This window comes from Caldifermentibacillus hisashii, from assembly GCF_039654145.1.
Classification (GTDB): domain Bacteria; phylum Bacillota; class Bacilli; order Bacillales; family Caldibacillaceae; genus Caldifermentibacillus; species Caldifermentibacillus hisashii.
On record NZ_CP155467.1, the window covers coordinates 565,001 to 622,671 of the forward strand.

The following is a 57,671-nucleotide window of genomic DNA, read 5'->3' on the forward strand; positions in this document are numbered from 1 at the left end:
AATGCTTTTAACTTTGCCGATTCTGTTCACGTGCGGAATATTGGTTTTAATAACAGCATCGCCGATTCAAACCTAATTAACCAGTTTTTTGAAAACCACAGAAAATTCGTTCGAAGACAATATTATCGGTAAAAACTGATTAATAAGTTTTGTTAAAAAGCCACAGAAAATTCGTTTTGAAAACGATAGCATCGATTCAAACTTGATTAACAAAACACCATCATCGATTAAAACTTTCTAAATCCAGTCCCGGGTTTGCATTTAAACTAAGATCTGCACGAATGCCTTTTTCAAAAAAGACACTTCCACAGGCTGCAATCATGGCGGCATTGTCAGTACATAAGTTCATTGGGGGTATAACTAAATCTACATTTCCCAACTCAGCAATCCGCTCGGTTAAGTGATTTCTTAACCCCTTATTTGCAGCTACTCCGCCGGCGAGAATGACTTGGTTAACCTGATATTCCTGCACTGCACGGACGGTTTTTTCTACAAGGACTTCAACGACACTAGCCTGAAAGCTGGCTGCTAAATCAGCAGGCTGAATTGTTTCCCCGCGTTGTTCAGCATTGTGTACGGTATTGATGACAGCAGATTTTAATCCGCTAAAACTAAAGTCATACGATCCCTCTTCTAGCCACGCACGAGGAAAGTCGATATTTGCTTCTCCTTCATGTGCTAATCGGTCAATATGAGGCCCCCCGGGATATGGCATACTTAGTACTCTGGCTACTTTGTCATAAGCTTCCCCGGCAGCATCATCCCTTGTCTCACCAATTACTTTAAAATGACCATGTTCTTTCATATAGACCAGTTCTGTATGACCACCGGAAACGACAAGAGCAAGCAAAGGGAATTTCATTTCTTTAACTAACCGATTTGCATAAATGTGCCCCGCAATATGATGGACGGGAATTAATGGTAAAGAATGAGCAAAAGCAAGGGTTTTTGCCGCTTCTACTCCAATTAAAAGAGCGCCGACAAGACCAGGTCCTTGGGTTACCGCAACCCCCGTTAGATCGCTAAAATTCAGTTCTGCTTGTCTCATTGCTTCCTCAATAACAATGGTTATTTGCTCTACATGTTGGCGGGAAGCTATTTCAGGAACAACGCCGCCATAACGTTTATGAACTTCGATTTGTGAAGCAACAACATTAGAAAGGATTTGGGTCCCGTTTTTGACCACGGCGGCCGCTGTTTCATCACAACTTGTTTCAATTCCTAATATATATAAATCATTCATTTTAAATTCACCCACATTACTAAAGCATCTTCATAATTATCAGTGTAGTATGATTTTCGAATACCACCATTTTTAAAACCGAATTTTCGATACATGTTTTGGGCAACAATATTGGACACTCTTACTTCCAATGTTGCCTTTTTTACACCCTTAACAATCATTGTTTCCATCATTTTCATCATTAATTGTTCACCAATTTTCAGTCCCCGGTACCCGGGTAATACTGCAATATTGGTAATATGTGCTTCGTCAATAACGATCCACATGCCACCGTAAGCAACGATTTTTTTATCAAGCTCACCACCGATATAGATTGCATAAGGATTCATTGTTAACTCTCGAACAAATGCATCCCGATTCCAAGGAGAAGTGAAAGAAGCATATTCTACATGCAGAATTTCATCAACATCGTTAATAGTCAGTCTGCGAAAAACAGGTGTCCGATTCATAAAGTTGTCCCCTCAAATTTAATTCGTTTTCTCTCTCCATTTGGCTTCAGCTTCTGCCAAGCGTAAATAATTCGGTGCAAATGAATGCACATTTTCTTCTTTTAAATCTTTTGCAAGTAAAGCCAACTCACCGGGTTTAGGGATATTGACAGTAATCGGTGCAAATTGAACTTGTTTAGCCAGTTGATTTACGATTACCTGTTCATGAATAACCACATCATTTCCTAAAAACAGAACCGGTTTATCAAATGTTTTAAGTAATTTGCACCATTCTTCTGTAGGAATATGTTGATCGTCAACTGCTTGCATTAATTTGCCTTCCTTATATTCATATAATCCTGTAAAAATATTTCCCCGTCTTGCATCCATGACCGGAGAAATGTAGCCATCAAAATATCGAGCGCTGGCCGCCATTAATTTAAGGCTGGAAACACCAACAATGGGTATGTTTAATGTCCAAGCTAACGTTTTTCCGATCGTTAGGCCAATCCGCAAGCCGGTGTATGAGCCCGGACCGTTAGCAACAATGATTTTATTTATCTCTTTTATGTCCATGCCGCAATCTTTTAGTAGAAAGTCAATGGCCGGTAATACCCTTGTTGAATGATTTCTTTTTATATTTGTTATATATTCACCGATAATTTTTTCATTACTTGCGATTCCAACACCGAGTACATTTGTCGAGGTATCAATTGCTAAAATATTCATGGAAAAACTCCTCACATAGTTGTTCATATCGAATACCAACCGGTTTAAAAAGAAATTGTCTGGTTGTCAGGTCAACAAATTTAATTTCAATAGTTAAAAATTGTTCGGGCAACTGGTCTTGGATGATATGAGCCCATTCAATGACGGTGATACCATCACCATGAAAATATTCATCAAAACCGAGATCTTCCATTGAATCCTTTAGTCGATAAACATCCATATGATAGAGGGGGAAAATCCCTTTGTATTCTTTTATAATTGTAAATGTGGGACTACTAATATTTTTATTGATACCAAGTCCTTTTGCCAACCCTTTTGTAAAAGTTGTTTTTCCGGCACCAAGATCGCCTTCCAGCGCAATCGCATCTCCTTCCCGTAAAAATTTACTGAACGTTTGTGCCATTGAAAAAGTTTCTTCCTGATTATGTACAGTAATTTGGTAATCCTTCATTGTTTTCTCACCAACTTTATATATATCTTCCATAAGATTAACGAAATATCGGTGAAATATCAATATTTGCCGGTAATAAGTGTATGTTTCGATAAATGTCACTTATTTCAAAAATTCCTGCCTATCTTGCTTGATTCGATTGTGGATAATATTGTGGATAAAAATTACTGAAGATAAGTCTGAGTAAACCCGATTTGTTTGGATCGATACGGATTGGTCACACAAGCGTTGCTACAAGGACGTGGCACAATTAGTTTATCAGTGGGGATATCGAGTCCCCACTGATAGAAATCTCAATTATTCACAACACAATTGTGGATAACTTGGAAATTTTTTGTGGGTATTGTGGAAAAGCATTTGAGATGTTAATAAATATATAATTGTCTTGTGAATAACTTTGTGGAAAAAGTGAATAATTCATGTAATCGAATGATTGGTCACATAATGGAGTTTTCACTTACTTCCGGTGCTTTTTTGGCAGGTCTCCGGAAAATCCATCAATTATTCCAGTTCACTCCATTCCTCCAATAAAGTTTCAATTTTTGCTTTGGCTTTTTCAATTTCCTTATTTAGTTCAGCCACTTTTGTATGGTCGCTATAGATTTCCGGATGAAGGAATTGCTGCTCCTTCTCGGCAATTTCCATCTCCAGTGATTCAATTAATGTTTCAATTTCTTCAACCCGACGTTTCTTTTGTCGTTCCAGTTTCTTTAGTTCTTTTTCTTGTTCATAACGGGTTTTTGCATCCAAATCGGAAGCCGGTTCTTGCGTTTGGTTGTGCTCGCTCTCTTCTGATAATTTTTGAATCTCCATCATTTCTTCCTTTTTCTCTATATAATAATCATAGTCACCCAAATACTCGGTCACACCGTTAGTAGAGAGTTCAAAAACTTTTGTTGCAATTCGGTTAATAAAATAACGGTCATGAGAAACAAACAAGATCGTACCGGGAAAATCAACAAGAGCATTTTCCAAAATTTCTTTACTGTCTAAATCGAGATGATTTGTTGGTTCATCTAAAATTAAAAAATTTGCATTTAACATCATTAGTTTAGCCAATGACAACCTTGCTTTTTCACCACCGCTCAAAGTTGAGACGTTTTTTAAAACATCATCACCGGAGAACAAAAAATTGCCAAGAATGGTTCGGATTTCTTTTTCCGTTTTTGTCGGATATTCATCCCAAAGTTCATTTAATACTCGCTTATTTGATGTTAAGTTTGCTTGTTCTTGATCATAGTAAGCAATGGTTACATTCGCTCCAAAATGGATGTTTCCGGAAAGAGCCTGGAGTTGGCCGACAATTGTCTTTAGTAGAGTAGATTTGCCGACACCATTTGGGCCAAGCAAAGCAATGCTATCTCCTCTTTGAATTCGAAAGTGGATATTTTTTGATATTTGATTGGCTCCATAACCAATGGCCAAATCAACCACATTAAGAACTTCATTGCCACTTTGCCGCTCAATTTGAAAGGAAAAATTAGCAGATTTATCGTCTCTGTGCGGTTTATCAATCATTTGCATTCGTTCCAGTGCTTTACGCCTGCTTTGTGCCCGTTTTGTTGTTGATGCACGGGTCAGATTCTTGGCAATAAATTCTTTCATTCTTGCTATCTCATCTTGTTGTTTTTCATACATTTTCAAGTCACGTTCATAATTCTCTGCTTTTTGGACTAAGTATTGACTGTAGTTACCGACATATTTTGTTAAAGTAGTCTGAGCGCATTCATAAACTTGGTTTACAAGCTTATCAAGAAAATAGCGATCATGGGAAACAATAAGAATGGCTCCATCATAAGATTGCAAATATTGTTCTAACCATGTCAATGTATCGATATCTAGGTGGTTCGTCGGCTCGTCCAAAATTAAAATGTCCGGCTTTGATAAGAGCAATTTTCCTAAAGCCAGGCGAGTTTTTTGTCCGCCGCTTAAATTGGATATTTTTGTCTCTTGATAATTGAAAGTGGAAAAATTAAGCCCGTGTAATACGGAACGAATATCTGCTTCATATTGATATCCGCCCAGTTCTTTAAATTCATGCTGTAAATAATCATATTCGGACAAAATTTGCTTGTATTTGCCTTCATCTGTATAAGTTTCTTCCTTTGCCATTTCCTGCTCAAGATTACGTAACCTTTTTTCCATGCTACGTAAATCTTCAAAGACAGTCAGCATTTCATCCCAGATAGTTCTGTCTGAAACGAGACCGGTATGTTGATCTAAAAAGCCAATTGTTACTTCTTTTGGCTTAATAATTTCTCCGGAGTCATAAGCAAGTTCACCGGCAATTATTTTCAGCAAGGTTGATTTGCCTGATCCGTTTCTACCAACAAGGGCAATTCGGTCTCTTGTATGAATTTCTAATTTAATATTCGAAAGGACAAGATCTGCCCCGTAATATTTATTTAGTTGATTTACTTGTAGTAAAATCATGATTTGCACCTCAACATTTCACAATAAAAATGGTCCTTTACCTAGAAATATAACAGCTTTGACTCTGTTTTGCCTTTTAAAAGAATGAATGACTGACTAATTATTTTCAGAGTGAAGTGAATGGGAACATGCTGTTTTTGATTACTAAATAATCGATTCCTTCCTCTACCATAACATATCCAGTCGCTTTTCGCTCCATCATTTCCGACATTTAAAGGAGAGCCTGTAAATGTCATGTCAACAAGTCTATATAAAAATAGTACATGAAGGGGAGGAAAAATGGCAAATGGAGATTAAATGAAACTATCTACAAGACAGATGAAAAAAAATAGTGTATCATAGTAGGTGAATATGTTAACAATGCAATGTAAGCGTTCACAGTGTGCTTTGAATGCCTTATAAAAGAATTACTTCTATAGGGCAATAAAAGATATTATAATAGAAAAATAATAATTTTTCAGCATTGGAGGATTTTGACATGGAAACAGATCAGCTAATAATTCCTAAAGCCACCGCTAAGAGATTGCCATTATATTATCGTTTTATTCAAAATTTGTACCAGTCAGGAAAACAAAGAGTTTCTTCTGCTGAGTTAAGTGAAGCGGTTAAGGTCGATTCGGCAACGATTAGAAGGGATTTTTCTTATTTTGGTGCATTAGGTAAAAAAGGGTATGGATATAATGTTCAGTATTTGTTATCCTTTTTCAGAAAAATATTGAATCAGGATGAAATAACAAAGGTAGCCTTAATCGGTGTAGGTAATTTAGGTACAGCTCTACTAAAATATAATTTCACTAAAAACAATAATACTAAAATTGTCTGTGCCTTTGATGCAAACCAAGAAAAGGTCGATCAAAAATTTGGTGATATTACTGTTTACCCAATGGATTCACTGGAACAAATATTGTCAACTGAAGAGATTCAGGTTGTTATTCTGACCGTCCCGGCTCCTGTTGCCCAATTGGTTACTGATCGTTTAGCAAAAACAGGAATAAAAGGAATTTTAAATTTCACGCCAGCTCGATTAACTGTTCCGTCAAATATTCGTGTTCACCATATTGATTTAGCTGTTGAATTACAATCTTTTGTTTATTTAATTAAACATTACTCAAATGAGGAAGTAGTGGTTGGAGATTAATTTTTTTAGTAGGGAAATGGCAGGTAACACAAAAATTTATCTTCAAAACAACACAATATTTTGCATTGCAATAATTATGATTCATACGATATGATAGGAAAAAAGTTTTTGTAAAATCTTTTTTGGGTGACAATGAATGAATTTGAATGAGGTTGATGGGGGAGAGGGAGAAACATGACAATCGGTCCGGGTAGTTTAATTCTCATATTAATCATGGCATTATTAATTTTTGGTCCGAAAAAGTTACCGCAACTCGGTCGTGCGGCAGGAGATACACTAAGGGAATTTAAAAATGCCACAAAGGGTCTTGCTGATGAAAATAATGGGAAGAGAAAAGATCAAGAAGGCAAGTAGGGAGAGAAGAGATGGAGAAAAACGAATTGACTGTAATTGAGCATTTCGTTGAATTAAGGAGACGGTTGGTTTTTATCGTTGTCTTCTTTCTTTTGGCAATGATCGGTTCGTTTTTTTTGGCAGAGCCGTTGATCGTATATTTGCAACAAACTGATGAAGCGGCCAGTTTGGAACTGAACGCCTTCCGCTTAACTGACCCGCTAAAGATTTATATGCAAATCGCTTTTATCATTGCTTGTGTAATAACTTCACCTTTTGTTTTGTATCAGTTATGGGCTTTTATTTCACCGGGTTTATATGAAAAGGAAAAAAAAATAACCTTAGCCTATATACCTGTTTCGGTATTTTTGTTTTTATCAGGTATTTCGTTTTCATATTTTGTATTATTTCCGTTTATTGTTCGCTTTATGAAACAGTTAGGGGACCGAATGGAAATCAATCAAGTCATTGGGATCAATGAATATTTCCATTTTTTGTTACAAATTACGTTGCCTTTTGGTTTGTTATTCCAATTGCCGGTGATTATATTATTTTTAACAAGGCTTGGAATAATTACACCTGACTTTTTGTCTAGGGTGCGAAAATATGCGTACTTTATCTTGCTAGTCATCGCGGCACTGATTACACCGCCGGATGTTCTCTCGCATATGATGGTCACTTTACCATTATTATTGCTTTATGAAGTTAGTATTTGGATTTCGAAGCTGGCGTATCGGAAAAAAATGAAGGAAGAAGAAGGGCTTGCCGTTTAAACTAAGGAAAATTTTCCATTGTATATTTTATCCATTAAAAAGCATATTGAATTCCGGTAACGAAGCAACTTGGAAGTGGCGGATAGGTTATGGCATAAGGAGCTTGCTTAAAAGGTATAATGGAAACCGGAGTAATTCCCTTGTTATCGGTGAGTACCGCGTTTCGGGTCGAATAAAGCTCGGGACGCCCGAGTTTTATTTAGATAAGGACTATGTTAGAAAGGGCATATGCATAATGAAAATGATCATTTTTATTTACGATTGTTAATTTTCATATCGTATTGCCTTTTTGAGATAGTCCTTTCCTTTTTATGGAAAAATTTGTATAAGGTATTTTGGTTGTGACATACTAATTTTGATTGAATGGTTCATATTTGCTGCATTTGCAAGAAAAATTGACTCATTACTACATAAGTATTCATTAATGTATGTGCCAAAATTGGAATGATAATTCGGTCGGTTTTTACATATAAATAACTGAATGTGAATCCAATTGCACAATAGAGTAATAAATGTTCAAATTCCATGTGAGCGGCAGAAAAAAGAATGGAACTGATTAAGGCTGCAAGAAAGAAATTTGTTTTTTTGTATAAAGATCCAAAAATAATTTTACGAAAGATGATTTCTTCCAAAATCGGACCAATTATCGAAGTAACGAAAATCATAATCGGTGCAACATTGATTAAATTCAGGGTATTTTCTGTGTTTTCCGAACCAACATCCACACCTAATAGCGTCTCAATCATGATAGCAATTCTTTGTGCGATCAGGGCAAGTAGTACACCATAAACAGACCAGCCAAGTACAAACGGTATTGAGCGGAGGTTCCGGTTTCGCACTGTAATTTCATCTTTTAAATAATAAAGGGTGATCAATAAGGTTACAAAAAAACTAAATACCGTCCAAATAGAAACGGAAAGTAGCCAATATTTATTTCCGGCAAAACCAAAACTTTGGAAAATGCCGTATAGAATCGATGCCCCGATGTTTAAAAATAACTGCATCGCTACATAAGTAAGGATAATCAGTTTATATTCTCGTTTCAAAAAATTCACCTCACTGGCTATTTTATCAAAAAGTTGCAAAGGAAGCTATTTCCCTATTGAGTAGGACAAGATAATTTTGGTAAAAAAATGTTAAAATTTTATAGTTGACACTTGCAAAAAACAAATCAATTCATTATTATAATAATTGGAATTAGCACTCAAGGACAATGAGTGCTAACAACATTGAAAATATATGAGGAGGTTGTTTAATGTGTTAAAGCCACTTGGAGATCGCGTAGTTATTGAACTTGTAGAAACTGAAGAAAAAACAGCTAGCGGCATCGTTCTGCCGGATACTGCAAAAGAAAAACCACAAGAAGGTAAAGTTGTAGCTGTAGGAACCGGCCGTGTTCTTGATAGCGGTGAACGGGTTGCACTTGAAGTAAATGTCGGCGATCGGATCATCTTCTCAAAATATGCTGGTACTGAAGTCAAATATGACGGAAAAGAATACTTAGTTTTACGTGAAAGTGACATATTAGCTGTTGTAGAATAATAACATTTTACAATTGATAATAAAAATATGATAGGAGGATTTGACGAGAATGGCAAAACAAATCGTATTCAGTGAAGAAGCTCGACGTAGTATGTTGCGCGGTGTAGATAAATTGGCAGATGCTGTCAAAGTTACATTAGGACCAAAAGGACGTAATGTGGTATTAGAGAAAAAATTTGGTTCACCACTAATTACAAATGATGGTGTCACAATCGCAAAAGAAATCGAATTGGAAGATCCATTTGAAAATATGGGTGCGAAACTTGTTGCAGAAGTTGCCAGCAAAACAAATGATGTTGCCGGAGATGGTACGACAACTGCAACGGTTCTTGCCCAAGCAATCATTCGTGAAGGATTGAAAAACGTTACTGCCGGTGCAAATCCAATGGGCATCCGTAAAGGGATTGAAAAAGCAGTAGCAGTGGCCGTTGAAGAATTAAAAGGAATTTCTAAACCTGTAGAAAGCAAAGAAGCAATCGCGCAAGTTGGAACCATTTCTGCAAGTGATGAAGAAGTAGGTCAATTAATCGCAGAAGCAATGGAACGCGTTGGTAAAGACGGTGTTATTACCATTGAAGAATCAAAAGGTTTCAATACTGAACTAGATGTTGTCGAAGGTATGCAATTTGACCGTGGTTATGTTTCTGCATATATGGTAACAGACCAAGATAAAATGGAAGCTGTTTTGGAAAATCCATATATTTTAATCACAGATAAGAAAATCTCTAATATTCAAGAAATCCTTCCATTATTGGAACAAGTATTGCAACAATCGAAGCCATTATTGATTATTGCTGAAGATGTTGAAGGGGAAGCTCTTGCAACTCTTGTTGTAAACAAACTTCGCGGTACATTCAATGTTGCAGCAGTAAAAGCACCTGGATTTGGTGACCGTCGTAAAGCTATGCTTGAAGACATTGCAATTTTAACCGGTGGTGAAGTTATCACAGAAGACCTAGGTCTTGAATTAAAATCTGCTTCCGTTGCTCAATTAGGTCGTGCCGGTAAAGTTGTTATAACAAAAGATAACACAACAATCGTTGAAGGTGCCGGCGAATCCAGCAAAATTAGTGCTCGTGTAAATCAAATTAAAGCACAATTAGAAGAAACGACTTCTGAATTCGATAAAGAAAAATTACAAGAACGTTTGGCTAAACTTGCCGGCGGGGTTGCAGTCATCAAAGTTGGTGCTGCTACAGAAACAGAATTAAAAGAACGGAAACTTCGCATTGAAGACGCCCTAAACGCTACTCGTGCTGCCGTTGAGGAAGGTATTGTATCCGGTGGTGGTACAGCACTTGTGAACGTATATAACAAAGTGGCAGCCATTGAAGCAGAAGGCGATGTGGCAACCGGTGTGAAAATTGTTCTTCGTGCCTTAGAAGAACCGGTACGTCAAATTGCTGAAAACGCCGGTTTAGAAGGTTCGGTTATTGTGGAACGCTTGAAAAATGAAAAATCCGGCGTAGGTTTCAACGCTGCTACAAACGAATGGGTAAACATGACCGAGGCCGGTATTGTTGACCCGACAAAAGTTACTCGTTCAGCCCTTCAAAACGCAGCTTCTGTTGCAGCAATGTTCTTAACAACTGAAGCCGTCGTTGCTGACATTCCGGAAGAAAACAAAGGCGGCGGCGCTCCAATGCCAGACATGGGCGGAATGATGTAATCTAATTGCCCCTTCCTTTTTGAAAAGAGATTGTTATAACAGCAAAACCACTCCTATTAATTGTTGGGAGTGGTTTTTTTGCTAATTAGGAAAGTATAAATTTTTCAATTTCTACTTTCCTAACTCATAAGTTCAACTACGGCTCTGCTCTCGCCTAAAAGCTCGGACGCCCGAGTTTACTTTATATGATCATTTCTGTTATTCTCCAAAATCCGTCCACTATTTTTTCCCCATTCACATTTCTTTATAGTTAATCCCCGCTACCATTTATGTTGATTTCTTAAAAATATTTACCCAGTTTTAAGTAATTGAATTGAACGTTAAATAGTATGAAGATTTTATAAATGTCATCTTTTTTAGTGAAAATTATGCTTTAATGAAGATGTAAATTTGAAAGGAGGTTATTTATGAGCCAAGTAGAGTTAATCAATATCTCTAAATCCTATCATAAACAGAAAGATGTATTAAAAGGAATTAATCTATCGATGGAAGAAGGTGAATTTTTTGTTCTTGTTGGTCCTTCCGGGTCAGGGAAGAGTACGTTACTCCGGATGATCGCGGGACTTGAAGAAATTTCGGGCGGTATATTAAAAATAAATGGAAACACAGTGAACCATCTTCCGCCAAAGGATCGAAATTTATCAATGGTCTTCCAAAATTATGCACTGTATCCTCATTTAACGGTTGAACAAAATATTCTTTTTGGATTAAAAGCCAGGAAGATTGATAAACAGGAACAACAAAAAAGACTCAAGGAAGCAGCAGAAATGTTAGGATTGACGGAACTGCTAAACCGTAAACCTTGGGAACTATCAGGCGGTCAAAGGCAAAGGGTAGCATTGGGACGTTCTGTTGTCAGTCATGCACCGCTTTGTTTAATGGATGAGCCTTTATCAAATTTAGATGCAAAACTACGAGCGAATATGCGGGTACAAATACGAAGACTGCAAAAGCGTTTAGGGTTAACAATGATCTATGTAACCCATGATCAAGTCGAAGCCATGACAATGGGGGATCGAATCATGGTTCTCAATGGTGGGGAAATTCAGCAAGTAGGAAAACCGATTACCCTTTACAATGAACCGGAAAACCTATTCGTAGCCTCCTTCATTGGTTCGCCAAAGATGAATGTGGGAGATGCTGTCTTTTCAGAAGACCGAAAACAGTTAATCATTGAAAATCAATTGCATATCACTGTAAATCCATCATCCATAATGGATTTTTCAAAAAATCGTAATATAAAAGTGGGTATTCGTCCGGAACATCTTCTGCCTGGTAAGTCAACAGGTGAAAAGAATATCTATTTTGAAGTAGTAAATGTTGAGCAATTAGGAAATGAAACTTCTATTGCATTTGTTGTAGGGAAAGAGCTGTGGACGGCAAAATGGCCGGGTCAATGGCCGGTCAAATTTGGTCAGAAAGTACCTGTGCAAATATTACCTGAACATCTATTCTTCTTTGATGCTGAAACAGGCGAGCGCATAAAATCTGCAGAACTTAGAAAAAGACAAGAGGTAATAACGATATGAGTATGAATCCGACACTTGAAACGAATGAAACGTATATGTATCAATTTGAACGTGTAAAAAAGAGTGCCCGGATGAAAAGTTTTATCAAAGGTATGTTGTTTTTATTCCCGTCCATTCTATTATTTAGTGTTTTCGTTTTTTACCCTATGTTTAAAACGATCTATTTGAGCTTTTATCTGACGGATGCAAAAGGTTCAACCACGGTTTTTGTAGGTTTGGAAAATTACCTAAATATGTTTACGAACCCAATTTTTCTTCAAAGTATAAAAAATACATTTTTATTTGTTTTCTATACCGTACCTCCGACAGTTTTGATTAGTTTGTTTTTAGCCATCCTTGCTAATGAGAATCTAAGAGGGATCGGCCTTTTCCGGACGATTTACTCGTCAACCATCGGTATTTCAGTTGCGGCAGCGTCTGTATTTTGGCTTTATTTATTTAATCCAACAATGGGGCTGCTAAACAAATTTCTTGAAGCTTTTGGAGGAGAACCGGTTGGATGGTTAACGGATCCGGCCTGGGCACTTCTATCTGTATCAGTGACAACTATATGGATGAATATCGGTTTTACGTTTTTAATCTTGCTTGGTGGTTTACAATCAATTGATCGCTCTTTATATGAAAGTGCAGAAGTTGAAGGTTCGGGTTATTTTTATAAGCTTAGGAGAATTACAATTCCAATGCTGTCGCCAACTTTGTTTTTTGTGATTACGGTATCCATGATTAATAGCTTTCAAACTTTTGGTCAAATTGATATTTTAACGCAAGGTGGGCCGGCAAATGAAACAAGTTTAATTGTGTATTCCATTTATCGGGAAGCTTTTGTCAATTATCAGTTTGGCTCAGCCAGTGCACAAGCGGTTGTATTATTTATTCTTATTCTCGTCATGACGGTCATCCAATTTAAGCTGGGGGAAAGGAGAGTTCATTATCAATGATTCTTTCAACAGGGCAAAAACTCTTATTTTATGTATTGCTGATTATTTCAGCACTCCTCCTTGCAGGTCCGGCTATCATGGCAATTGTGATGAGTTTTATGACAAACCAGGATATTTTAACAGGAAGCCTGCCAACCAAGTTTACAATTGAAAACTATGTCTCGGCATTTAATGGGTTTCCATTAACCGAATATTTATTTAATAGTTTTATTGTTTCGTTTGTCATTATGCTTGGCCAGTTGATTTTATCATCTTTAGCAGCTTATGCATTTGTTTTCATCGAGTTTAAAGGGAGGGACCTTCTATTCTATCTCTTTATAGCAACAATGATGGTTCCTTTTGAAGCATCAATTATTCCCAATTTCCATTTAATCCGTGATTTAGACTGGATTGATACATATTCGGGGTTGACGATACCGTTTTTTGCGACAGCGTTCGGTACCTTCTTGCTCCGGCAAAATTTTAAAGGAATACCAAAAGAATTACGTGAAGCCAGTCAGATTATTGGTATGGGAGATTTCAAGTTCTTCTTGACAGTTGTGTTACCTGTTTCACGAACCAGTTTGGTCACCTTAGGGATTTACGGATTTTTGACCGCTTGGAATATGTATTTATGGCCGTTATTGGCAACAACAAATGACACCGTACGTACGGTTCAAATTGGATTGAAGCAATTACAAACACAGGAACAATTAAATGAATGGGGAGTGATTATGGCCGGTGCCGTTATCGTTATTATTCCTACGTTAATCTTGTTGTTTTTAGGTCAGAAAAAATTACAAAAGGGTTTAACTGAAGGGGCTGTCAAGTAAGATTCCCAATTGAAAAGAATAGAGTGATCAGGAGGAGTAGAATATATGAAAAAACTGATTATGATTTTTAGTCTAGGTATACTATTTTTACTGAGCGCCTGCGCTGGAGAAAATTCCGCTTCAGGAAACAGTTCGCAAAGTACCGGAAATAAAAATAATGAAGCTGGAGCTAAAGATGGAAAACAAGTTGTTACATTCTGGCATTCTATGGGCGGTGCCGGTCAAGAAACATTAAACAGCATTGTTGAGGATTTCAATAATTCTCAAGATAAGGTCCAGGTAAATGCCGAATATCAGGGGACATATGATGAATCACTGACAAAATTTAATGCTGTTGCAGGAACAGACAGTGCGCCAACGATGATTCAAACATTTGAAATTGGTACGATGTCAATGATAAACAGTGGAAATATTATTCCAATCCAGGAATTTGTTGATAAGGACGGATATGATATGAGCGGCTTGGAGGGGAATATTACCAACTATTATTCTTTAGATGGAAAATTTTATTCGATGCCGTTTAACTCCTCTACTCCAGTCATGTACTATAATAAAGATGCCTTTAAAAAAGCAGGTTTAGATCCGGAAAAAGCACCGGAAACATTTGAAGAAGTGGAAGAAGCATCGAAAGCAATTGTTAAATCCAATCCGAATATGAAAGGATTTGCTTTGCAGGCTTATGGTTGGTTATGGGAACAACTGCTTGCTAATCAAGGAGCATTATTATTAAATAATGATAATGGTCGTACCGATACACCAACGAAAATTGGTTGGACAGAAAAAGAAGGCAAATCCATTTTCGAATGGGTAAAGCGTATGGTCGACGATGGTACGTTTGCAAACTATGGTACAAACGGGGATAACATGGTTGCCGGTTTCTTAGCCGGTGATGTAGCGATGTTCTTACAATCTTCAGCAAGTGCAAGAGATGTTATTGATAATGCACCGTTTGAAGTAGGTATTGCTTTCCTTCCGTATCCCGAGGATCAGGAACGACAAGGTGTGGTCATTGGCGGTGCCAGTCTTTGGATGATTGATGGTAAACCGAAAGAAGAATCGAAAGCTGCTTGGGAATTTATGAAGTATTTACAAACACCGGAAGTTCAAGCAAAATGGCATGTCGGGACAGGTTACTTTGCTGTGAACCCTGCTGCCTATGAAGAGGAGGTTGTGAAAGAAGCTTGGGCAGAAAAACCACAACTGCAAGTAACAGTTCAACAGCTGCAATCGACAAAATCCTCCTATGCGACTCAAGGGGCGTTAATGGACATGCTTCCACAAGGACGCAAAATTATGGAAACAGCGCTTGAAACGGTTTATAATGGTGGAGAAGTAGACCAAGCATATAAAACAGCCGTACAACAATTTAATGATGCAATTGAACAAGCAAATAAAGCCAGAAAAAAATAAAGAAATTTCCACTGAAGAAGTTCAAGAGAGAAAGTATGGTTCCCCATGCTTTTTCTCCTTTTTCATAATGAAAGGAAGAATTCCGATGACAAAGATCTATGGACATCGAGGAGCAAAAGGAATATATCCGGAAAATACCTGTCTGAGTTTTATGAAGGCAATTGAATTCGGTGTTGACGGAATTGAACTGGATGTTCATTTAACAAAAGATGGTGAAGTTGTAGTCATTCATGATGAAACATTGGACCGCACAACAAGTGGAACCGGCTGGATTAAAGATTTAACATTAGCTGAGATAAAAAAGGTCAGTGCCGGAAGTCGTTATGCACATTTGCCGGATTATGATGCAACTTGGGATAAGGAAAAGGTTCCTACATTAAAGGAAGTGTTGCAATTACTGGCCCCGTATCCGGTCGAATTGAATATTGAACTGAAAACAGATATGGTAGCTTATCACCATATTGAAGAAAAGGTTCATAATCTTGTTGAACAATATGGAAAAGGAAGGAAAGTCGTTTATTCATCTTTTCACTTGCCCACGATTTTGCGTATGAGAGAAATAAATTCGAAAGCAAATATTGCTTGGTTATTAAATGAAGGAATCTCTCTTCCTGAAGACTTTATGAAGACATTTCATTTGGAAGCCTTACATTTGAACAAACATGTGGTATTGCCAAAGCCACAAGTATTTAGGCGAATATTTCGAGCTATTGATCGGCTCCATGTCGATCTTCCCAAAGAAGTGAAATATTATGTGAAAAACAGAATCCATGACTCCAATACAAATTTACTGGAAAATCTCTCTGACAAAATCCGTGTCTGGACGGTCAATGCGCCAAATGAAATTAGTCAACTCTTAAAATTACAAGTAAATACCATTATGACTGATTTCCCCAGCAGAGCTATAGCGATAAAGAAAGAACAGCAAACGCATGTATAGCTTTTTAAAAAAATGTTTAAAACATATTGGAAACTTATTATCTGTTACCTTTAAACAGATATGTAAATGACAACGATAAGATATGAAAGTCAAAGGATTCCTCATGGGTGAAAATATTTTTTAAACAAAATTAATTATGATTTGATTTCCCTAAAGTATACAATTGGGAACCAAGAATGCTGAAACCTTATTCTTGGTTTCCTTTCCCTACCCCTTATAAACTTTGCAGGTAAATACTCGAGTAATAATTCGATTTTCCGCTCAATTTCCAACAATATCTTTCTTCCATGTCATTGACAAAACTCGTCATAATTGTTAAGATAGTGACCACTTGGTCATGGATTACATGCTAGGTGATGGTTAAATACATGAATAGAAAAAAACCGATTATGAAAAAGGCTATTGAATTATTCGCAAATCAATGAATCGAGGCAACAGCGGTTCAGCAATTCACAGATGCATGCGGTATTTCAAAAGGAGCCTTTTATTTGGTGTTTAAATCGAAAACGGACCTAATATTATCAATCGTTGATGAGTTTGGGAAACGATTTTTATTAGAACTTGACCAATTAGTCAAGCCAGAACAAGAAGCACAGCAAAAATTATTGCAGTTCTACCTGATATTTTGCGAGGAAATTTTTAGAAATTTTGAACGCGATGAAAAATATACTGAGGTTACTTAGATCAAAATTAGGAAATCTCCCTTGCTTAAGTCATCACAAAAAAGCGAAGATGATTCTAATCACATGCTCAACGATTATTCCCAAAATCGTGTTTGATAATGATAGAATACTTTTAAGTAAAACGAATTTGAAAGATAGAGAGGAAATGTTATATGAAGTTATTATTAAAATATCTTAAACCTTTCACTCTAACCATATTGATTTGTATTGCGTTTCTTTTTGTGCAAGCAATTTCGGAATTACAATTGCCAAATTTTATGAGTGATATGGTAAATAATGGCATTCAAACGGGTGGAATTGAAGAGGGAGCTCCGGATGCCATCAGTGAAGAAGGAATGAATTTAATCCAGTTGCTTATGGATAAAGACAGTCAATCCATTATGAATGATAGTTATACATTAATCGAAGCGGGGAGTTCAAAAGCTGATCACTATAAAAGTGACTATCCGGCTGTAAAAGATGAGAATATTTATGTCTTAATGGAAACGGATCAAGACAAATTAGCAAAAACTGATAAAGCCTATACACAAGCCACTTATGCTTTGACACTTAGTTTAGAGGATATGGCGGATGAAATCAATGCGGCACAAGGCAATACTAATAGCAATAAAAATGCGAATTTATCCGATGTTGATACGAGTAAAATCTATGAAATGCTTCCTTACTTAACTCAACTTCAGCAAGCAGGGAAATTAGACAAATATATTTCTTTAGCTGCCGAAGATGATTCTATGGCAGCCGGACAAGTTTCTACCACCTTTACAAGAATTTTTTATAAAGAATTGGGTGTAAATTTAGAACAAATTCAAAACCATTATATTATTATAAAAGGGCTGCAAATGCTTGGCTTGGCTCTGCTTAGTGTTGTCGCTTCCATCGTGGTTGGTTGGTTTGCGACCAAGGTTGCGACAACTGCTTCCAAAAATCTGCGCAAGGATGTATTCAAAAAAGTTATGTCTTTTTCAAATGCAGAATATGATAAGTTTTCGCAAGCTTCCTTAATAACAAGAAGTACGAATGATATACAACAAATTCAAGTCTTAATTTTAATGGGTATTCGGATGATTTGTTATGCCCCGATTATCGGGATTGGCGGAATCGTGATGGCGCTTCGGACGACTGTGTCGATAAGTTGGACGATTGCCGTTGCCGTAGCTGCCTTGTTAATACTCATGATAGCCATTCTCTCAATTGCTATGCCGAAGTTTAAAATGTTACAAACTTTAATCGATAAAGTGAACTTGGTCAGCCGGGAAAATCTTGCCGGTATGATGGTTATTCGTACATTTGGTAATGAGCAGTTTGAGGAAAAACGTTTTGTGAAAGCAAATGATCACTTACGTAAAACCAATCGATTTATTCAAAGAACGATGTCATTTTTGATGCCTGCAATGATGTTGATTATGAACTTGGTTAGTTTGTTAATTGTGTGGGTTGGTGGAAAAGCGATTGCTGATTCCACTTTGGAAATTGGCGATATGATGGCTTTTATTCAATACGCCATGCAAATTATTATTGCTTTCCTAATGATTTCCGTCACTTTTATCTTAGTACCAAGAGCATTAGTTTCAGCAAAACGTGTTCAGGAAGTATTGGATACAGAATTAATCGTTACTGATAGCGATGAGGTCCAACATTTATCGAATCCAAAAGGTAAAATTGAATTTGACCATGTGTCATTTCGGTATCCTGATGCAGAAGAAAGTATTTTAGTAAATATATCTTTTGTTGCCAAACCAGGGGAAACAACAGCATTTATCGGCTCTACCGGATCGGGGAAATCAACATTAATCAATTTAATACCGCGATTTTATGATGTCACTGAGGGCAGAATTACGTTTGATGGTATTGATATTCGCAATCTGCCGCAAAAGGAATTACGCGATCATATTGGCTATGTGCCACAAAAAGGCTTCCTATTTTCAGGGGATATCGCATCGAATATCCAATATGGAAATTCGGAAGCTACCGAACAAGAAATTTGGAAGGCCATTGAGGTGGCACAAGGGAAAGACTTTGTTGAAGAATTTGAAGAAGGGATTCATACAGCTATTTCACAAGGTGGAACAAATGTCAGCGGCGGGCAAAGACAACGTTTATCGATCGCTCGTGCTTTAATTAAAAAGCCTCCTGTTTATATTTTTGATGACAGTTTCTCAGCACTCGATTTAAAAACTGATGCGGCATTGAGAAAAGCATTGGATCAATACACGCATGACTCAACCGTTCTAATTGTTGCTCAGCGGGTTAGCACGATTAAAAATGCCGATCAAATTATTGTTCTTGATAAAGGCAAAATCGTAGGGAAAGGAACCCATAAAGAATTGCTGGAGAGCTGTGAAGAATACCGGGAAATTGCAGAATCACAGCTATCGAGGGAGGAATTAGCATGAGTGAAGGAAAACAACCGAGACGCCATCCGGGAAGCCCAATGGGGAGAATGCAGGTTGAAAAAGCAAAGGATTTTAAAGGCAGCTTGAAAAAATTGGCTTCTTATTTAAATCCTTTTAAATGGTATTTGTTTCTTGTTGCAATTTTGGCCATTGCCGGTTCTGTATTTTCTATTGTCGGACCAAAAATTTTAGCCAAGGCAACAGATGAGTTAGCTGAAGGTATTAAGAATATGATGCTGGGTGCAGATAGTGGAATTGATTTTAATTATATTGGGAAAATCATCCTTCTATTAATCGGGTTGTACGTGTTAAGTGCTGCATTTATGTATATTCAAGGGTACTTTATGTCTAATGTAGCGACATCGGTTTCCTATAATTTACGTAATTCAATTATGCAGAAAATGAACCGACTGCCGTTTAGATATTTTCAAAAAAATAGCCAAGGGGATGTGCTTTCTCGAATCACAAATGATGTCGATCTACTTGAACAATCCCTTAGTCAAAGTATTACCCAATTTTTGACATCTGTTGCATCGATTGTTGGTGTTTTCATTATGATGCTGACGATCAGCTGGAAGTTAACCTTGATAGCCCTAGGGATGATTCCTGTATCAATGATCCTTATTATCGGTGTTGTGAAATTATCACAAAAGCATTTTAATAACCAACAGAAATATTTGGGTCGCGTCAATGGTCATGTAGAAGAAATGTATGGCGGACATGTGGTCATTAAAGCTTTTAATGGAGAAAATCAAGCAGTACAAGATTTTGAAAAAGAAAATGAAAAATTAGCTTTAAATGCGAGAAAAGCTGAATTTTTATCAGGTTTAATGATGCCGGTCATGGGCTTTGTCGGAAATCTCGGTTATGTTGTTGTATGTATCGTTGGTGCATCGATGGCGTCAAACGGGAAAATTACCATTGGGGATATTCAAGCTTTTATCCAATATGTCCGTAATTTTACTCAACCCATTACCCAGTTGTCAAATATTTCCAATCAATTTCAAAGAATGGTGGCCGCAGCAGAACGGATCTTTGAATTTTTAAATGAGGAAGAGGAAAAAGAGGAAAATGTAAAATATAGGGTAAAGGATTTACCCATTCAGGGGAATATTCGATTTGAACATGTAAAATTCGGTTATCATCCGGACCAAGTGGTTATTAAAGATTTTACCGCTGAAATTAAAGCCGGTCAGAAAGTAGCCATTGTCGGACCAACCGGAGCGGGAAAAACAACAATGGTTAAATTGCTTATGCGGTTTTATGATATCAAAGAAGGGGCAATTTATATCGATAACTACAATATAAACAATTTCTCCAGACAAGATTTGCGCACGCTTTTCGGAATGGTTTTACAAGATACATGGCTCTATAATGGAACGATTTTGGATAATATCCGCTATGGTAAAATCGATGCTACAGACGAAGAGGTTATGGAAGCGGCAAAAATGGCACAGGTTGACCATTTTGTAAAAACATTACCGAATAGTTATCATATGGAATTGAACGAAGAAACAAGCAATATATCCCAAGGTCAAAAACAATTATTAACGATTGCCAGGGCGATTCTATCTGATCCAAAAATCTTAATTTTGGATGAGGCAACCAGCTCCGTCGATACCCGTACAGAAGTTTTAATTCAAAAAGCAATGGATAAATTAATGGAAGGCAGAACGAGTTTTATTATTGCGCACAGACTCTCCACGATTAAAAATGCGGATTTAATTCTCTGTATGAAAGACGGGGATATTGTCGAACAAGGTACACATGAAGAATTATTGGCAAAAGGCGGGTTTTATGCAAATCTTTATAACAGCCAATTTGATAAGGTTTCATAATCGTTTCACTGACAAATAAAAATTAGAGGTCTCTAACCAATTGCTGATTGGATTGAGGCCTCTTTTTAACTTTATGTCGAGAAACTTTCATGTCATTCAATGTTTTCATCTACCATTCTGTTTCGAATTTTATTAAGCTGGTTTTTTTCAAATCATAAGGAATCATTTAATTCTTTTTAAATCCCTTATATCTGCTTCTTGCTCAACGGAACGAATAATAAGTGTTTCAAGTATTCTTTCTTGACGTTCTTGTCCATCTTTTAAGGATAAAACTTCCCCATGCAGTTTATGAACGTCCATGGAAAGAGCATCAAGTTTGGCATCCGTTTCTTCTTGACGATGTCTTATGGCACGAACAATTTCGTTTGTCTCATTTAGTTGAGTCTGCATTAAGTATTGAGATTCCTTAATATCCTTAATTTCGGATTTCATAGACTTAATTTCGGTTTGCATTGATTGTTGAGAATCTTTAATCCCCATAATATCGGCTTGCATAGACTTAATTTCGGTTTGCATTGATTGCTGGGAATCTTTAATCCCCATAATATCGGCTTGCATAGACTTAATTTCGGTTTGCATTGATTGCTGGGAATCTTTAATCCCCTTAATTTCAGTTTGCATAGACTTAATTTCGATTTGCATAGACTTAATTTCAGATTGCATGGCCTGCTGAGAATCCTTAATATCTTTAATTTCGTTCTGCATGACCTGTTGTGATTCTCTGATACCTTTTAATTCTCCCAAAATTTGTCCCACAATTTGTTCATTCATTGCAAGCAACTCCTTTAAAAACTTATTATTTGACATCCCCGTATTCTTCAATATCTTCTTCTAAAATCAATTGTTTCACCCTGAAAAGTTTAATGAGTTCTTTCACCTTCTTAGCAGGGTCAGAAGCAAGTTCATGAAATAATAGAGGATGTTTTTTCAATTCTTTTATGAAGTTGAATTCTTCCTCCGTCAATTCAATTTCATGATCGGCTACCAAGGCTTTCTTCCTCTCATGTTCCTCGCCGGTTAAGTAGGAAATGGAAACATTATATTTAACTGCTAATTTTTGCAAAGTTTCAATGGATGGTTCATTTCTGCCTTGTTCATAATAGCCATAGCCACTTTCGGTCATGCCAAGATAATTTGCTATATCCTTCTGGGTCAATTTATGCTTTTTCCTCAACATTTTTAGTCTCTCTGATAAGACAGTCATTTGAATTTTCCTCTATTCTTTGTTCATTTATTTACAATTTTATGTTGGTAAAAAAAGATTAACCACAACGTTTTATTGTACTAATTATATCTAATAATAAGTTGCTTGTCATCAATTTTTTAGGAAATTTTTTCATCTTTGAATCAAGAACACTCACTGACCAAAAAACTTACCAAAAGTTAAAACTAGTACTTGAAAGAAACTAATAGTGAAACTTGGGAAGTGCTCTTTCAGTTTATTGATGCTACCCGATGCGATACCGGTACGTGAAAACTAAGCAGATAATAGAAATATTGGCAAAATCGGTTATTTATGTTGATTTAATAATTCCTAGGCAAGACGACCTAGAAAACGATATTTATATATAGAAAATGATGGATGAAAAGTACATGAATTAAGAGGCAGGAGTTTTAGCGTTTCTACAGTTCAAAAAGATATTCAGTAAAATTACGACTATTTTGAGAACCATATACAATATTTTTTCTAGGACTATGAGCTTATTCCATTTTTGTTGAAAATCGTTTAATTTATTTTAAGAATTAGTAATTTTAGGGGGAGAATATGGTGAGAAAATCATGTTGGTTTTTCCTGATTTTAGCAACAATACTTTTTTTAGTTGGATGTGAGGAAAAACAGACAAAAGGGGAAGATAGTAGCCGTGTTGCTGTAAAGAATGCAAGCCAAGCAGAAGGAAAGCAAAAGGAGGAATCAAAAAATAACGGTGATAAAAAGAATCCGACAAATATTAAATTAAGTGGAGAAATAGTCAACGAAAATGGAAAGATTATCGTTAAAGGGAAAAGCAATTTAATGAAAGGGACATATGTAGAAATTGATTGGCTTGATCGACCTTTTTCCATACGAAATCCGATATGCTTGCTTTGTGAGAAGGGTACTGTTGTTGACAAAAATGGAAATTTTACATTTGAAATACCTCAAGATCTACAAGACCATGAATATGTTTTAGTGACGATTGAAGTCGTTCTCGGAGGATTGGGGCAGCCGGAAGAGATTGAAGCTGTTTATGGTGAGCATGGAGAGAACTTAAAAGGACCATTTGTCTACAAACATGAAATACTGGAAGAAGAATATCAAAAAATCTTTGCTTCTGTTCTTGTTTCACCGAATGGGAAACAAACCGTGTATCCGATTAAAACACCAAAAAGGGAAAAGGTTCCTGATGATTATGCCAGCACGAAAGTTTGGATTGATACGAAACTAACGAATGACCATCATTATTTCTATGTAAAAGGGAAATCAAATTTGTTAGAAGGAACACGTTTGAACGCTTTCTATTACTCTTCCAAAGACGCAACACTATCACAAAATTGGATTGGTTCAAGTGCAGAAGTTGTTAGTGACGGTACGTTTTTCTTACAAATTCCATATGATACAATTACAGAAAGTGGATTTATTGTCATTACTTCAAAGCCAAATGATTCACATGTATTGGAAACAAGAATGAAAGAAATTTATGGGGAGCAATTTGAAAAAATGAGCGGTGATCAGGTGAAACCAAATGAGGAAGGCGGGAATATGATTGAAGTCCTCCTTTATCCGAAACCGCCAATCGTTAAAGCTCCGGAAAAAACAATGCTCACAACAGATGATGAAGAAATAAAAATTCAATTACCTGACGATATATTATTTGATCATGATAAAAGTGATTTGAAACCTGATGCCCAAAATACATTGAACGAGCTCATTCAATCTTTGGAAACATTGAAAGAAGATACTGTTATTCAAATTAATGGACATACCGACAGTACAGGTGATGACCAATATAATATGACATTATCAGAAAATAGAGCTAAAGCGGTAGAAGCTTATTTGCGACAAAGTGAAAAAGTAAATCATATGCAGATTAGTATACATGGATTCGGTGAAACGAGGCCGATTGCACCAAATAATACCGAGGAAGGAAAAGCAAAAAATCGCCGCGTAGAAATTGTAATTAATCCAAAATAAAAAAAGAGAAAGGGGATTCTAGAGAGCCGTATTTAGCGCTGGATTCCCCTTTTTCCTTATATAATATAAAATAAAAGGATTTTTACAAGGAAAGGGCACATAAATGATGTATGCCCTAAATTTGTGGAACTCATTTGAAAAAAGCTTCATTGCAGCATGACACAATGAATTACCTTTAATAGTTATATTTTCGTTTTGTAGCCAAGGTTAGAAGTAAAGCCGGGATGGTGCATGCGATCATTCCTAAAAAAGCCGTCTTTGCCGAAACTTCATATAAAAATCCTGCCGGGAAGGTCAGCAAAGCATTAATTAAACTCATGGCGAAAGAAGTATACATGCCTTGAGCGGTTGGAATTTGGCTTGTTTTCAGTCGTTTCGAGATAAATTGAATCGTGGCATAGTGAGCATAACCAAAGGAAACCACATGCAAAAGTTGCGAACCAATAAAAACAAATACATTCGGGAAAAGGAAAACGAGAACCCACCGTAAAGTAGAACCAATGGCCGCCCAGATGTACATTGTCGATATTTTCATATTGGCCAGAAACGAATCTGCTTTTGCAAAAAATAAGATTTCTCCTAAAACGGCTACATTTAAAATAAGCCCAATGTAAAAACTGTTTATGCCTAAATCCTGTAAATAAATAAATCCATAATTATAATAGGATGTATGTGAGCCTTGTAATAAGACGGAAATAATTAGAATGATAAGAAATTCCGTTGATGTAAAAAGTTTTTTGAAGTTTCCTATACTCGTATTTGAATTTTGTTTTTTCGGTTCTGTTTTCAAAATGAGTGGAGTCGCTTTAAATTGGGAAAAGATAATGAACACAATGCCTGCCAGCATTAACCAATAGATTGCTTTTTCTTGAAATAAGGAAGTCCCAAGCCCGACAACAATTAAAGCAACCGTATAGCCGATTGAGCCAAAGGAACGACTCTTTCCATAATCGAGTTTTTCGTTTGCTAATAAAATGGTGGCACTGCCCTCTACACCGGGCATTAAGTTTGGATAAATAAGACTAAATAGAACGGTAATGAGAAGTAGTACACTATAGGATTCAAAGGGAATATATGAAATCATCAGAACGAGTGAAAGAAGTGCAATCCCTTTCATTACAGTGCTAATGGAAAATCGGTTAGTTGCAACTGGGAACAAAATCAAAGTAGAAAATGATCTTGTCAGTAATCCGGCCCCAATAATAATACTTGCAGCGGATACGGAAAGTCCCTTATCGCCTGTTAGCCAGCCCGTCCAATAAGGCATGAAAATTCCCCATGTAAAGAAAAATGTGAAGTAGTTAAATGAAAGCCAACGTTGATTGTTCATTTTTAAAGTCCTTCCTGCAATCTTTCATCTTATTATTATACCATGTTTTCTGGAAGTATTAAGTAACTGACAAAGACTGTTGAAAAACTTGTCAGTAAGGGAATTGAAATGTTTTATCTTGGGACAATTCGACAAGGTTTCTTTTAGAGATTTTTGTCTCATGGATGGTTTCGTCGCCAAAAACAGGTGGATTTCGGGCAAAATTAGTGACGAGAAGGGGCTTCGTCGCCAAAAAATGGGGTTTCCCGTGCAAAAATGACGACGAGAAAAGGTCTCGTCGCCAAAAAATGGGGTTTCCCGGGCAAAAGTGATGACGAGAAAGGGTCTCGTCGCCAAAAAATGGGGTTTCCCGTGCAAAAATGACGACGAGAAAAGGTCTCGTCGCCAAAAAATGGGGTTTCCCGTGCAAAAGTGATGACGAGAAAGGGTCTCGTCGCCAAAAAGTGGGATTTCTTGGCTCAAAAAGGCGACGAGAAAGGGTCTCGTCGCCAAAAAAGGGAGTTTCCCGTGCAAAAAAGACGACGAGAAAGGGTCTCGTCGCCAAAAAATGGGGTTTCCCGGGCAAAAGTGATGACGAGAAAGGGTCTCGTCGCCAAAAAAGGGAGTTTTCCGCTTCAAAAAGACGACGAGAGAGGATCTCGTCGCCAAAAAATGGGGTTTCCCGGGCAAAAGTGACGACGAGAAAGGGTCTCGTCGCCAAAAAATGGGGTTTCCCGGGCAAAAGTGATGACGAGAAAGGGTCTCGTCGCCAAAAAAGGGAGTTTTCCGCTTCAAAAAGACGACGAGAGAGGATCTCGTCGCCAGAAAAATGAGTTTCCAGCCAAAAAAAGACGACGAGAACGGGTCTCGTCGCCAAAAAATGGGATTTCCCGTGCAAAAAAGACGACGAGAAGGTACTTCGTCGCCAAAAAATGGGGTTTCCCGGGCAAAAGTGACGACGAGAAAGGGTCTCGTCGCCAAAAAATGGGGTTTCCCGGGCAAAAGTGATGACGAGAAAGGGTCTCGTCGCCAAAAAAGGGAGTTTTCCGCTTCAAAAAGACGACGAGAGAGGATCTCGTCGCCAAAAAATGGGGTTTCCCGGGCAAAAGTGACGACGAGAAAGGGTCTCGTCGCCAAAAAATGGGGTTTCCCGGGCAAAAGTGATGACGAGAAAGGGTCTCGTCGCCAAAAAAGGGAGTTTTCCGCGTCAAAATGACGACGAGAAGGTACTTCGTCGCCAAAAAATGGGGTTTCCCGGGCAAAAGTGATGACGAGAAGGGGTCTCGTCGCCAAAAAAGGGGGTTTCCCGTGCAAAAAAGACGACGAGAAGGTACTTCGTCGCCAAAAATAAGCATTTTCCGCTTCATAATGGTAACGAGAAAAGAGTCTTGTCTCCAAAAACGGGTGCAATTCTCCAAAATTTGCGACAAGAATGGGTTCCTCTGAGACATTTCTTCTATCCAATTCATAAAAACAGGGTATGCGAATTGTGCATACCCTGTTATTCGGAATGTCATAAGGTTATTTACGAAGCTTTGTGATTTCGTCTGCAACAAATTGCACGTTTGTACCAACAATTACTTGTATACTTGTCGGTCCGACTTCTTTTATGCCCGAAATTCCGGTTGATTTAATTTTTTGTTGATCTACTTTTCTCATGTCTTTAACTTCAACTCTTAGACGTGTTACACAATTATCAATTGCGACAACATTTGCATCTCCGCCTAAACCTTCATAGATTATTTTTGCCATTGTTGCGAACCGATCTTTTCCGGGAGCATTAACTATTTCACCAACTTCATCATCATCTTCGCGGCCGGGTGTTTTTAAGTTGAATTTTACAATTAAGTAGCGGAATAAGAAATAGTAAATAACCGCAAATACAAGTCCCTGTAGCAAGAGCATATAAGGTTGGTTAGCTAAAGGTAGTCGAGAACTTAAGAAAAAGTCGACGAAACCTGCACTGAAACCAAATCCGGCCGTCCAATGGAATGTTGCGGCGATAAATAATGAAACACCCGTTAAAAGTGCGTGTACAACGTATAATGCTGGTGCCAAGAACATAAAGGCAAATTCAATTGGTTCTGTAACACCGGTGAAAAATGCAGCAAATGCGGCTGCAAGTAATAAAGAAGCTGCTTGTTTTTTCTTTTCCGTTTTTGCGGTATGATACATAGCTAGAGCGGCTGCAGGTAAGCCAAACATCATAACAGGGAAGAAACCTGCTTGATACATACCGGTTATCCCTTTTACTCCTTTACCGGACCAGAAATTTCCAATATCATTAATTCCGGCAACGTCAAACCAGAATACAGAGTTTAACGCATGATGCAAACCGGTAGGAATCAATAGGCGGTTAAAGAATCCGTACAAGCCGGCACCGACAGCACCTAGTTTTGCGATTGCTTCACCAAACGCGACGAGTGCTCCGTAAACAGGTGGCCAAATAAAGAATAAGATAACGGAAATAAGAATCATTGAAACCGCTGTCATAATTGGAACAAGTCGATTGCCGCTGAAAAAAGCCAATGCATCCGGTAATTTCACATTATGGAAACGGTTATAACATAAAGAAGCAATAATACCTGATAAAATACCAACAAATGCGTTTCCAATTTTTCCAAAAGCAGGATCCACGGCATCTACTTTAATTCCCAGAAACATTGCAACAGTTGCGGTTGACAGTAAAGTAGTTGTGACAAGAAAGGCAACAAGCCCGCTTAGAGCAGCAGAGCCGTCTCGCTCTTTCGACATTCCAAGTGCAACACCTACAGCAAATAAAATTGGGATATTATCAATAATGGAACTGCCTGCCTTAATTAAAAAGGCAGCAACCGGACTTTCCGCACCCCAACCGACCGGGTCAATCCAGTAACCAATACCCATTAAAATTGCGGCTGCCGGTAAAACAGCTACAGGTAACATTAATGATTTCCCAAGTCTTTGTAAATACTTCATGACCATTCTAACCATACCTCCATTTTAAGTTTAATAGTGGCTCCGTTAAAAGTAACAATTACAAAAGGTTATCAAATATAACACCAAAATATATGAGTTTATACAGAGCCTGTGAAGAGAAAGAATTGAATTGTTAGCAGCTAGTTCCTTTTTGTTTTGAAAATAATCACCTCCTTTAAGAAACGAACATTTCTTATTGAACTTATTTACGCAATCTCTCAATATGCAATGTAATATAGGCAAGTTCTTCTTCAGACAAGTGAATATTATATTTGTCTGCTACCTCTTTTGCTAAGGCAAGAGCACATTGATAAGAAATGGGTAATTTATTTTTTATCATTACAATCATTTCATCATCCAGTGTGTGTATCTCATATTCCTTTACTCTAGTTAAAGCATAGCGCAAGTGCGTTACTAAACGATGATAGGCTAAGTCATCTTCTTCTACTCGGATTGACAAATGGTTCTTTATGATTTCGACCATATCTTTTATGATTGTAGTTTGATAAATCGTTTCTTTTAAATTTTTACTTTTCGGTTTCATTGTATGGATATGGAGAGCAATGAAACCGGCTTCATCTTCCGGAATGTTAATATGCAATTTATCGTTTATATAATTTACGGCCCAAAGTCCAATTTCAAATTCCGGCCGGTATAAGATTTTAATTTCATTTAAAAGTTTGTTTCTTAGGTGAATACCCTCAAGTTCCCTTTCGATTGTGAATGAAATGTGATCAGTCAGGATAATGTGGATGTGATCATTTAATTTTGTGCCTAACTGTTTTTCTGCATATGAAATAATTTTTTCAGAGATTAATAGATGTTCTCCCGAAATTCGGCTTAATAGTTGTTGTAATTTTTCTTTATCTTCAATAACAAATAATTTTTAAATTTTATTGGGGTTAACAATATCGTTTTTCTTCTTGTCAAACGCAACTCCTGTTCCAATAGCTACTTTTTCTTCCTCTCCATCCCTAACAATTACGGCATTATTGTTTAATATTTTGGAGATTTTCATCATCATTCACCACCTTACCTGTTTTTATTAGGAAGAGGATTATCCAGTTATGGACATAATAACAGTTTTTCCAATATGGACTGTTTTTTTCACAGTGAATGAAATTAGTTTTTTATGTTCATCATCATTCGTAATAATAATAGGAGAAATGATTGATTTAGCCTGACTGTTGATAAAAGCTAAATCAACGTCCATGAGTGGTTGACCAATGGAAACAGAATCCCCGATTTTTAAAAAAGGATGAAAACCTTCCCCATTTAAGTCAACCGTGTCTAGGCCAACATGAATTAATAATTCTGTCCCATCCTCAGCTTTTAAACCGATTGCGTGTTTTGTAGGTGCAATGAGAATCACTTTCCCATTTATTGGTGCACAAAAATGCCCGTCAGTTGGTATTATGGCAATTCCATCTCCCATTAGTTTGTCACGAAAAACAGGGTCGGGAACAAAGGATAGAGGAATTACTTCCCCGTCTACCGGAGCATAAATTGAAAGATCTCGCTTTTTCTTAAAAAAACTGAACATACATATTTCTCCTTTTTTAGAAAATAAAAAAGGCATGGTGGTAAAGGGGGAGAATGCTACCCTTTTGTTACCACCATGCCTGATCGAATCAGTAACATGTGATCTGATATACAATTTATTTATCCCTATCATACTATTAGTTTGAAAAAATGGCAAGAGAATTATTTAAACGCTTTCAAAAAACCTGGATTATACATCTTTGAACAGTATAATATTTTTGCTAAAAGAATATTTGCCCCGTAAAATGGGTCATTATGTTCAAGATAATTGGTAGAATATCTACAAAAAAAGCCTGAATTTATGCATCTTAGAACAGTGTGATTATTATCCCGAAAAAATATTTGCTGTGTAAAACGGGTCATTATGTTCATGATAATTGGTAATAAATATACCAAAAGGGACATCTGGTCCATCGTTGAACCTTCAATGCCCAAGATTTTGTAAAAACTTATCCCTTAATACAGACTATGTAAATTTTGTACTTGAAAAACCATCCATAAACGAATATTATTTAATTTGTGGTCTTAAAATGTTCGCATTTATATTAGGAGGGCAAAAGATGTTTAAGCTTCAGGAAAATCAAACAAATGTGAAAACGGAAATCTTCGCCGGGATGACAACATTTTTTACAATGGTATATATTATTGTCGTTAACCCGGCAATTTTATCGAATACCGGAATCCCGTTTGAACAAGTATTTACCGCAACAATTATTGCAACCGCCATTGGTACGCTTTGGATGGCGCTTTTTGCAAATTATCCGATTGCGATTGCTCCCGGTATGGGCTTGAATGCATATTTTGCCTTTTCGGTTGTAGGTTCTCACGGTGGGATTGATTATGTTACGGCCTTTTCCGCAGTATTTGTAGCAGGTATTATATTTGTTATTCTTTCTTTAACAGCTTTTCGAGAAAAATTAATTGAGGCAATTCCGGATAATTTAAAATTCGGAATTTCAGCTGGAATTGGTCTTTTTATAGCTTTTGTCGGTTTAAAAAATACCGGGATTATTACAAGTAATCCAGATAATTTAGTTGGGCTCGGTAATCTTCATTCTCCTGAAGTATTGCTGGCGTTATTTGGTTTGGCCGTTTCCCTTGTGTTAATGGCACTCAATGTAAATGGTGCTTTATTTTTTGGTATGATTATAACGACAATCGCCGCATTCGTAACCGGACAGTTATCCTTTGATAAGGGAATTTTTTCTCTACCATCGTTACCGGACGGTGTTATCGTAGCCAACCCTCTGGAAGCTTTTGCTGATGTATTCCAACACTCGCTATATGCGGTTGTTTTCTCCTTTTTATTAGTCACCATCTTTGATACGACCGGAACGATGATTGGAGTAGCAGAACAGGCAGGTTTTATGAGAGGAAAAACATTACCAAATGCAAAAAATGCACTCCTTTCTGATTCCATTGCTACAACAATCGGTGCAATGGTGGGAACAAGTCCGACAACGGCATATATTGAATCAACTTCAGGGGTTGCTGCAGGTGGAAAGACCGGTCTTACGTCACTAACGGTTGCGGTTCTCTTTATTCTTGCCTCATTCTTAAGTCCTTTAGTCGGTGCAATTTCCGGTGTGGCCGCGATTACCGCACCGGCACTTATAATTGTAGGTAGCCTAATGATTGGTCATGTTGCAAAGATTAAATGGAATGAAATTGATGAAGCATTCCCGGCATTTCTAGTCATTTTAACCATGCCGCTCACGTCGAGTATTTCAACAGGTATTGCGCTCGGTTTTATATCGCTTCCGTTAATGAAAGTAGCCAAAGGAAAATGGCAGGAAGTCCATCCGATTGTCTACATTTTTGCAGTATTGTTTTTTATTCAGTTGGCGTTCTTGCCACACTGAGAATTCACATACTGGCCACGGCTATGCTATTTCAGCTGTGGCTTTTTTATTAAAAAATCCACAATGATCTTACTTTAGTTAAGCCCAAATTTTATCTTTTTGAAAAAGTTTAAATACCTCAATAGCTAACTTAAACAAGAAAATCGCTTTTTGTTGCCAAATTAATAGATTTGTACAACTATATTGACTATAGTCAAATTAATAGATTTGTACCACTATATTGACTATAATAGAAATGAATTTGTAAACGTTTTTGTCCAAATACAGGAGGGGAATTTTCATGGAATACCGGATTGAAAAAGATACGATGGGGGAAGTTAAAGTTCCGGCAAACAAATTATGGGGTGCGCAAACGCAACGGAGCTTACAAAACTTTGCGATCAGCACGGAAACTATGCCGGAAGAATTAATTAAGGCTTTTGCCATTTTAAAAAGAAGTTGTGCGATTGTAAACAATAAACTTGGAAAATTAAGTGATGAAAAAGCAAAGGCGATTGTCACTGCAGCTGATGAAATTATTGAAGGAAAACATGAGGGTGAATTCCCGTTAAAAATTTGGCAAACCGGCAGTGGTACACAATCGAACATGAACTTGAATGAAGTCATTGCGAATCGGGGTAATCAACTGTTGGCCGAACAAGGTGCCAGTCAAAAATTACATCCAAACGATGATGTCAATATGGGCCAAAGTTCAAACGATACATTTCCGACTGCCATGCATATTGCAACAACGAATTATGTACAAACGTATTTAATTCCTGAAATTGAAAAATTGAAAGCGACATTAGAAGAAAAGTCACAAGCATTCATGGATATTGTAAAAATTGGCCGGACACATCTTCAAGACGCAACACCATTAACCCTCGGCCAAGAAATTAGTGGCTGGGTACATATGTTGGAACGTTCCTTAGAATTTGTCAAAGAAAGTTCCGATAAAATGAAAGCACTGGCTATTGGCGGGACAGCCGTCGGTACCGGAATCAATACCCATCCGGAATTCGGGAAATTGGTTAGTGAGGAAATTTCTAAATTTACGGGAATAGAGTTTTATTCATCAGAAAATAAATTCCATGCCTTAACGAGCCATGATGAAGTTGCCTATGCTCATGGTGCATTAAAGGCATTGGCAGCCGATTTAATGAAAATCGCCAATGATGTCCGTTGGTTAGCTTCAGGTCCAAGATGCGGAATCGGGGAAATTACTATTCCGGAAAATGAACCGGGATCATCGATTATGCCGGGAAAAGTCAATCCAACCCAAAGTGAAGCGATCACGATGATTGCTGTTCAAGTCATGGGAAATGATGCAACCATTGGATTTGCAGCAAGTCAAGGGAATTTTGAATTGAACGTGTTCAAGCCGGTGATCTTGTACAATTTCTTGCAAAGTGCCCGACTTTTAGCAGATGGTATTCGTTCATTCAATGATCATTGTGCGGTGGGCATTGAGCCAAATCGGGAAGTAATTACGAAAAACTTGAACGAGTCGTTAATGCTTGTTACGGCATTAAATCCGCATATCGGTTATGAAAAAGCAGCCCAAATTGCTAAACTTGCTCATAAAGAAGGAACAACATTGAAAGAAGCAGCATTGAAGCTTGGCTACTTAACGAGTGAAGAATTTGACAAATATGTCAATCCCGCTGACATGGTACATCCGAAAGCTTAATAAAACCATATAGATTAATGTATAATGAGACGTCAGAATTGGTAAAATATCTTTCAATTTTGACCGTCTCTTTTTTTACCTTCAGCAGTAACCGACCGATTGTATAGAAAGAAATCAACATTAGTGCCAGTGATTTCGATGGTAAAAACGAAAAGATCGATAGCAGAAGCCCCATCTATCAACAGTTACCCTCGTGATTACAGCTGTAAAAATAGAAAATCAACACATCCCCATGTTCAAAAAATCATTGCATTATGTCGTAAAGGGTGGTTAAATAATAAGAATTATATGGGAAGGTGGGCATGTAGATGTTGATCAAACCAAAAAAATTACATCCTGGTGATAAGGTGGCAACCGTTAGTCCTTCATGGGGTGGAGCGGGTGACCCCGAGATTCGTTGGCGCTATGAGCAAGGTGTTGAAAGACTGGAAACCGTTTTTGACCTGCAAGTGGAACCAATGCCAAATAGTTTGAAAGGGACAGAATACCTGTATGACCATCCGGAAGCCCGTGCCGAAGATTTAATGGCAGCCTTCAGAGACCCGGATATCAAAGCGATTTTTACCAATATCGGTGGGGAAGATAGTATCCGGCTTCTACCCTATATCGACTTTAAAGTGATTCACAACAATCCGAAAATTTTCATGGGCTATTCAGATACAACAATTCCTCATCTTTTTTGTTTAAAAGCAGGGGTATCGTCGTTTTACGGACCATCTATTTTAGTCGATTTTGCAGAAAATATCGAGATGCACCCCTATACGGTCGATAAAATCAAACGGACATTATTCTCTAATAAGGCGATCGGGGAAATTGAAACGGCAGCCGAGTGGACGAGTGAGCACGTAGAGTGGACAGAAGCAAATAAAAATCGAAAACGAGTCATGCAGCCGAACTCGGGATATGAAGTTTTACAAGGTAAAGGTGTTGTGCAGGGGAGGCTCATTGGCGGTTGCATAGAAGTTTTGGAGTTTGCTAAAGGAACGGTGCTCTGGCCGGACGAAAAATATTGGGATGGATGTATCTTGTTTTTTGAAACATCCGAGGAAAAGACGGAACCGACCTACATTCGATATTGGCTGCGAAACTATGCGGCACAAGGAATTTTGCAAAAAGCGAACGGGATGATTTTCGCCAAACCGTATGATGAAAAATATAGGGAGGAATATAAGGAAGAAATTTTAACAGTGATGCGAGAGTACGGGTTGACCAACTTACCCATATTATATAACTTGAATTTTGGCCATACGGAGCCGAAATGTATTTTGCCTTATGGCGCACTGGCTGAAATCAATTGTAGTAAAGGTTCTTTTTCTATTCAAGAAAGTGGTTGTATATAATGAAGGGTGCCGGATCCGGGGCTGGCACCTTTATCTTCCTTTGCTATAAACAGGGAGTAAGCCCCACCTCAAGCAAAGAGGATAGGTGGGGGATGAACTTCCCGTAAAGGTCCAATTAGTTCAACACTGATGGAATTTCCCATTACCCGGTAATACGCTGTAATGCATTTTTTCGCTCAGGATATGCATTCGCTATTACAGATGGACGGAGCATAAAAAGGGCAATACCGATGATGATACCGGCCGAGATGAACAATACCCATTCAGCCGCAACCCAATCATAAAGAAATCCATAGATGACTGTCCCAAGCGGCATCAGAACTTGTGCCATTGTTTCAATAATAGAAATAACCCTTCCTTTGAAATCATCATCCACACTTTTTTGCATCATGACCCCGATTGGTGTATTTATGATGGTCAAAAAACTACCGATCGCTAACATTAAAATAAGATAAAACACAAACATAGCCTGATAAGAAAATGGGACAAGTAGAGGTACGGCAATGCCACCAATAACAAGAGCCAATCCAATAGTTCCATATTTTGCGGTAATGAGCGGGTATTTAATTTCTTTCCGAATCGTTAAATAAAAAGATAACAACAACATGCCGACAGCAAAGGCACCTTCCAAAATTCCGAAATGCTCTGACTTCATTCCCAGTTTTTCGATTAAAACGAAAGAATATCCGACTTGAAAAGAGCCGAAGAAAAAATTAATAAACAAGGCAATGAAAATAATAGTTTGAATGACCGGTTTCGTTTTTAAATAGGCAAATCCTTCTTTCATACTGACCCACAATTTTTCCTTCCCTTGACCTGCGACTGGTACATGGCTACGTTTGGCAAATAATTGGAAATCCATCGTTGAATCAAGAATTAGAGCAACTAGAGATGCAATTAAGTAGATTATGAGAAAAACAGGAATTGAAACTGCCCCATAAAGTATGCCTCCTAAGGCCGGTGCGACGATGGAGGCCAGTGATATGGACATTTGATTAAGCGACATTGCTTTTTGAATTCGATTTTCATCAACCAACCCTGAAATTGATGATGTGAAGGTAATACCGGAAAAAGTTGATGTCAATGACAATAGACAGGTGGTTATATAAATGGCAGTCAGTGATAAGCCATTCATAAGGCTAACTGTCAAAAGCCCGGCAATTGCCAAAACAGAAGCTGCTTGGGCAAGAATGATCGTTCGTTTCCGCGAGAAATTATCCGCAACATAGCCTGCAAACGGTGCAGCAATCGTCCGTGGTAAAATACTGCAAATTAAATTCAAAGCAAAATTAGTTGCAGATCCGGTTAATTGCAAAATATAAAAGCTAATGGCAAAAGAATAAACATTGGCCCCAAATGTAGAAATTAACTTGCTCGTCATAAATGTCCAAAGATGATAAGATCCCCTTTTTAACTTTTGTGCTTCGGTCAAAGAAATCCCCTTCTTTCATTAATGTTAAATTTTATTAAACAAATCATAACATATGTCCTTTTGAATATCAATAAATATGTTCAATTAAATTAAACTTTATTTTGTGTGAAACTTATTTTACTGACCGGGAAAAATTTAATATAATCAAAATAAGAATGGAGGTGTTTCCCATCTCAACATTAGGAGAGCGAATCAGGAAATTAAGAAAAGACAGAGGGCTGACCCTTGAGGCATTAGCCGGTACGAAATTAACGAAAGGGATGCTCAGCCTGATTGAAAATAATAAAGCGGTTCCTTCCATCGAGAGCTTGAATTATATTGCAAGCCAATTGGGAGTGGATGTTAGTGATTTGTTACAAGATGAAAATGTTCAGGAATTGAGGGATTTATTGGAACAGGTAGAAAAACTATATTTTACCGACACAAAAACACTTAATAATAACAAAAAGTATCAACAGATTAAAAAAATGATTGAGCCATTTATCAATCACTTAACGAAAGGATATGAGTCAGCACGTTTAACGGAGTTGTACGGATATAGCCTTTATCATGTTTCAGAAGATAAGAACTGGAAAAAGTATATTTTGGGCTCAGCCCAAATGTATGAGAAAATGAATCTGGTGGACAGAAGAGCGAGCGTTGGTACTTTTCAGGTTAAAGTTCAATTTCGTAACCATAAATACGAAACGGCATTAAAAATGCTTTTAGCAGAACGGGATTATCTTGAAAAAAATTTTCCGTATATGAGTCCGACGACAAGGCTTGAACTTGATTACCTTGAGGCAGTACTACATTTTGCTGTCGGGAATTCACTAGCGGCAATCCGTGTGATAGAAGATGCAATTGCTTTCTCAAAAGTCCATAAAGTTTTTTACCATATTGATGATTTGTATCGGATAACTATCGGTTATGGACTAGTGAACCATGACGAAGAAAAAATCAATAATTATTTGAAGAAGTTGCTTGGGTATGCTAACTTTGTCGAAGATCCTTTCTATTATGCCTTTAATGATTATACTGAAGCCGAAGTAAGACTTTTTAAACATCAAGATTATGAAGGTGTTATTCGTCTGGTTGATAAATACGTGACGGGTCTGGATGATACCGAAGTACTGAAACCGTATTTTTTCTTAACGAAAGGGAAGGCCTTGTATGGGTTGGGACGATATCAGGAAGCCGTTCAATTGTTGGAAAGAGTTGAAATACCACCGTTTTTGCCGCACCCGTTTGACTTAACAATCTTTTATGTGGGAGATTCTTATTTGGCGTTATGTTATTTAGAATTAGGTCAAATTGAAACGGCTTTGAAATTCGCCACAAGGGCAAAAGAAAAAACAACTCCTCTTCCGGATACATTATTCAAATCATTTATTATCGATACGTATAAGAAAATTGTTCAACATATTGTTTAATATTCACGAGTGGGTCAATGCCCACTTTTTTTATACGTTAAGAAAGTATAAAAATACCAGTAAATAACTTAGGATTAGTTTTATTGTCTAGCTCCGTGCGCCAGCGACTGAGAAACTAGCTCACCTTTAATGTTCTCTGCGCCATAGCCTATTCGAGGAAGTAAATCTGTTCCCATTGCGAGGATGTAGGGCCACAGGACATGGTCAGATATGCGTTCCAACAGGAGTTTGTACGTTGCTAAACGGGCGCTCTTCACTTTTCTTATATGCCCGGTAAAAGCAGTAGGGTTGGTGGGAAGGTGATGATAAAAGGAGCGGTTGTAGGATTCTTATCTTTGCAAAATAATTTTAATAAAATTCAGAATCAATTAGAACAAAATTTGCCCCTTATACGATCAGGTAGTAAACGGTCCAATTGCGCAAAATTGGGTTTAGTAAATAAAGAAGGAGAAAAGTAACTAGTTATGATAAATAAATAGAAAAAATACTTTCTTAAATTTATGAGCCTTAAGGTAACTACCCTAAGGCTTTTTTTGGCAACTTTTTCATCCTCCTTAACGGGCAGTAACATCCAACTTAAGTTTTTTTATCACATTTTACATTCGTTTTTGTTAAGAAAAGCTTAAGAAGTTTCCTAGTTTTTTCTTAAGAAATGAATCCTATACTGTAGATATTGATGAAAAGTTCCATTGGGATCCCAAGAACTTAGATTGTCAATAAAGAAACGGGAAAGGTGGATAAAAAAAGATGAGAAAAAAGTTTTTATTTGGTATTTTCGGAGTCGTTGTGACTGGCGTTTTGATTATGACTTTTATTGGTGAGGAAACTCGAGATAGATTTAATCCATTCATTAAAGAAAAAGATGTTTTTGTTTTGGTAAAGGATGAAGGAATACCGGACCCTGATTTTCCGCAGAGATATATGTTCAGGTTAAACGGGGTGGATGAATCAGGAGAAACAGATGAAATTAAAATCACTACTTCTGTTAAAAACTTCCCAAAAGAAAGTTATTTAAAAGCCCATGTAAAAGGTAAGTATGTTTATGAGTACGAAGTTGTATCTCCGGAAAACATTCCTGAAAAAGCAATGGAAGTATTGACTAAATAGTAAAAAGTCCAATAACTAATATTGTCATTGAATTTGACACCGGTTCGGAAAATGTATGCAAAGAATAGGAGAGTATATATGAAAAGGTCAGTGATAATTGTTAAAAATATTCAAAAAGTGTATGGGGAAAAGAGAGGAAATCCATCACATGCATTAAAAGGAATATCTTTCTCGATGGATGAAGGGGAATTTGTTGGCGTTATGGGACCTTCCGGATCAGGTAAAACGACATTACTAAATGTAATTTCAACGCTTGACCATGCAACCGATGGCTTAGTTGAAATTGCAGGTACAAACATTACCAAGATGAGGCAAAGCGAACTGGCTGACTTTCGTTCAAAAAAGTTAGGCTTTATTTTTCAGGATTTTAACCTGCTTGAAAACTTATCAATTTATGAAAATATTGCGTTGCCACTATCACTGCAAGGGGTTTCTTCCAATAAGATTGGGACAAAGGTAGAAAAGGTAACAAAGATGTTAAGAATTTCAGACATTCTTTCCAAATATCCATCAGAGGTTTCCGGTGGACAAAAGCAGCGTGCGGCGGCTGCGCGGGCGATTGTGCATGACCCTGCCATTATTTTGGCAGACGAACCTACCGGTGCACTGGATTCGAAAAATGCCGCAAGTCTTCTGGAGACGGTGGCAAATTTAAACGAAGAACAAGGTACATCTATTTTGATGGTCACTCATGATGCTTATAGTGCAAGTTACTGTAAACGTATTTTGTTTATTCAAGACGGAGAGCTGTATAAAGAAATTCACCGTAGTCAAATGCCGCGCCATGTTTTTTATAAGGAGATATTAGATGTGCTTGCAGAATTGGGTTCAGAGAAAAGATAGGGAAGGAAATTCGGCATGTTATTTAAACTTTCTATAACAGGATTAAAAGGTAAGTTAAAAGACTACATCGTTTTGCTTGTTGGTCTTGTCTTGTCCATTTCAATTTTTTATATGTTCCAAACATTAGCGTCTAACAAGGAATTTCTGGAAGCAAACGCAACCATTAAGTCAATTGGCTATGTGTTTCAAGTCGGATCATTCTTATTGGCAATCATCACATTTTTTTATGTGTTTTATGCAAACTCATTTTTGATGTCCCTTCGTCAAAAAGAGTTTGGTATGTATATGTTGTTAGGGGCAAAAAAATATAAAGTTGCATTCATTATGTTTATAGAAACCATCTTAATTGGAGTGACTTCTTTAGCAATTGGAATCGCCTCAGGTATAGGACTTTCACAAGGTATTGGTCATTTGTTAATGAAGCAACTTAATTTTACTGCAAGTGGTTATCGGGCATTATATGTTCCCTCCATAACAGTTACTTGTATATTCTTTGTTGGATTATTTATCCTATCTGCTTTGTTGAATAGTATGAAATTAGCACGGATGACAGTTCTGGAACTTGTGTACGGAAATACTTACGCTGATTCTTCCGTGATCAAAGGAAAGATGACCGGAATCATAGCATTCATTTCGATTATTTTATTGGGAATCGGTTACGCATCAATGATTTTTATGGATGTTTTAAAAGAAGCGGGAATCACGATTGCGATGCTTTCGACAACAGCGGGGACATATTTATTTTTTGAATCTGTTTTTCCGCTATTTGTAAAGAAGCTTAAAGAAAATAAAACACACAATGAAAAAGGAATTAATGCTTTTACATTTGCCCAATTAAAGTTCCGAATCAATGGTTTAACAAAAGTTTTAGCTACCGTAGCCATGCTAATTGCACTGGGAGCAGGAGCCATTTCAGGCGGCATGGCTTTTAAAAATAATGTGATAAAATCGGCTGATAAATTTGAAATATATGATACTGTCATTTACAACCCAACAGCAGAAGAAATGAAAATTTTAAATGATATACCATTCAAAGATAAAAATGAATATCGTTATAAAACGGATGATCAATATATTTATTATCTAAAAGCAGAGTTAGAAAAAAACCGTCCCTTCATATATGTTGAAAATGGAGGGAAATATACCGGTAAATTAAAGCGTGTTTCTGAAGACCTGCCATTAGGTGCTGTTTCAAATGATGGACAAGAAATGGATAAAAATACCAAGGTCATCCCGGATGAATGGGTGACTGCGCTAAGAGGGATACAACCTTCCTATTTGGATTATCTTGACAAAACGATAAAAATTGTAGACATAAAAAGGTATAATGAACTACAAGGCAAGGAAGGGCTTGTTTTTATCGGCAAAACAGATAATTTTGCTGCACATACAAAAGAATGGAAAAAACTTGATGAATTGCAGCTAGAAAAATATAAACATATCGATGCAGACGACATGCTAAGTAAATATAAAATATATAATGAATTTTATACTGTTTCCAGCGGGACGGTATTTATGGGCTTCTTCTTAGGCATTGCTTTTTTGGCTATGATGGCGAGCTGTTTAATGTTTAAAATTCTGTCCGGAGCAACAGCAGATATAACCCGTTATGACATGCTTCGTAAAATTGGTGTTCGCCATGAGTTACTAACGAAGTCAATCTACAAGGAATTTTTCTTAATATTTTTATGTCCGGCTATTGTAGGTATTGCCCACGTATTAATTGGCATGAATATTTTTGGGCTCATTGTCATTGACCCGTATTTTCGTATTTGGTTACCTATTTGTATTTTCTTAGTGATTTATACCATTTACTATACGATTACAGTTCAATTATATAAAGGCATTGTTCTTCCAAAAGTAAGATAGAATGATAAATGTATGGATGATGATCCTTTTCGAAAAGGGTTATGAAGGCGCGGCAATCCTCATATTTTTGAAATGCAGATTCAGAAAAGGGACTCAAAATTTTTTAAAGAGAAGTAACTTATCTTCTCGTCGTCAATTTGAGGCGGGAAATGCTCTATTTTGGCGACGAGGCCTGTTCTCGTCACCATTTTAAGGTGGGAAATGCCTATTTTTGGCGACGAGCCTGAATCTCGTCGCCAATTTGAGGCTGGAAATGCTCAATTTTGACGACGAGGCCTGTTCTCGTCACCAATTTGGGTCGAAAAATGCTCAATTTTGACGACGAGGCCTGTTCTCGTCACCGTTTTCGGTTGAGAAAGCTCCTATTTTGGCGACGAGCCCCATTCTCGTCACCATTTTTCGGTGAGAAAAGCTCTTTTTTGACGACGAGCCCTGTTCTCGTCACCAATTTGAGTCGAAAAATGCTCAATTTTGACGACGAACCCCAATCTCGTCACCAATTTGAGATGAAAAATGCTCTATTTTAACGACGAGATCTAATCTCGTCACCATTTTTCGGTGAGAAAAGCTCTTTTTTGACGACGAGCCTGAATCTCGTCACCATTTTGAGGCGAAAAATGCTCAATTTTGACGACGAGCCCGGTTCTCGTCACCGTTTTTGGTTGAGAAAGCTTCAATTTTGGCGACGAGACCCGTTCTCGTTACCAATTTGAAGTGAAAAGCGCTCAATTTTGACGACGAGCCCCAATCTCGTCATCGTTTTTGGTTGAGAAAGCTTCAATTTTGGCGACGAGCCTGAATCTCGTCACCATTTTGAGGCGAAAAATGCTCAATTTTAACGACGAGATCTAATCTCGTCACCATTTTTGCTCAGAAAACTCGATTTTTTGACGAAGAATCCCGACGAACTGTCTCAGGAAAGATAAGCGGCCTTAGCCCTCCCTGTATAATAACGGCTAAGGCTGCTTAATTATTAAAAACTTGTAAAAATCGTAAATCTCATTAACAGGTGACGGAATTTATTGTAAAATAAAAATAATATTCCTTTTCGACCAATACAGGAGGTTTTACAACAATGTTCATTCCAACTCTCCATCCAAAGGTAGAAGTTATCTTAAATAATATGGAAAGGGTCATCGTCGGAAAACGTGAAGAAATCATTTTATGTTTGACAGCGCTTTTGGCGGATGGCCATGTGCTATTGGAAGATGTCCCCGGTGTCGGGAAAACGATGCTTGTCAAATCCCTTGCCAAGTCGGTCAGCTCAACATTCAAACGAATCCAATTTACTCCTGATTTACTGCCTTCCGATGTACTGGGTGTGTCGATTTATAATCCGAAAGCATTGGAATTTGAATTTCGACCGGGTCCCATTATGGGCAATATTATTTTAGCCGATGAAATTAATCGGACAAGCCCGAAAACGCAATCAGCCTTGTTGGAAGGGATGGAGGAAAAGAGCGTGACCATTGATGGCCATACATTTCCTCTGCCAAGACCGTTTTTAGTTATGGCCACGCAAAATCCGATTGAATATGAAGGGACCTATCCATTACCGGAAGCCCAACTCGACCGCTTTTTATTAAAAATCCACATGGGTTATCCAAGTTTTGCTGAGGAAATGGAAGTCTTGAGTCGTGTTCAAGAGGAGTTGCCGATTCAGGAATTAACCCCTGTCATTACTTTGGACGAGCTGCTATCTATGCAAAAAGAGGTGAAAGGCGTATTTGTTGATGATACGATTAAACAATATATTATTTCCATTGTGACAAGGACAAGAAATCATCCGCAAATCTATTTAGGTGTCAGTCCCCGCGGCTCGATTGCATTAATGCAAGCCTCAAAAAGCTATGCCTATATACAAGGACGGGATTTTGTGCTGCCTGATGATATCCAATTTTTAGTACCTTTTGTTTTCTCACACCGGATGATTTTGCAGTCACAAGCCAGATACGATGGTGTGAATGCGGAAGAAGTTATCTCCTCGATTTTATCGGATACAAAAGTTCCCATCCAAAAGGTTGTGAAATGATGCATCTGATGAAAAGAACCAATTCCGTTTTGAAGTTCATCGGGCTGATTGGACTTGTAGCAGCAAGCTTTAGTTTTGCCATGTTTCAAGGGGGATTTGTCAGCTGGTTTTTATTTGGAAGTTTTCCGCCTATTGCCTTTTACTCCATCCTACTAAACTTTTATCCAATAACACGAATTGATATTAAGAGGGTGCTTGATAAAACGGAGTACGTTAATGGTGAAATGGTATCGGTAAAAATTCATATAACCTTGCCCTATCGTATTCCTCTCGTCTATCTATTTATTAAAGATGAAGTTTCTGAACGTTCAGGGAGTCGTCCGTTTTCAGGAACAACAGTATTATTTCCGTTATTTTCAAAAGAACGAACGTTTACTTACCACCACAATTTATTGCCACGTGGGGAGTACACCTTTCACAAGATACGAATCCAAATGGGTGATCTGTTGGGCTTGACCCGGAAAGAGGTAGTTGTAGAGCAATTGGAAAAAATCATCGTATATCCGGCGTATATTGAAATGAAATATGATCCTTTCAAAACCTTATTTGAATCGGGAATGACTGCAGCAAAGGATTTAGCCCAAAGAGACTCCACAATGGCGATAAGTACACGTACCTATCAATCCGGCGATAGGTTTTCCTGGATTCACTGGAAACAGACTGCAAGAAAAAATGAAATAATGACAAAGGAATTTGAACAGCGACAAAGCCAAGATGTATTACTTATTTTAGATCGCACACCCAGTCCAAGTTTTGAGTTAGCTGTAAAATTTACTGCTTCAATTGTTCGATCCGCTGTAAAAGTAGGGGCTAACATCGGTCTTCTTTCATATGGAGCGGAAAGACAATATTTCCCTGTTCAGGGAAGAGAAGCACAACTCCGAACATTGAATTATCATTTAGCAACTGTGAACGATGATTTAAACTATGACTTTCATAGAATTTTAGAAACAGAGATATTTTTGAAAAAACCCGGTCAAACGATGATCTTCCTTGTCTGTCAACTAAGAAAAGAAGTTATAGAAAAAATAACTGACCTTTATACTCGAAATAATGAAATTGGTATTTTTTTGATAAAATCCCGGCTTGAAAAAGTTAAGCCTGAAGAGGCCGCTTTATTGGAGTATGCCAAGGGTAAGGGCTTGAATGCAAAAGTAGTGCGTGAAAGTGATTTTACCAAGGCTTTTGAGAGGTGATTACGATTAGAAAGCAAAAAGGTCTACAGACGTTTATTTTATATGTGATCGGATTTATCCTTATTTGGGAATGGCTCCGTCCTTTACAACAGATAACCGAAATAAAAAATTTACAGGTATTTCTTGGTTTTCTGGTTATTTGCTTTGTATTAAGTTTTCTTGGTGTTCATTGGATTTTAAGAATAATTATTAATGGTTGCTACATGATATTGGTAATTAACCACTTATATTACCAAGAGCCGCTTATCACACTCTTAAAGTTGGATACAATTATAAAAGATTTTGCTTTAAATATCGGTCATGTTTTCAGGATGGATTGGCTCGGACTGACGAATTCATTTCGAACATTTCTACTGTTCGTCACACTGGATTGTATTGTCTTTCTATATACATTTTGGGTGAAGAAGCGAAAAGGTATTTTTTTCTTTGTTTTGATCACGATTATTTACTTGGCTATTCTTGATACATTTTTTCCGTTTCAAGCAGATTATGCGGTGATTCGCACTTTTATTATCGGCTTGGCGGCAACGGGATTGGCACATTTTTCAAAATTGGTGGAGCAGGAAAGGCTCACTGTTTCCTTTGCGTTAATAAAAAGATGGCCTATCCCGTTAGTTGTCATAATCCTTGTATGTGCAGGTGTTGGAATAGTTATTCCAAAGCCTGGTCCGATTTGGCCGGATCCGATGCCTTATGTTGTTACGTTTGCCAATCAGGAAGATGGAAATATGCTGAATGCAAAGGGAAAACTTCATAAAATTGGTTATGATGAAGACGATACCCAACTTGGGGGCGGGTTTATCAAAGATGATACACCGGTTTTTACGGTTAAGTCCCCGGAGAAACAGTATTGGCGGGTGGAAACGAAAGATTTTTATTCAGGAAAAGGGTGGGTTGTTTCTGAAAAAGATAATTTTCAGCAAATAAAAGATTCAGAGGAACTGCCTATTTACTCGGTTGAACCGGAATATCTTGGTGAAACATCAGAATTGGAAGTTGTCTTTATGGAAAGACGAGATCATGTCATCTATCCACAAGGGGTAAATAGACTCAAATTTCATAAGCAAAACTTTTATCATTATAATGAAGCCAATGAGAAGATTCAAATTCCACCCGATAACCAATTATCATCCTACACGGTGCAATATCAGCGTCCTGCTTTTATTATAGAAGATTTAAAAAATGTAACCGCATCTGAAAATTTGAGGAAGGACATGCCGGATTTTTATACCCGGTATACGCAATTGCCTGAGAATTTACCGGCTAGGGTTAAAGAACTTGCCATTCAGTTAACTGAAAATGAAAGTAATCAGTATGACAAAGTAAAAGCAATCGAGGAGTATTTACAAAGTTCCCGGTTTACCTATAAAACGGAGAATATCCCAATTCCCGGCAAAGAAGAGGATTACGTTGACCAGTTTTTATTTGAAACGATGATCGGCTATTGTGATAACTTTTCAACATCAATGGCGGTCCTGCTCCGTTCTGTCGGGATCCCCTCCAGATGGGTGAAAGGTTATACTGGGGGTACAGTTATTGGCTCTGAGGGTGAGTTGACAACATATAAAATTACAAATAATAACGCCCATTCATGGGTAGAGGTATATTTTTCCGGTATTGGCTGGGTTCCATTTGAGCCGACAAATGGGTTTACAAACGCGGTTGATTTTATTGAAGAAACCGAAACCGTAAGTACAGAAAATGCTCTGCAACAGGAACGAGAATCAGAACCTAATGTCCAGCCAGAGGAACCAAATCAACAAAGAAAACAACAAACAGAACAACAAATAGAAGAACAATCAGAGCCAAATAGTGATAAAGAAACAAAACCATTTATAATAAATAATGATTGGAAAACGGTAAAAATTTGGTGGGTAATCGGTGGAATTTTGGCTGGTATTTTTGTTTTGCTTAGTTATATTTTACGTCGACGTTGGCTGCCTTATTGGGTAATTTTTCAGTATCGAAATAAAAATGATGCAAAGTCTTTTATGCCGGCGTATTTGGCACTTTTAAAGAGACTGGAAAAATCAGGAGTCATAAAAGAAGAGGATGAGACATTAAACCAATTTGCAAAGAGGGTCGATGAATTTTTTAACAATGATTTTATGAGCCGGTTAACGGAACAATATGAACGCTATTTATACCGGAATGAGCAGGTTGATACCGGCTGGGGCTCTTGTAAACCAATTTGGGAGGAGTTAATGAAGCTTGCGGCAGAGAAAAAACTTACTTGACCTTATGTTGAATACACTTTACAATAATGACGTTCAGTAAAACTTGATAAATTCCATTCCTTCATATATCCTCGATAATATGGTTCGAGAGTCTCTACCAAACTACCGAAAATAGTTTGACTATGAAGGCAGTTTTCTAATTTGTTCTTTTGAATCGGTAATTAATCCCTTCAAAAAATAACTTGAACGAAAACTAGAAACTGCCTTTACTGGTAGGGTCTAGTTTTTCTTAAAAGATAAGAAAGTATAAAAATACAAGTAAATAACTTGGAATTAGTTTTATTGTCTAGCTCCGAGCGCCAGCGACTGAGAAACTAGCTCCCCTTTAATGTGCTCCTGCGCCATAGCCTATTCGAGGAAGCGGATGTTCAGCTCGTCGCAAAGCTTCATGAAGTACATCAAGGAAGATTACTCATGAAGTTCGCTCAAGTAGCAGCTTCACTACGATAAGTCAACATCGGCTCGTCACTCGCCGTGTTTCCTTTATCTCATTGCGGGGCGCTCCAGTTTGTACGTCGCTAAGCGGGCGCTCTGCGCTTTTCTTATATGTTTATTTCCTTTTATATCGAAGCCGTAGAGGATTTGTGCAATTTCACGCTGGATGTGATGATGGATATATTCATTGGAACGGGTATACTGATATAAACAATAGATTGAAGAGGTGGACAGATTGGTTAATACAACAAATGAGCGGGAAATGATTATTGTCTTGGATTTTGGCAGTCAATATAATCAATTAATTACAAGGAGAATCCGAGAATTTGGCGTGTATAGTGAACTGCATCCACATACAATAACGGCTGAGGAAATAAAGAAGATGAATGTAAAAGGCATCATTTTCTCCGGTGGTCCGAATAGTGTGTATGATGAGTCGGCTTTCACTTGTGATGAAAAGATTTTTGAGCTGGGAGTCCCCGTTTTAGGGATTTGTTACGGAATGCAGTTAATGGCCAAACATTTTGGCGGGAAAGTGGAAAAGGCTGAAACCCGTGAGTACGGGAAAGCGGAAATTCAAGTAAGTACGAATAAAGTTTTGTTTCAAAATTTGCCCGAACAACAAGTTGTGTGGATGAGTCATGGTGATCTGGTGAAAGAAGTACCAAGTGGATTCACTGTTGACGCAGAAAGTTCATCCTGCCCAATTGCTGCGATGAGTAATGAAGAAAAAAAACTTTATGGCGTTCAATTCCATCCTGAAGTTCGCCATTCGGTTTACGGTAATGACTTGCTAAAGAATTTTGTATTCGGTATTTGTGGCAGTGAAGCAAATTGGTCGATGGATCAATTTATCGAAATGGAAATCGAAAAAATTCGTGAAACCGTTGGCGATAAAAAAGTTCTTTGTGCATTAAGCGGCGGAGTTGACTCTTCCGTTGTTGCGGTTTTAATCCATAAAGCAATCGGCGACCAGTTAACATGTATCTTTGTTGATCATGGGTTACTTCGGAAAGGAGAAGCCGAAAGTGTTATGGAAACATTCGGCGATAAATTCCATATGCATGTAATCAAAGTTGATGCCCAAAAACGCTTCCTGGATAAACTGAGAGGTGTCAGTGATCCGGAACAAAAGCGGAAAATTATCGGCAATGAATTTATTTATGTTTTTGATGACGAGGCTCATAAATTACAAGGTATTGAATTTTTAGCTCAAGGGACATTGTATACGGATATTATTGAAAGCGGAACGGCTACTGCACAAACAATTAAATCCCACCATAATGTCGGCGGTCTTCCGGAAGATATGAATTTTAAATTAATCGAACCGTTAAACACGTTATTTAAAGATGAAGTTCGTGCCCTCGGAACTGCTCTTGGAATTCCGGATGAAATTGTATGGCGCCAACCATTCCCGGGTCCGGGTCTGGGGATTCGGGTCTTGGGTGAAGTAACCGAAGAAAAATTGGAGATTGTCCGGGAATCAGATTGGATTTTACGGGATGAAATTAAGAAGGCTGGCTTGGATCGCGATATATGGCAATATTTTACCGTCCTACCCAATATTCGCAGTGTCGGTGTCATGGGGGATGCTAGAACCTATGATTACACGATTGGCATTCGTGCAGTCACATCGATTGACGGTATGACTTCAGATTGGGCGCGGATTCCGTGGGAAGTACTGGAAAAAATTTCAACGCGAATCGTTAATGAAGTTCCTCATGTAAATCGGGTTGTCTATGACATCACAAGCAAACCACCGGCAACGATTGAGTGGGAATAAAAGGCTAACTTGATTTGAAGAGGGAACACCTATTTATAATGGCTTTTCCTAATCTAATATGGATAAAATGATTTAAAAAAGATAGTTCCCTGCCAAAAATAAAATTTGGCAGGGAATTTTTCAGCATTTATTGTGGCTTTGAAATAAATTTTATATTTTATAATAAAGATTAATCATTTGGAACAAAGTTTGATACAATTAATTTAATGAGTGAGAGCAAGATAATCCAACAATCGAGTCGTTTTGTAGAAGAAAATCATTCAAAAGGAAGGTGTACAAATGGCAAAACCAATTTGTCCAAAGTGTAAGAGCGAAGATATTAAAAAAGGTGTAATGGGCGCTTCTTTCGGACAGGTTCAGATGTTTCCTGAAAATATAAGAGGAAAGTCTTCACCTATTTCAGCAGAGTATTGCAATGAATGCGGATATATTATAGCTCTTTACGTGGAAAATCCAAAGAATGTAGGATAACTGTGACTTTGAAATAAAGTTAAGACGTTTGAAAAAAGTTGCGGTGTTTATAAAAAATATGGGAAATTTTACCCCTCTGGATTATGCGTTGTCCAAAGGGCGTTTTTATGTTAAAAATAGGCTGTTTTCGTAAACTTTGTTGCTTTCTAAGGCGAAAAATAAACATTGTAATAAAATTATATAGATATTCAATTTATATTATTGAAAGGACCATTCCTTATGATGGGATATTCTTATATCCGCTATATTTTCTCAGGAATAGAACATACGGAAGTATCGGATAAGCAGGACTATATTAAAAGAAGACGAATGGTTGTTAATCATTCTTTGTTAGCAGGCGTGACCTTTTTATTATATTTCTAATCGTTAAAGGAATTCCGAGTAATTGGGAAGAGGGATTAGACTTGATTGCATTGCCGATACTTTTCACGATTTTTTATTTGACTACATTTCACTAAAGCGTTCTTACAAAAAGAATAAGGATCTGACAGATGACTAACGGTAATCTATGCAGAGGAAAAATATTTGTAAAAAGCAATGGCTATCAAACGGTAGTGCGGTAGGGGTTAACAAGCCAATTTTATGTGCCAACAAACAAAGCGTACATACTTTGTTTATGCTCACTTTTTTAAAAATGTTGATGAATTCCATTTTAAAGCATGTTATCGTTATTTGTGAGGAGCTACTGGCCAGTCTCCAATATATTTTTAGGAGGAAATAATGAACTATAAGATTGAAATTTTAAATGAAAATAAAATGGTTTATATGAGAAACACTGGTGCGTATGGTAGCCGTAAAAATTTTGATATGATGAAAGATTTTAAGAGTTGGATTGCCCAAAATGATTTAACAAAAACTTTATTAGAAAACGGGATTTATGGTATTGCTCAAGATAATCCAGAAATAATACCACCTGAAAAGTGCAGATATGATCTAGTTTTAATTACTGATGAAGATTTCTCCCAAGACAACAAGGTTAAGACTGGATATTTTAGGGGCGGAAAATATGCAGTTTTTACGGTCAGACATACTACAGAAGCAGTTCAGCAGTTTTGGAAGGAATTGCCCGAATATATAAGAGAAAATGATTTAAATATCTGTGAAGAACCGATAATAGAACGATATAAAGAAGAGGAAGGTGAAGACAAAATCTGTGAGTTTTTAATTCCTATTAAATAAATTTATAGCAAAAGGAGTTGTTTGAAATAGAATATAGTAAAAACTGATATGTTTGGTAAAGAAGAGGCAAACAAGTATGAGATGGAAATTTGAATCTCTGTTGTTTAATTTAGGCTTTAGTTGCACGGGAATAAAGATGTTTTTTTAAAAAGTGTAGTTTATGAATTGAAATGGGGTAATATTTTATGTGGAAAAAAATAGAATGTCTTGCAGTTTTTACGGAGGACATTGAAAAGTCAGTGAATTTCTATCGATCGTTAGGTCTAACCAAGGCGTGGGAAACTTATCAAGACGAAGAGAAACAATGGACTCTTGTTGGAATGAGATTTCCTGATGGTAATTCAGAGTTAGTATTAAAAAATAATCCTAATTTAAATTTTGCTGAAACCGAGATTGTTGTTGAAGATGTTATAGCATTTTATGAAACATTAAAGAATAATTCTGAAGTTCAGTGGATTCGCACTCCATTTGCTAACTCTTTAGGTGGACACGTTGCGGTAATGAAAGCCCCGGATGAAAATGTTTTTGTTTTAGTAGGTAAATAAATTGAAAGATACTTCAAGTAACGGGTGCTTTACTTGAATAAGTTCCACAATCAAAAGACCCTTAAAAATACGCCATTTTATACTTGGTGTGTATTTTTAAGGTCTTTTGATAAACATACATGAATTAAATGTTAAATAGACTGGTCCTCATTACTATCCTCTTGATTGATTTTAATTTATAAATAGAATTAAGCATTAAGTTGTTGTAATTTTTATATTTGTAGCTGATTTCTAAAATGAATTAATCATATACTAATTAACGAGTAAACTTCAGTATTCCAGAATAGAGCGCTTTAGCAGAATAACGATTCATTTATCGGAGCATTTAGTTGAATGATGACATAACAGATATTCAAATTAATTGATATTAAGTTAAAAACAGGATTTTGAGCAAAGTAATAGTAATAATACGATGGAGTGGAAAAATTATAGGAGAGCTGGAAACCTTTATATTTACTAAGTCCCTACACGAAAGTGCTGTTTGTTGCATTTTTAGTAAAAGTTTTTTGAATAACATTTTCGGCAAACAAAAAAACACATGGGCAGATGGCTCAATCTGTTTATGTGTTTTCATAATTCTTTCTATATGTTCTGAAAAACCACATTGATGGATATCAATTTCAATCCGGATACCCTTTTCCCAATAGACCCATTTTTAAAATAATCCAAGTATGAAAATATCAGGATAATTGGTATCACAGATGTAAACGTTGCGATTAGTTGCGCTTGCATTTCAGTATATTTTGGCATCCCCTTAAAAATAAAAAGGATGATCCCCAAGTTGACAATTAATAACAGAACCAAATACACAATGATTATTAAATAGTCAACAAGTAATTCTATTAATCTATTTTTAATCGGGATATTGTTCATATAGCACCTCTGAATATTTCGATTTGTTCCATTATATCAGTTTTACATAAGCTTGTTACTTGCTTCCCATATTCGGGTCGTGTGGACCAAACGGTTTTCATGCTTAGAATGGAGACAATCGCTGCTGGAGTTAGTTGATCAGGCTTCGTGCGAATATGCCGTAAATCAGGCTGTTTTTTAGGCCCATCCACAAACCAAATATCCAGCTCCCATTTGTTACCGGTGTTGGATTCGTGAGTGATACCTAGAAAATAACCGTCAGGATAGGTTGGATCTGTATTCCAATTGCCTGTATCATTGATGAAATTCAAATCACGGACTTGAGGACAGGACACCAATTGTGAAGCTATTCCGGAAATTGTAGCGATATTTAACTTCGAACAAACAACAGTAATATCGAGGTCTCTCCAAGCCATTAAATCTAGAGCCGCACTCCCTACTTTTACAGGTGTACCGGCTTTTGTCAGCATTGCTTAAGGTGCATTTCTTCAAAAATTGTATCTGCTTCAGTTTGTAGCTGCAGTTGACGGGCAAGCAGTTCTTCCTGTTTTATCATTTTCAACACTCCTCGTATTATATATTTCAAATACAAAAATTATTAACAATTAATATTTGCGATTCCTTTGACTTCTTTCATTCTATATTTTTATAGGGATAAAGTAGGTTAAGTTTCGTGAAACGTATAATTCATATCGCCATCTATTCTTGAGTTTGAAGGCTAAATCAGTCAAAATACCGTTTGTTCTCCCACTTTTAATCGTTTGAGAAATTGTAATAATCACTGCAGGACCCGGGACTAAAAATAAAAGAAACACAACGACTATAAATGAAAACATGTTGTCACTCCACCTTTCTTCTATAAAAAATCATAACATTTTTATTATATTATCATATTTAAATGGGAGAACCACAGGCCTATCATGAATTTTGGTGGAACCAGTATAACACGAACAAAAATATAATTATATTAATAAATATTCGTATTTTACGTTGACAGTTTCATTGAATACTGATAATATAAATTTGTAAAAACTAATAACAAATACTCGTATAATTTCGGGAATATGGCCCGAGAGTTTCTACCGAGCTACCACAAATAGCTTGACTACGAGGTATGAATCATGGATTGGAGAATACGAATAAAACATTCATGTTCTAAAAACATATCACTGTGAATGGAAAAGATTCACATCATGTGAGCATGAATGAATCACGCACATCCGTATCGAAAAATTCTTCTAATAGTATTTTTGTCTCAACATGCTATGAAACTATTTTTTATGAAACGAACCGGTGTGGATTTATCGTATTACGATGATTTCTTACCTTTTGTCAAGCTCCGAGTATCGCTCGCGAGCTTTATTTATTTGAGTTTTTGTGTGAATAATCAGAAAACTAACAAAAGAAAGGTAAGGGGAGTATGAAAAATTATTTTGAGTTTGATAAATTGGGAACAAATTTTAGGACAGAGTTTATTGCCGGCTTAACTACCTTTTTAGCGATGGCTTATATATTGTTCGTCAATCCGCATACTCTGTCGGCAACGGGAATGGACCAAGGTGCCCTTTTTACAGCAACGGCTTTGGCTGCAGCAATCGGTTCTTTCGTTATGGGAATCGTGGCAAAATATCCGGTCGCACTAGCTCCGGGTATGGGGTTGAATGCGTTTTTTGCTTATACGGTTGTTTTAGGCTATGGAATTCCTTGGGAAACAGCGTTGTCGGGAGTTCTTGTTTCAGGTGTTGTTCTTGTTATATTAACAATGACCGGAATTCGTGAAATGATTATCAATGCCATTCCTGAAAGTTTAAAATATGCGGTTAGCGCCGGGATTGGTTTATTTATTGCTTTTGTCGGATTGATTAATGCGGGATTTGTTGTTAATAATGATGCTACATTGGTTGGGATTGGCGATTTGACATCTCCAACTGTATTGCTTGCTATTTTCGGACTTCTTATTTCTTCTATTTTATTGACAATAGGTATTAAAGCAGGTATTTTCTATGGAATGATTATTACTTCTATTGTCGGGATGATTTTCGGACTTGTTCCCCACCCGACAGGACTTAATGATATAATCGGACCGGTGCCAAGTTTAGAACCGGCATTTGGTCAAGCCCTTTTCCATTTGCAAGATATTTTTTCTATACAAATGCTTGTAGTTATTTTAACTTTCATGTTTGTTGATTTCTTTGATACTGCAGGTACATTAATGGCTGTTGCAACACAGGCAGGAATCATGGAAAACGGGAAATTACCCCGGGCAGGACGTGCATTGACTGCTGACTCATCCGGGACTGTATTTGGTGCAATTTTAGGTACATCAAGTACGACTTCTTATGTTGAATCAACAGCAGGTGTGGCTGTAGGAGGAAAATCCGGATTAACAGCGGTTGTCACTGCGGTATTTTTCCTGTTAGCATTAGTATTTTCACCATTATTGGAAATTGTTACTTCTCAAGTGACTGCACCAGCTTTGATCATTGTCGGGGTATTAATGGCATCCAATTTAAAATTTGTTGAATGGGATCAAATTGAAATTGCCATCCCTGCATTTTTCACGGTGTTAATGATGCCATTAACATACAGTATTGCAACCGGAATTGCAGTCGGGTTTATTTTCTATCCGATAACGATGCTTGTTAAAGGTCGGGCCAAAGAAATTCACCCGATTATGTATATATTAGCGGTTATTTTCATCCTTTATTTTACTTTTTTGAGTTGAAAAGAATAATAGATTGGCTCGGGATATTTGCCCGGGCCATTTTACTATTCAATAGTTGTGTGAGCGTAGAACATTATAATTTCCAATATATAATTTTTTGTACATTGTATGAAATTGTTGACCATCGTCTATAGGGTACGTCATAATTAATAAATAAGATTCATTTTTAGAATGGAGTAATGCTATGGCGTTGTTCATTGTCAAAAAAATATTAAACAATAATGTTTTGATTGCGGAAAATGAGGAATTTAAAGAGGTTGTCCTAATCGGCAAGGGAATTGGTTTTAATAAGAAACGAGGGGATCAACTGAGTGAAGAATTTGCTGAAAAAATCTTTGTTTTAAAAGATAAAGAGAAACAGGAGCAGTATAAAAGCTTATTACCGCAAATGGAAGCAAAAACGTTCGATGCAATCATTGACGCCTTAAACTATATAAAAAACCAAACCCACACCAGCTTGGATGAACACACACAAGTTGCCTTAACAGACCATTTAATGTTCTCTATTTACCGGACGATGAAAGGGATTTCAATCAAAAATCCGTTTTTATTTGAAACAAAATCCATTTATCCGATGGAGTTTAAAATTGCTTCGGAAGTTGTAAAAATTGTCAATGAAGCGGTGAAAATTCAATTGCCCGTGGACGAAATCGGTTTTATTACTCTTCATATTCATAGCGCCATCATGCATAAAAATGTACTGGAAATCAATAAAGATTCCCAACTGATTAGCCAATTGGTCAATGTGATCGAAGAAGCTTTCCAAGCAAAAATTGATAAACATTCAATCGACTATATCCGTCTTATTAGACATTTGCGATTTACCATTGACAGGGTACACGAGGGGGATGAATTGGGGGAAATTTCAAAATTAACGTACACATTGCAACATGAATACCCTTTTTGTTATAATCTCTCATGGAAGCTAATTAAAATTATGCAAAATGCTTTAAAGAAACCGGTTGGAAATGCAGAGGCTGTCTATCTAACCATGCATTTGCAAAGAATTTATAGTAAAATTTTGACTAACTAAAAAGAAGAGTCCATATTTTACGTGTTACTGATTCGATCAGGCATGAGTAAAAAGAAGATGAGATACACAAAATACGTAAATAATGGTGCTTTGTGTAACTTATCCTTTTTCCCATGCCTTTAAATTTTCGTGTGTGTTCTAAGAGGAGAACAAAAAGTTTGCGGAAACGTATTCTCTAAAATTCAGAGCGTTTGCTTCAAGTACATAAAAAGTGAGCAGCAAGTTGATCGATAAATTCGAAAAAACTGTTCCCGGACTTTTTCACCATCCTCTTTTACATTTTTTATAGGAAGTGAACGCACCTGTGTTGAAAAAACTTTTTGGTGTTTTACAGAAAGCCGGTAAAGCACTTATGCTTCCTGTTGCACTATTGCCGGCTGCCGGGTTACTTCTGGGTATCGGTAATGCAATTGGTCAAGAGAATATGATCGACGTTCTCCCGTTTTTACAGGCTGATTGGATTCAGCTTATCGGTAGTGTAATGGAAGATGCAGGAAATATTATTTTCTCCAACCTTGCCTTATTATTTGCTGCAGGGGTTGCCATTGGTTTGGCAGGAGACGGTGTAGCGGCACTGGCAGCGATAGTTGGTTATCTGGTTATGAACCAGGTAATGGGTTCTTGGATCGGTTTAACAGCTGAGAATATCGGAACGAATCCAGGCACTGCATCTGTATTAGGGATTCCTACCTTACAAACCGGTGTATTTGGTGGTATTATTGTTGGTCTCGTTGCGGCCTATTGTTACAATAAGTACCATGATATCAACATGCCAACATTCCTCGGTTTCTTTGCCGGAAAACGCTTTGTACCAATTGTAACTGCGGCGTTTTCACTGATTGCCGGATTAATTCTATTGGTCGTATGGCCGCCGATTCAAAGTGCCCTGAATTCCGCTTCCATATGGTTAATTGATGAAGGTCCTTATATTGCAGTATTTATGTTTGGCTTTATTAAGAGATTACTTATACCATTTGGATTACATCATATCTATCACGCGCCATTCTGGTATGAATTTGGCTCTTATACGACGGCTGCCGGTGATGTTGTTCGTGGAGATATGACTATCTTCTTTGCTCAGTTGCGTGATGGAGTTGAACTAACAGCCGGTCACTTCATGGCAGGGGAGTTCCCGATTATGATGTTTGGCTTACCGGCTGCAGCACTTGCCATGTACCATACGGCAAAACCGGAAAAGAAAAAAATGGTGGCAGGTTTGCTTGTTAGTGCTGCACTAACTTCATTCTTAACTGGGATTACAGAACCCATTGAATTCACATTCTTGTTTCTATCACCGGTATTATTTCTTATCCACGCATTGTTAGATGGTTTCTCCTTCGTTATCATGACATGGTTGGATGTGAA

Annotated in this window: 51 protein-coding genes and 2 riboswitches (1 of these 53 cut by a window edge); of the genes, 35 read left to right on the plus strand and 16 right to left on the minus strand. The window is 37.2% G+C overall.

Features of this window, described 5'->3' with window-relative positions:
• Nucleotides 1–220: 220 nt before the first annotated feature.
• The 5 genes from tsaD to NSQ14_RS02725 form a co-directional block, all read right to left on the minus strand.
• Nucleotides 221–1,243, minus strand: a complete 1,023-nt coding sequence (gene tsaD, locus NSQ14_RS02705) for a tRNA (adenosine(37)-N6)-threonylcarbamoyltransferase complex transferase subunit TsaD (protein WP_041847024.1) — start codon at nucleotides 1,241–1,243, stop codon at nucleotides 221–223.
• Nucleotides 1,240–1,692, minus strand: coding sequence for a ribosomal protein S18-alanine N-acetyltransferase (rimI, locus tag NSQ14_RS02710; RefSeq protein ID WP_041847025.1), 453 nt, complete (start codon nucleotides 1,690–1,692; stop codon nucleotides 1,240–1,242). The genes tsaD and rimI overlap by 4 nt, the downstream gene beginning before the upstream one ends.
• Before the next feature lie 18 nt (nucleotides 1,693–1,710).
• Nucleotides 1,711–2,400 (minus strand): tRNA (adenosine(37)-N6)-threonylcarbamoyltransferase complex dimerization subunit type 1 TsaB, encoded by a 690-nt coding sequence (tsaB, locus tag NSQ14_RS02715; RefSeq protein ID WP_041847026.1) that lies wholly within the window; start codon nucleotides 2,398–2,400, stop codon nucleotides 1,711–1,713.
• Nucleotides 2,381–2,851: a tRNA (adenosine(37)-N6)-threonylcarbamoyltransferase complex ATPase subunit type 1 TsaE gene (tsaE, locus tag NSQ14_RS02720; RefSeq protein ID WP_041847027.1), complete on the minus strand. Its 471-nt coding sequence runs from the start codon at nucleotides 2,849–2,851 to the stop codon at nucleotides 2,381–2,383. Before tsaE ends, tsaB begins: the two co-directional genes overlap by 20 nt.
• 501 nt (nucleotides 2,852–3,352) lie before the next feature.
• On the minus strand, nucleotides 3,353–5,284 hold the full coding sequence (locus tag NSQ14_RS02725; protein WP_041847028.1) for an ABC-F family ATP-binding cassette domain-containing protein: 1,932 nt from the start codon (nucleotides 5,282–5,284) through the stop codon (nucleotides 3,353–3,355).
• A 478-nt stretch (nucleotides 5,285–5,762) separates the two neighbouring features.
• Between NSQ14_RS02725 and NSQ14_RS02730 the strand changes: the two genes are divergently transcribed.
• From NSQ14_RS02730 to tatC, 3 genes are all read left to right on the plus strand, one after another.
• Complete coding sequence (locus NSQ14_RS02730) at nucleotides 5,763–6,422, plus strand: redox-sensing transcriptional repressor Rex (protein ID WP_034767849.1); 660 nt, start codon at nucleotides 5,763–5,765, stop codon at nucleotides 6,420–6,422.
• 174 nt (nucleotides 6,423–6,596) lie between these two features.
• Nucleotides 6,597–6,776, plus strand: coding sequence for a twin-arginine translocase TatA/TatE family subunit (tatA, locus tag NSQ14_RS02735; protein ID WP_216405863.1), 180 nt, complete (start codon nucleotides 6,597–6,599; stop codon nucleotides 6,774–6,776).
• A gap of 11 nt (nucleotides 6,777–6,787) precedes the next feature.
• Nucleotides 6,788–7,528 carry a twin-arginine translocase subunit TatC gene (gene tatC, locus NSQ14_RS02740; RefSeq protein ID WP_034767852.1) on the plus strand — a complete coding sequence of 247 codons (741 nt, stop codon included), beginning with the start codon at nucleotides 6,788–6,790 and terminating at the stop codon, nucleotides 7,526–7,528.
• A 368-nt stretch (nucleotides 7,529–7,896) separates the two neighbouring features.
• Here the strand turns inward: tatC and NSQ14_RS02745 are convergent, their stop codons facing one another.
• Nucleotides 7,897–8,574, minus strand: coding sequence for a CPBP family intramembrane glutamic endopeptidase (locus NSQ14_RS02745; protein WP_412097945.1), 678 nt, complete (start codon nucleotides 8,572–8,574; stop codon nucleotides 7,897–7,899).
• Between the two features lie 211 nt (nucleotides 8,575–8,785).
• On the opposite strand from NSQ14_RS02745, the gene groES reads away from it, so the two are divergent.
• The 10 genes from groES (at nucleotide 8,786) to NSQ14_RS02795 (ending at nucleotide 21,282) form a co-directional block, all read left to right on the plus strand.
• On the plus strand, nucleotides 8,786–9,070 hold the full coding sequence (groES, locus tag NSQ14_RS02750; protein WP_034767857.1) for a co-chaperone GroES: 285 nt from the start codon (nucleotides 8,786–8,788) through the stop codon (nucleotides 9,068–9,070).
• 49 nt (nucleotides 9,071–9,119) lie between these two features.
• A complete protein-coding gene (gene groL, locus NSQ14_RS02755; RefSeq protein ID WP_034767858.1) occupies nucleotides 9,120–10,739 on the plus strand; it encodes a chaperonin GroEL in 1,620 nt (539 codons plus the stop codon).
• 407 nt (nucleotides 10,740–11,146) lie between these two features.
• On the plus strand, nucleotides 11,147–12,268 hold the full coding sequence (locus NSQ14_RS02760; protein ID WP_346216827.1) for an ABC transporter ATP-binding protein: 1,122 nt from the start codon (nucleotides 11,147–11,149) through the stop codon (nucleotides 12,266–12,268).
• 2 nt (nucleotides 12,269–12,270) lie between these two features.
• Nucleotides 12,271–13,206 (plus strand): carbohydrate ABC transporter permease, encoded by a 936-nt coding sequence (locus tag NSQ14_RS02765; protein WP_162835735.1) that lies wholly within the window; start codon nucleotides 12,271–12,273, stop codon nucleotides 13,204–13,206.
• Nucleotides 13,203–14,018, plus strand: a complete 816-nt coding sequence (locus NSQ14_RS02770; protein WP_034767864.1) for a carbohydrate ABC transporter permease — start codon at nucleotides 13,203–13,205, stop codon at nucleotides 14,016–14,018. Before NSQ14_RS02765 ends, NSQ14_RS02770 begins: the two co-directional genes overlap by 4 nt.
• A gap of 45 nt (nucleotides 14,019–14,063) precedes the next feature.
• On the plus strand, nucleotides 14,064–15,428 hold the full coding sequence (locus NSQ14_RS02775) for an ABC transporter substrate-binding protein (RefSeq protein ID WP_346216828.1): 1,365 nt from the start codon (nucleotides 14,064–14,066) through the stop codon (nucleotides 15,426–15,428).
• A gap of 85 nt (nucleotides 15,429–15,513) precedes the next feature.
• The gene (locus NSQ14_RS02780; RefSeq protein WP_041903660.1) at nucleotides 15,514–16,368 is read left to right on the plus strand and encodes a glycerophosphodiester phosphodiesterase; all 855 of its coding nucleotides are present in this window, start codon (nucleotides 15,514–15,516) and stop codon (nucleotides 16,366–16,368) included.
• 488 nt (nucleotides 16,369–16,856) lie between these two features.
• Nucleotides 16,857–17,051 (plus strand): hypothetical protein, encoded by a 195-nt coding sequence (locus NSQ14_RS02785; protein WP_270577662.1) that lies wholly within the window; start codon nucleotides 16,857–16,859, stop codon nucleotides 17,049–17,051.
• A gap of 152 nt (nucleotides 17,052–17,203) precedes the next feature.
• On the plus strand, nucleotides 17,204–19,444 hold the full coding sequence (locus tag NSQ14_RS02790) for an ABC transporter ATP-binding protein (RefSeq protein WP_346216829.1): 2,241 nt from the start codon (nucleotides 17,204–17,206) through the stop codon (nucleotides 19,442–19,444).
• Complete coding sequence (locus NSQ14_RS02795; protein ID WP_034767876.1) at nucleotides 19,441–21,282, plus strand: ABC transporter ATP-binding protein; 1,842 nt, start codon at nucleotides 19,441–19,443, stop codon at nucleotides 21,280–21,282. Before NSQ14_RS02790 ends, NSQ14_RS02795 begins: the two co-directional genes overlap by 4 nt.
• Before the next feature lie 162 nt (nucleotides 21,283–21,444).
• Here the strand turns inward: NSQ14_RS02795 and NSQ14_RS02800 are convergent, their stop codons facing one another.
• Together NSQ14_RS02800 and NSQ14_RS02805 are read right to left on the minus strand one after the other, a co-directional pair.
• Nucleotides 21,445–22,053 (minus strand): hypothetical protein, encoded by a 609-nt coding sequence (locus NSQ14_RS02800; protein ID WP_346216830.1) that lies wholly within the window; start codon nucleotides 22,051–22,053, stop codon nucleotides 21,445–21,447.
• Between the two features lie 25 nt (nucleotides 22,054–22,078).
• Entirely contained in the window at nucleotides 22,079–22,486 is a 408-nt protein-coding gene (locus NSQ14_RS02805) for a helix-turn-helix domain-containing protein (protein WP_216405875.1), read from the minus strand.
• A gap of 561 nt (nucleotides 22,487–23,047) precedes the next feature.
• Here NSQ14_RS02805 and NSQ14_RS02810 point away from each other — a divergent pair.
• A complete protein-coding gene (locus NSQ14_RS02810) occupies nucleotides 23,048–24,454 on the plus strand; it encodes an OmpA family protein (protein ID WP_346216831.1) in 1,407 nt (468 codons plus the stop codon).
• A 175-nt stretch (nucleotides 24,455–24,629) separates the two neighbouring features.
• Here NSQ14_RS02810 and NSQ14_RS02815 read toward each other — a convergent pair whose 3' ends face one another.
• Nucleotides 24,630–25,784, minus strand: coding sequence for an MFS transporter (locus tag NSQ14_RS02815; protein ID WP_346216832.1), 1,155 nt, complete (start codon nucleotides 25,782–25,784; stop codon nucleotides 24,630–24,632).
• 359 nt (nucleotides 25,785–26,143) lie between these two features.
• Between NSQ14_RS02815 and NSQ14_RS02820 the strand changes: the two genes are divergently transcribed.
• The 3 genes from NSQ14_RS02820 to NSQ14_RS02830 are packed head-to-tail and all read left to right on the plus strand — an operon-like array spanning nucleotide 26,144 to nucleotide 27,209.
• On the plus strand, nucleotides 26,144–26,596 hold the full coding sequence (locus NSQ14_RS02820) for a hypothetical protein (RefSeq protein WP_346216833.1): 453 nt from the start codon (nucleotides 26,144–26,146) through the stop codon (nucleotides 26,594–26,596).
• Nucleotides 26,593–26,979: a hypothetical protein gene (locus NSQ14_RS02825; protein WP_346216834.1), complete on the plus strand. Its 387-nt coding sequence runs from the start codon at nucleotides 26,593–26,595 to the stop codon at nucleotides 26,977–26,979. Before NSQ14_RS02820 ends, NSQ14_RS02825 begins: the two co-directional genes overlap by 4 nt.
• Complete coding sequence (locus NSQ14_RS02830; RefSeq protein WP_346216835.1) at nucleotides 26,976–27,209, plus strand: hypothetical protein; 234 nt, start codon at nucleotides 26,976–26,978, stop codon at nucleotides 27,207–27,209. The genes NSQ14_RS02825 and NSQ14_RS02830 overlap by 4 nt, the downstream gene beginning before the upstream one ends.
• Nucleotides 27,210–27,284: 75 nt before the next feature.
• On the opposite strand, the gene nagE is transcribed toward NSQ14_RS02830, so the two are convergent.
• The 4 genes from nagE to NSQ14_RS02850 all read right to left on the minus strand — a co-directional run bounded on the left by nagE (nucleotide 27,285) and on the right by NSQ14_RS02850 (nucleotide 30,264).
• Nucleotides 27,285–28,727, minus strand: coding sequence for an N-acetylglucosamine-specific PTS transporter subunit IIBC (gene nagE / locus NSQ14_RS02835; protein ID WP_269919285.1), 1,443 nt, complete (start codon nucleotides 28,725–28,727; stop codon nucleotides 27,285–27,287).
• 196 nt (nucleotides 28,728–28,923) lie between these two features.
• Nucleotides 28,924–29,595 (minus strand): BglG family transcription antiterminator, encoded by a 672-nt coding sequence (locus tag NSQ14_RS02840; protein ID WP_346217106.1) that lies wholly within the window; start codon nucleotides 29,593–29,595, stop codon nucleotides 28,924–28,926.
• A gap of 12 nt (nucleotides 29,596–29,607) precedes the next feature.
• Nucleotides 29,608–29,742, minus strand: a complete 135-nt coding sequence (locus tag NSQ14_RS02845; RefSeq protein WP_322107699.1) for a CAT RNA binding domain-containing protein — start codon at nucleotides 29,740–29,742, stop codon at nucleotides 29,608–29,610.
• Nucleotides 29,743–29,778: 36 nt separating this feature from the next.
• On the minus strand, nucleotides 29,779–30,264 hold the full coding sequence (locus NSQ14_RS02850) for a PTS glucose transporter subunit IIA (RefSeq protein WP_346206957.1): 486 nt from the start codon (nucleotides 30,262–30,264) through the stop codon (nucleotides 29,779–29,781).
• 559 nt (nucleotides 30,265–30,823) lie between these two features.
• Between NSQ14_RS02850 and NSQ14_RS02855 the strand changes: the two genes are divergently transcribed.
• The 3 genes from NSQ14_RS02855 to NSQ14_RS02865 all read left to right on the plus strand — a co-directional run bounded on the left by NSQ14_RS02855 (nucleotide 30,824) and on the right by NSQ14_RS02865 (nucleotide 35,134).
• Nucleotides 30,824–32,125, plus strand: coding sequence for an NCS2 family permease (locus tag NSQ14_RS02855; RefSeq protein ID WP_346216836.1), 1,302 nt, complete (start codon nucleotides 30,824–30,826; stop codon nucleotides 32,123–32,125).
• Nucleotides 32,126–32,405: 280 nt separating this feature from the next.
• On the plus strand, nucleotides 32,406–33,794 hold the full coding sequence (fumC, locus tag NSQ14_RS02860; RefSeq protein ID WP_346216837.1) for a class II fumarate hydratase: 1,389 nt from the start codon (nucleotides 32,406–32,408) through the stop codon (nucleotides 33,792–33,794).
• Between the two features lie 308 nt (nucleotides 33,795–34,102).
• Complete coding sequence (locus NSQ14_RS02865) at nucleotides 34,103–35,134, plus strand: S66 family peptidase (protein ID WP_034767894.1); 1,032 nt, start codon at nucleotides 34,103–34,105, stop codon at nucleotides 35,132–35,134.
• A gap of 142 nt (nucleotides 35,135–35,276) precedes the next feature.
• Here NSQ14_RS02865 and NSQ14_RS02870 read toward each other — a convergent pair whose 3' ends face one another.
• Nucleotides 35,277–36,566 carry an MFS transporter gene (locus NSQ14_RS02870; protein WP_346216838.1) on the minus strand — a complete coding sequence of 430 codons (1,290 nt, stop codon included), beginning with the start codon at nucleotides 36,564–36,566 and terminating at the stop codon, nucleotides 35,277–35,279.
• A gap of 161 nt (nucleotides 36,567–36,727) precedes the next feature.
• Here NSQ14_RS02870 and NSQ14_RS02875 point away from each other — a divergent pair, with 161 nt between their 5' ends.
• The 12 genes from NSQ14_RS02875 to NSQ14_RS02930 all read left to right on the plus strand — a co-directional run bounded on the left by NSQ14_RS02875 (nucleotide 36,728) and on the right by NSQ14_RS02930 (nucleotide 51,675).
• Nucleotides 36,728–37,978, plus strand: coding sequence for a helix-turn-helix domain-containing protein (locus NSQ14_RS02875; protein ID WP_346216839.1), 1,251 nt, complete (start codon nucleotides 36,728–36,730; stop codon nucleotides 37,976–37,978).
• A 747-nt stretch (nucleotides 37,979–38,725) separates the two neighbouring features.
• Nucleotides 38,726–39,085 (plus strand): YxeA family protein, encoded by a 360-nt coding sequence (locus NSQ14_RS02880; RefSeq protein WP_034767909.1) that lies wholly within the window; start codon nucleotides 38,726–38,728, stop codon nucleotides 39,083–39,085.
• A gap of 78 nt (nucleotides 39,086–39,163) precedes the next feature.
• Nucleotides 39,164–39,928, plus strand: coding sequence for an ABC transporter ATP-binding protein (locus tag NSQ14_RS02885; RefSeq protein WP_034767911.1), 765 nt, complete (start codon nucleotides 39,164–39,166; stop codon nucleotides 39,926–39,928).
• Nucleotides 39,929–39,943: 15 nt separating this feature from the next.
• A complete protein-coding gene (locus NSQ14_RS02890; RefSeq protein WP_346216840.1) occupies nucleotides 39,944–41,797 on the plus strand; it encodes an ABC transporter permease in 1,854 nt (617 codons plus the stop codon).
• Nucleotides 41,798–42,372: 575 nt separating this feature from the next.
• On the plus strand, nucleotides 42,373–42,510 hold the full coding sequence (locus tag NSQ14_RS02895) for a hypothetical protein (RefSeq protein ID WP_342019675.1): 138 nt from the start codon (nucleotides 42,373–42,375) through the stop codon (nucleotides 42,508–42,510).
• A 362-nt stretch (nucleotides 42,511–42,872) separates the two neighbouring features.
• Nucleotides 42,873–43,829, plus strand: a complete 957-nt coding sequence (locus NSQ14_RS02900) for an AAA family ATPase (RefSeq protein WP_269919287.1) — start codon at nucleotides 42,873–42,875, stop codon at nucleotides 43,827–43,829.
• Nucleotides 43,829–45,025, plus strand: a complete 1,197-nt coding sequence (locus NSQ14_RS02905; protein WP_346216841.1) for a DUF58 domain-containing protein — start codon at nucleotides 43,829–43,831, stop codon at nucleotides 45,023–45,025. Before NSQ14_RS02900 ends, NSQ14_RS02905 begins: the two co-directional genes overlap by 1 nt.
• Nucleotides 45,022–47,262: a transglutaminase TgpA family protein gene (locus NSQ14_RS02910; RefSeq protein ID WP_342019678.1), complete on the plus strand. Its 2,241-nt coding sequence runs from the start codon at nucleotides 45,022–45,024 to the stop codon at nucleotides 47,260–47,262. Before NSQ14_RS02905 ends, NSQ14_RS02910 begins: the two co-directional genes overlap by 4 nt.
• A 41-nt stretch (nucleotides 47,263–47,303) precedes the next feature.
• Nucleotides 47,304–47,405, plus strand: a riboswitch (purine riboswitch).
• Nucleotides 47,406–47,959: 554 nt separating this feature from the next.
• Nucleotides 47,960–49,480, plus strand: a complete 1,521-nt coding sequence (gene guaA / locus NSQ14_RS02915) for a glutamine-hydrolyzing GMP synthase (protein ID WP_041847986.1) — start codon at nucleotides 47,960–47,962, stop codon at nucleotides 49,478–49,480.
• Between the two features lie 279 nt (nucleotides 49,481–49,759).
• Entirely contained in the window at nucleotides 49,760–49,951 is a 192-nt protein-coding gene (locus NSQ14_RS02920; RefSeq protein WP_034767930.1) for a hypothetical protein, read from the plus strand.
• A 720-nt stretch (nucleotides 49,952–50,671) separates the two neighbouring features.
• The gene (locus NSQ14_RS02925) at nucleotides 50,672–51,130 is read left to right on the plus strand and encodes an AraC family transcriptional regulator (protein ID WP_034767931.1); all 459 of its coding nucleotides are present in this window, start codon (nucleotides 50,672–50,674) and stop codon (nucleotides 51,128–51,130) included.
• 185 nt (nucleotides 51,131–51,315) lie between these two features.
• On the plus strand, nucleotides 51,316–51,675 hold the full coding sequence (locus tag NSQ14_RS02930; protein WP_034767932.1) for a VOC family protein: 360 nt from the start codon (nucleotides 51,316–51,318) through the stop codon (nucleotides 51,673–51,675).
• Between the two features lie 869 nt (nucleotides 51,676–52,544).
• On the opposite strand, the gene NSQ14_RS02935 is transcribed toward NSQ14_RS02930, so the two are convergent.
• Entirely contained in the window at nucleotides 52,545–52,964 is a 420-nt protein-coding gene (locus NSQ14_RS02935; protein WP_346216842.1) for a hypothetical protein, read from the minus strand.
• Nucleotides 52,965–53,186: 222 nt separating this feature from the next.
• On the minus strand, nucleotides 53,187–53,384 hold the full coding sequence (locus NSQ14_RS02940; protein ID WP_346216843.1) for a hypothetical protein: 198 nt from the start codon (nucleotides 53,382–53,384) through the stop codon (nucleotides 53,187–53,189).
• 190 nt (nucleotides 53,385–53,574) lie between these two features.
• Nucleotides 53,575–53,676, plus strand: a riboswitch (purine riboswitch).
• Between the two features lie 292 nt (nucleotides 53,677–53,968).
• Here NSQ14_RS02940 and NSQ14_RS02945 point away from each other — a divergent pair.
• From NSQ14_RS02945 to ptsG, 3 genes are all read left to right on the plus strand, one after another.
• On the plus strand, nucleotides 53,969–55,273 hold the full coding sequence (locus NSQ14_RS02945) for an NCS2 family permease (protein ID WP_251242047.1): 1,305 nt from the start codon (nucleotides 53,969–53,971) through the stop codon (nucleotides 55,271–55,273).
• 184 nt (nucleotides 55,274–55,457) lie between these two features.
• Nucleotides 55,458–56,306, plus strand: coding sequence for a glucose PTS transporter transcription antiterminator GlcT (gene glcT, locus NSQ14_RS02950; protein ID WP_340499283.1), 849 nt, complete (start codon nucleotides 55,458–55,460; stop codon nucleotides 56,304–56,306).
• Between the two features lie 304 nt (nucleotides 56,307–56,610).
• Nucleotides 56,611–57,671 carry the 5' portion of a glucose-specific PTS transporter subunit IIBC gene (gene ptsG, locus NSQ14_RS02955; protein WP_346216844.1) on the plus strand. 1,003 nt of this gene lie beyond the right edge of the window, so only the first 1,061 of its 2,064 coding nucleotides appear in the window; its start codon is at nucleotides 56,611–56,613; the stop codon falls past the right edge of the window.

Coding starts and splice junctions, on each gene's coding strand:
- tsaD (WP_041847024.1), bottom strand. CDS start 1,243: ATGAATGATTTATATATATTAGGAATTGAAACAAGTTGTGATGAAACA.
- rimI (WP_041847025.1), bottom strand. CDS start 1,692: ATGAATCGGACACCTGTTTTTCGCAGACTGACTATTAACGATGTTGAT.
- tsaB (WP_041847026.1), bottom strand. CDS start 2,400: ATGAATATTTTAGCAATTGATACCTCGACAAATGTACTCGGTGTTGGA.
- tsaE (WP_041847027.1), bottom strand. CDS start 2,851: ATGAAGGATTACCAAATTACTGTACATAATCAGGAAGAAACTTTTTCA.
- NSQ14_RS02725 (WP_041847028.1), bottom strand. CDS start 5,284: ATGATTTTACTACAAGTAAATCAACTAAATAAATATTACGGGGCAGAT.
- NSQ14_RS02730 (WP_034767849.1), top strand. CDS start 5,763: ATGGAAACAGATCAGCTAATAATTCCTAAAGCCACCGCTAAGAGATTG.
- tatA (WP_216405863.1), top strand. CDS start 6,597: ATGACAATCGGTCCGGGTAGTTTAATTCTCATATTAATCATGGCATTA.
- tatC (WP_034767852.1), top strand. CDS start 6,788: ATGGAGAAAAACGAATTGACTGTAATTGAGCATTTCGTTGAATTAAGG.
- groL (WP_034767858.1), top strand. CDS start 9,120: ATGGCAAAACAAATCGTATTCAGTGAAGAAGCTCGACGTAGTATGTTG.
- NSQ14_RS02760 (WP_346216827.1), top strand. CDS start 11,147: ATGAGCCAAGTAGAGTTAATCAATATCTCTAAATCCTATCATAAACAG.
- NSQ14_RS02765 (WP_162835735.1), top strand. CDS start 12,271: ATGAATCCGACACTTGAAACGAATGAAACGTATATGTATCAATTTGAA.
- NSQ14_RS02770 (WP_034767864.1), top strand. CDS start 13,203: ATGATTCTTTCAACAGGGCAAAAACTCTTATTTTATGTATTGCTGATT.
- NSQ14_RS02775 (WP_346216828.1), top strand. CDS start 14,064: ATGAAAAAACTGATTATGATTTTTAGTCTAGGTATACTATTTTTACTG.
- NSQ14_RS02780 (WP_041903660.1), top strand. CDS start 15,514: ATGACAAAGATCTATGGACATCGAGGAGCAAAAGGAATATATCCGGAA.
- NSQ14_RS02790 (WP_346216829.1), top strand. CDS start 17,204: ATGAAGTTATTATTAAAATATCTTAAACCTTTCACTCTAACCATATTG.
- NSQ14_RS02795 (WP_034767876.1), top strand. CDS start 19,441: ATGAGTGAAGGAAAACAACCGAGACGCCATCCGGGAAGCCCAATGGGG.
- NSQ14_RS02800 (WP_346216830.1), bottom strand. CDS start 22,053: ATGAATGAACAAATTGTGGGACAAATTTTGGGAGAATTAAAAGGTATC.
- NSQ14_RS02805 (WP_216405875.1), bottom strand. CDS start 22,486: ATGACTGTCTTATCAGAGAGACTAAAAATGTTGAGGAAAAAGCATAAA.
- NSQ14_RS02810 (WP_346216831.1), top strand. CDS start 23,048: ATGGTGAGAAAATCATGTTGGTTTTTCCTGATTTTAGCAACAATACTT.
- NSQ14_RS02815 (WP_346216832.1), bottom strand. CDS start 25,784: ATGAACAATCAACGTTGGCTTTCATTTAACTACTTCACATTTTTCTTT.
- NSQ14_RS02820 (WP_346216833.1), top strand. CDS start 26,144: ATGACGACGAGAAAAGGTCTCGTCGCCAAAAAATGGGGTTTCCCGTGC.
- NSQ14_RS02825 (WP_346216834.1), top strand. CDS start 26,593: ATGAGTTTCCAGCCAAAAAAAGACGACGAGAACGGGTCTCGTCGCCAA.
- NSQ14_RS02830 (WP_346216835.1), top strand. CDS start 26,976: ATGACGACGAGAAGGTACTTCGTCGCCAAAAAATGGGGTTTCCCGGGC.
- nagE (WP_269919285.1), bottom strand. CDS start 28,727: ATGGTCATGAAGTATTTACAAAGACTTGGGAAATCATTAATGTTACCT.
- NSQ14_RS02845 (WP_322107699.1), bottom strand. CDS start 29,742: ATGATGAAAATCTCCAAAATATTAAACAATAATGCCGTAATTGTTAGG.
- NSQ14_RS02850 (WP_346206957.1), bottom strand. CDS start 30,264: ATGTTCAGTTTTTTTAAGAAAAAGCGAGATCTTTCAATTTATGCTCCG.
- NSQ14_RS02855 (WP_346216836.1), top strand. CDS start 30,824: ATGTTTAAGCTTCAGGAAAATCAAACAAATGTGAAAACGGAAATCTTC.
- fumC (WP_346216837.1), top strand. CDS start 32,406: ATGGAATACCGGATTGAAAAAGATACGATGGGGGAAGTTAAAGTTCCG.
- NSQ14_RS02865 (WP_034767894.1), top strand. CDS start 34,103: ATGTTGATCAAACCAAAAAAATTACATCCTGGTGATAAGGTGGCAACC.
- NSQ14_RS02880 (WP_034767909.1), top strand. CDS start 38,726: ATGAGAAAAAAGTTTTTATTTGGTATTTTCGGAGTCGTTGTGACTGGC.
- NSQ14_RS02885 (WP_034767911.1), top strand. CDS start 39,164: ATGAAAAGGTCAGTGATAATTGTTAAAAATATTCAAAAAGTGTATGGG.
- NSQ14_RS02890 (WP_346216840.1), top strand. CDS start 39,944: ATGTTATTTAAACTTTCTATAACAGGATTAAAAGGTAAGTTAAAAGAC.
- NSQ14_RS02900 (WP_269919287.1), top strand. CDS start 42,873: ATGTTCATTCCAACTCTCCATCCAAAGGTAGAAGTTATCTTAAATAAT.
- NSQ14_RS02905 (WP_346216841.1), top strand. CDS start 43,829: ATGCATCTGATGAAAAGAACCAATTCCGTTTTGAAGTTCATCGGGCTG.
- guaA (WP_041847986.1), top strand. CDS start 47,960: ATGATTATTGTCTTGGATTTTGGCAGTCAATATAATCAATTAATTACA.
- NSQ14_RS02920 (WP_034767930.1), top strand. CDS start 49,760: ATGGCAAAACCAATTTGTCCAAAGTGTAAGAGCGAAGATATTAAAAAA.
- NSQ14_RS02925 (WP_034767931.1), top strand. CDS start 50,672: ATGAACTATAAGATTGAAATTTTAAATGAAAATAAAATGGTTTATATG.
- NSQ14_RS02930 (WP_034767932.1), top strand. CDS start 51,316: ATGTGGAAAAAAATAGAATGTCTTGCAGTTTTTACGGAGGACATTGAA.
- NSQ14_RS02935 (WP_346216842.1), bottom strand. CDS start 52,964: ATGGCTTGGAGAGACCTCGATATTACTGTTGTTTGTTCGAAGTTAAAT.
- NSQ14_RS02940 (WP_346216843.1), bottom strand. CDS start 53,384: ATGTTTTCATTTATAGTCGTTGTGTTTCTTTTATTTTTAGTCCCGGGT.
- NSQ14_RS02945 (WP_251242047.1), top strand. CDS start 53,969: ATGAAAAATTATTTTGAGTTTGATAAATTGGGAACAAATTTTAGGACA.
- glcT (WP_340499283.1), top strand. CDS start 55,458: ATGGCGTTGTTCATTGTCAAAAAAATATTAAACAATAATGTTTTGATT.